At 60.2% G+C, this 57,142-nt stretch carries 53 protein-coding genes, 1 tRNA gene and 2 pseudogenes; 29 read left to right on the top strand and 27 right to left on the bottom strand.

Features of this window, described 5'->3' with window-relative positions; translation table 11 throughout:
• Window positions 1-102: 102 nt before the first annotated feature.
• Window positions 103-1,353, bottom strand: coding sequence for an MFS transporter (locus tag MF6394_RS29200; protein ID WP_078468073.1), 1,251 nt, complete (start codon window positions 1,351-1,353; stop codon window positions 103-105).
• 102 nt (window positions 1,354-1,455) lie between these two features.
• On the opposite strand from MF6394_RS29200, the gene MF6394_RS29195 reads away from it, so the two are divergent.
• From MF6394_RS29195 to MF6394_RS29165, 6 genes and pseudogenes are all read left to right on the top strand, one after another.
• Complete coding sequence (locus MF6394_RS29195; RefSeq protein ID WP_078468072.1) at window positions 1,456-2,409, top strand: AraC family transcriptional regulator; 954 nt, start codon at window positions 1,456-1,458, stop codon at window positions 2,407-2,409.
• A 237-nt stretch (window positions 2,410-2,646) separates the two neighbouring features.
• Window positions 2,647-2,874 (top strand): hypothetical protein, encoded by a 228-nt coding sequence (locus tag MF6394_RS29190; protein WP_044273243.1) that lies wholly within the window; start codon window positions 2,647-2,649, stop codon window positions 2,872-2,874.
• 75 nt (window positions 2,875-2,949) lie between these two features.
• Complete coding sequence (locus MF6394_RS29185; protein WP_153046045.1) at window positions 2,950-3,549, top strand: ketol-acid reductoisomerase; 600 nt, start codon at window positions 2,950-2,952, stop codon at window positions 3,547-3,549.
• Window positions 3,550-3,814: 265 nt separating this feature from the next.
• Window positions 3,815-4,260: pseudogene (locus MF6394_RS29180) on the top strand (contractile injection system protein, VgrG/Pvc8 family); the annotation flags it as partial.
• 137 nt (window positions 4,261-4,397) lie between these two features.
• The gene (locus tag MF6394_RS34835) at window positions 4,398-4,721 is read left to right on the top strand and encodes a hypothetical protein (protein ID WP_078468071.1); all 324 of its coding nucleotides are present in this window, start codon (window positions 4,398-4,400) and stop codon (window positions 4,719-4,721) included.
• A gap of 528 nt (window positions 4,722-5,249) precedes the next feature.
• Window positions 5,250-5,543, top strand: a complete 294-nt coding sequence (locus MF6394_RS29165; RefSeq protein WP_078468070.1) for a hypothetical protein — start codon at window positions 5,250-5,252, stop codon at window positions 5,541-5,543.
• Between the two features lie 183 nt (window positions 5,544-5,726).
• Here the strand turns inward: MF6394_RS29165 and MF6394_RS29160 are convergent, their stop codons facing one another.
• Both MF6394_RS29160 and MF6394_RS34830 read right to left on the bottom strand, forming a co-directional pair.
• Entirely contained in the window at window positions 5,727-6,059 is a 333-nt protein-coding gene (locus MF6394_RS29160; RefSeq protein WP_139129467.1) for a hypothetical protein, read from the bottom strand.
• 366 nt (window positions 6,060-6,425) lie between these two features.
• A pseudogene (locus MF6394_RS34830) lies at window positions 6,426-6,613 on the bottom strand (DUF2165 family protein); the annotation flags it as partial.
• A 381-nt stretch (window positions 6,614-6,994) separates the two neighbouring features.
• On the opposite strand from MF6394_RS34830, the gene MF6394_RS29150 reads away from it, so the two are divergent.
• The 4 genes from MF6394_RS29150 to yecR all read left to right on the top strand — a co-directional run bounded on the left by MF6394_RS29150 (window position 6,995) and on the right by yecR (window position 8,443).
• Window positions 6,995-7,603, top strand: a complete 609-nt coding sequence (locus MF6394_RS29150) for a hypothetical protein (protein WP_069557269.1) — start codon at window positions 6,995-6,997, stop codon at window positions 7,601-7,603.
• 42 nt (window positions 7,604-7,645) lie between these two features.
• Complete coding sequence (locus MF6394_RS29145) at window positions 7,646-8,062, top strand: hypothetical protein (RefSeq protein WP_069557270.1); 417 nt, start codon at window positions 7,646-7,648, stop codon at window positions 8,060-8,062.
• A gap of 78 nt (window positions 8,063-8,140) precedes the next feature.
• The gene (locus MF6394_RS34825) at window positions 8,141-8,290 is read left to right on the top strand and encodes a hypothetical protein (RefSeq protein WP_238597323.1); all 150 of its coding nucleotides are present in this window, start codon (window positions 8,141-8,143) and stop codon (window positions 8,288-8,290) included.
• A 9-nt stretch (window positions 8,291-8,299) separates the two neighbouring features.
• A complete protein-coding gene (gene yecR / locus MF6394_RS34820) occupies window positions 8,300-8,443 on the top strand; it encodes a YecR family lipoprotein (protein WP_238597322.1) in 144 nt (47 codons plus the stop codon).
• A 214-nt stretch (window positions 8,444-8,657) separates the two neighbouring features.
• Here the strand turns inward: yecR and MF6394_RS29135 are convergent.
• The 5 genes from MF6394_RS29135 to MF6394_RS29115 form a co-directional block, all read right to left on the bottom strand.
• Window positions 8,658-8,733: transfer RNA gene (locus MF6394_RS29135), tRNA-Gly, on the bottom strand.
• A gap of 60 nt (window positions 8,734-8,793) precedes the next feature.
• A complete protein-coding gene (pgsA, locus tag MF6394_RS29130) occupies window positions 8,794-9,354 on the bottom strand; it encodes a CDP-diacylglycerol--glycerol-3-phosphate 3-phosphatidyltransferase (protein ID WP_044273195.1) in 561 nt (186 codons plus the stop codon).
• A 32-nt stretch (window positions 9,355-9,386) separates the two neighbouring features.
• Window positions 9,387-11,210, bottom strand: coding sequence for an excinuclease ABC subunit UvrC (uvrC, locus tag MF6394_RS29125; RefSeq protein WP_078468069.1), 1,824 nt, complete (start codon window positions 11,208-11,210; stop codon window positions 9,387-9,389).
• A gap of 1 nt (window position 11,211) precedes the next feature.
• Window positions 11,212-11,853 (bottom strand): response regulator transcription factor GacA, encoded by a 642-nt coding sequence (gene gacA / locus MF6394_RS29120; RefSeq protein ID WP_003190387.1) that lies wholly within the window; start codon window positions 11,851-11,853, stop codon window positions 11,212-11,214.
• Window positions 11,854-12,004: 151 nt separating this feature from the next.
• A complete protein-coding gene (locus tag MF6394_RS29115; protein ID WP_044273193.1) occupies window positions 12,005-12,370 on the bottom strand; it encodes a helix-turn-helix domain-containing protein in 366 nt (121 codons plus the stop codon).
• Between the two features lie 82 nt (window positions 12,371-12,452).
• Here MF6394_RS29115 and MF6394_RS29110 point away from each other — a divergent pair, with 82 nt between their 5' ends.
• Window positions 12,453-12,692 carry a DNA-binding protein gene (locus MF6394_RS29110; protein WP_044273192.1) on the top strand — a complete coding sequence of 80 codons (240 nt, stop codon included), beginning with the start codon at window positions 12,453-12,455 and terminating at the stop codon, window positions 12,690-12,692.
• A 35-nt stretch (window positions 12,693-12,727) separates the two neighbouring features.
• Here the strand turns inward: MF6394_RS29110 and MF6394_RS29105 are convergent, their stop codons facing one another.
• Together MF6394_RS29105 and MF6394_RS29100 are read right to left on the bottom strand one after the other, a co-directional pair.
• Window positions 12,728-13,174: a GNAT family N-acetyltransferase gene (locus MF6394_RS29105; RefSeq protein ID WP_047710536.1), complete on the bottom strand. Its 447-nt coding sequence runs from the start codon at window positions 13,172-13,174 to the stop codon at window positions 12,728-12,730.
• Window positions 13,175-13,921, bottom strand: a complete 747-nt coding sequence (locus MF6394_RS29100) for a carbon-nitrogen hydrolase family protein (protein WP_078468068.1) — start codon at window positions 13,919-13,921, stop codon at window positions 13,175-13,177.
• Window positions 13,922-15,054: 1,133 nt separating this feature from the next.
• On the opposite strand from MF6394_RS29100, the gene MF6394_RS29090 reads away from it, so the two are divergent.
• Window positions 15,055-16,140 carry a 3-deoxy-7-phosphoheptulonate synthase gene (locus MF6394_RS29090; protein WP_078468066.1) on the top strand — a complete coding sequence of 362 codons (1,086 nt, stop codon included), beginning with the start codon at window positions 15,055-15,057 and terminating at the stop codon, window positions 16,138-16,140.
• 50 nt (window positions 16,141-16,190) lie between these two features.
• Here MF6394_RS29090 and MF6394_RS29085 read toward each other — a convergent pair whose 3' ends face one another.
• The 7 genes from MF6394_RS29085 to MF6394_RS29055 all read right to left on the bottom strand — a co-directional run bounded on the left by MF6394_RS29085 (window position 16,191) and on the right by MF6394_RS29055 (window position 26,965).
• Window positions 16,191-16,613: a chemotaxis protein CheY gene (locus MF6394_RS29085; protein WP_078468065.1), complete on the bottom strand. Its 423-nt coding sequence runs from the start codon at window positions 16,611-16,613 to the stop codon at window positions 16,191-16,193.
• Window positions 16,614-16,746: 133 nt separating this feature from the next.
• A complete protein-coding gene (locus MF6394_RS29080; protein ID WP_078468064.1) occupies window positions 16,747-20,361 on the bottom strand; it encodes a transporter substrate-binding domain-containing protein in 3,615 nt (1,204 codons plus the stop codon).
• A gap of 6 nt (window positions 20,362-20,367) precedes the next feature.
• A complete protein-coding gene (locus MF6394_RS29075; RefSeq protein WP_032892431.1) occupies window positions 20,368-20,994 on the bottom strand; it encodes a response regulator transcription factor in 627 nt (208 codons plus the stop codon).
• A gap of 288 nt (window positions 20,995-21,282) precedes the next feature.
• Window positions 21,283-21,999 (bottom strand): MgtC/SapB family protein, encoded by a 717-nt coding sequence (locus MF6394_RS29070; protein ID WP_019821435.1) that lies wholly within the window; start codon window positions 21,997-21,999, stop codon window positions 21,283-21,285.
• 208 nt (window positions 22,000-22,207) lie between these two features.
• On the bottom strand, window positions 22,208-24,913 hold the full coding sequence (gene mgtA / locus MF6394_RS29065; protein WP_078468063.1) for a magnesium-translocating P-type ATPase: 2,706 nt from the start codon (window positions 24,911-24,913) through the stop codon (window positions 22,208-22,210).
• 550 nt (window positions 24,914-25,463) lie between these two features.
• Window positions 25,464-25,808, bottom strand: coding sequence for an antibiotic biosynthesis monooxygenase family protein (locus tag MF6394_RS29060; protein WP_014717987.1), 345 nt, complete (start codon window positions 25,806-25,808; stop codon window positions 25,464-25,466).
• The gene (locus MF6394_RS29055) at window positions 25,805-26,965 is read right to left on the bottom strand and encodes a cytochrome P450 (protein ID WP_078468062.1); all 1,161 of its coding nucleotides are present in this window, start codon (window positions 26,963-26,965) and stop codon (window positions 25,805-25,807) included. Before MF6394_RS29055 ends, MF6394_RS29060 begins: the two co-directional genes overlap by 4 nt.
• Window positions 26,966-27,039: 74 nt before the next feature.
• On the opposite strand from MF6394_RS29055, the gene MF6394_RS29050 reads away from it, so the two are divergent.
• Entirely contained in the window at window positions 27,040-27,777 is a 738-nt protein-coding gene (locus MF6394_RS29050) for an ArsR/SmtB family transcription factor (RefSeq protein WP_047710530.1), read from the top strand.
• Between the two features lie 18 nt (window positions 27,778-27,795).
• Here the strand turns inward: MF6394_RS29050 and MF6394_RS29045 are convergent, their stop codons facing one another.
• The 4 genes from MF6394_RS29045 to MF6394_RS29030 all read right to left on the bottom strand — a co-directional run bounded on the left by MF6394_RS29045 (window position 27,796) and on the right by MF6394_RS29030 (window position 30,651).
• On the bottom strand, window positions 27,796-28,395 hold the full coding sequence (locus MF6394_RS29045; RefSeq protein WP_078468061.1) for a GNAT family N-acetyltransferase: 600 nt from the start codon (window positions 28,393-28,395) through the stop codon (window positions 27,796-27,798).
• Window positions 28,396-28,406: 11 nt separating this feature from the next.
• Entirely contained in the window at window positions 28,407-28,751 is a 345-nt protein-coding gene (locus MF6394_RS29040) for an FKBP-type peptidyl-prolyl cis-trans isomerase (protein WP_003190363.1), read from the bottom strand.
• 232 nt (window positions 28,752-28,983) lie between these two features.
• A complete protein-coding gene (locus tag MF6394_RS29035) occupies window positions 28,984-29,604 on the bottom strand; it encodes a transglycosylase SLT domain-containing protein (RefSeq protein ID WP_003190361.1) in 621 nt (206 codons plus the stop codon).
• 78 nt (window positions 29,605-29,682) lie between these two features.
• A complete protein-coding gene (locus MF6394_RS29030) occupies window positions 29,683-30,651 on the bottom strand; it encodes a hypothetical protein (protein WP_019821429.1) in 969 nt (322 codons plus the stop codon).
• 203 nt (window positions 30,652-30,854) lie between these two features.
• On the opposite strand from MF6394_RS29030, the gene MF6394_RS29025 reads away from it, so the two are divergent.
• Complete coding sequence (locus MF6394_RS29025; protein ID WP_044273150.1) at window positions 30,855-32,351, top strand: PAS domain S-box protein; 1,497 nt, start codon at window positions 30,855-30,857, stop codon at window positions 32,349-32,351.
• Between the two features lie 102 nt (window positions 32,352-32,453).
• Entirely contained in the window at window positions 32,454-32,726 is a 273-nt protein-coding gene (locus MF6394_RS29020; protein WP_069558380.1) for a DUF1652 domain-containing protein, read from the top strand.
• Here MF6394_RS29020 and MF6394_RS29015 read toward each other — a convergent pair.
• The gene (locus MF6394_RS29015) at window positions 32,689-33,882 is read right to left on the bottom strand and encodes an MFS transporter (RefSeq protein WP_078468060.1); all 1,194 of its coding nucleotides are present in this window, start codon (window positions 33,880-33,882) and stop codon (window positions 32,689-32,691) included. The genes MF6394_RS29020 and MF6394_RS29015 overlap by 38 nt on opposite strands.
• Before the next feature lie 88 nt (window positions 33,883-33,970).
• The gene (locus tag MF6394_RS29010) at window positions 33,971-34,279 is read right to left on the bottom strand and encodes an RcnB family protein (RefSeq protein ID WP_044273148.1); all 309 of its coding nucleotides are present in this window, start codon (window positions 34,277-34,279) and stop codon (window positions 33,971-33,973) included.
• 142 nt (window positions 34,280-34,421) lie between these two features.
• Between MF6394_RS29010 and MF6394_RS29005 the strand changes: the two genes are divergently transcribed.
• The 3 genes from MF6394_RS29005 to MF6394_RS28995 all read left to right on the top strand — a co-directional run bounded on the left by MF6394_RS29005 (window position 34,422) and on the right by MF6394_RS28995 (window position 38,376).
• Complete coding sequence (locus MF6394_RS29005) at window positions 34,422-34,979, top strand: helix-turn-helix domain-containing protein (RefSeq protein WP_044273146.1); 558 nt, start codon at window positions 34,422-34,424, stop codon at window positions 34,977-34,979.
• Window positions 34,980-34,990: 11 nt separating this feature from the next.
• Window positions 34,991-36,337, top strand: coding sequence for a glutamine synthetase family protein (locus MF6394_RS29000; RefSeq protein ID WP_044273144.1), 1,347 nt, complete (start codon window positions 34,991-34,993; stop codon window positions 36,335-36,337).
• Between the two features lie 179 nt (window positions 36,338-36,516).
• Complete coding sequence (locus tag MF6394_RS28995; protein WP_078468059.1) at window positions 36,517-38,376, top strand: DUF3857 domain-containing transglutaminase family protein; 1,860 nt, start codon at window positions 36,517-36,519, stop codon at window positions 38,374-38,376.
• A gap of 673 nt (window positions 38,377-39,049) precedes the next feature.
• On the opposite strand, the gene MF6394_RS28980 is transcribed toward MF6394_RS28995, so the two are convergent.
• Complete coding sequence (locus tag MF6394_RS28980; protein ID WP_044273140.1) at window positions 39,050-39,943, bottom strand: LysR family transcriptional regulator; 894 nt, start codon at window positions 39,941-39,943, stop codon at window positions 39,050-39,052.
• Between the two features lie 128 nt (window positions 39,944-40,071).
• Between MF6394_RS28980 and MF6394_RS28975 the strand changes: the two genes are divergently transcribed.
• The 6 genes from MF6394_RS28975 to MF6394_RS28950 all read left to right on the top strand — a co-directional run bounded on the left by MF6394_RS28975 (window position 40,072) and on the right by MF6394_RS28950 (window position 47,974).
• Window positions 40,072-41,739 carry a GMC family oxidoreductase gene (locus MF6394_RS28975; protein ID WP_078468058.1) on the top strand — a complete coding sequence of 556 codons (1,668 nt, stop codon included), beginning with the start codon at window positions 40,072-40,074 and terminating at the stop codon, window positions 41,737-41,739.
• 82 nt (window positions 41,740-41,821) lie between these two features.
• Window positions 41,822-43,444 carry an MFS transporter gene (locus MF6394_RS28970; protein ID WP_032892452.1) on the top strand — a complete coding sequence of 541 codons (1,623 nt, stop codon included), beginning with the start codon at window positions 41,822-41,824 and terminating at the stop codon, window positions 43,442-43,444.
• Between the two features lie 220 nt (window positions 43,445-43,664).
• The gene (locus MF6394_RS28965) at window positions 43,665-45,614 is read left to right on the top strand and encodes a DNA topoisomerase III (RefSeq protein WP_078468078.1); all 1,950 of its coding nucleotides are present in this window, start codon (window positions 43,665-43,667) and stop codon (window positions 45,612-45,614) included.
• Window positions 45,615-45,743: 129 nt separating this feature from the next.
• The gene (locus MF6394_RS28960) at window positions 45,744-46,184 is read left to right on the top strand and encodes a CBS domain-containing protein (protein WP_047710523.1); all 441 of its coding nucleotides are present in this window, start codon (window positions 45,744-45,746) and stop codon (window positions 46,182-46,184) included.
• 9 nt (window positions 46,185-46,193) lie between these two features.
• On the top strand, window positions 46,194-47,039 hold the full coding sequence (locus MF6394_RS28955) for an NAD-dependent protein deacetylase (protein WP_078468057.1): 846 nt from the start codon (window positions 46,194-46,196) through the stop codon (window positions 47,037-47,039).
• A 605-nt stretch (window positions 47,040-47,644) separates the two neighbouring features.
• A complete protein-coding gene (locus tag MF6394_RS28950) occupies window positions 47,645-47,974 on the top strand; it encodes a hypothetical protein (RefSeq protein ID WP_003190335.1) in 330 nt (109 codons plus the stop codon).
• A gap of 58 nt (window positions 47,975-48,032) precedes the next feature.
• Here MF6394_RS28950 and MF6394_RS28945 read toward each other — a convergent pair whose 3' ends face one another.
• On the bottom strand, window positions 48,033-48,935 hold the full coding sequence (locus MF6394_RS28945) for a LysR family transcriptional regulator (RefSeq protein WP_044273135.1): 903 nt from the start codon (window positions 48,933-48,935) through the stop codon (window positions 48,033-48,035).
• Window positions 48,936-49,067: 132 nt separating this feature from the next.
• On the opposite strand from MF6394_RS28945, the gene MF6394_RS28940 reads away from it, so the two are divergent.
• The 3 genes from MF6394_RS28940 to MF6394_RS28930 are packed head-to-tail and all read left to right on the top strand — an operon-like array spanning window position 49,068 to window position 51,650.
• Window positions 49,068-49,766, top strand: coding sequence for a CoA transferase subunit A (locus tag MF6394_RS28940; RefSeq protein ID WP_044273134.1), 699 nt, complete (start codon window positions 49,068-49,070; stop codon window positions 49,764-49,766).
• Between the two features lie 31 nt (window positions 49,767-49,797).
• Window positions 49,798-50,457, top strand: coding sequence for a CoA transferase subunit B (locus MF6394_RS28935; RefSeq protein ID WP_078468056.1), 660 nt, complete (start codon window positions 49,798-49,800; stop codon window positions 50,455-50,457).
• Window positions 50,458-50,468: 11 nt separating this feature from the next.
• On the top strand, window positions 50,469-51,650 hold the full coding sequence (locus MF6394_RS28930) for an acetyl-CoA C-acetyltransferase (protein ID WP_078468055.1): 1,182 nt from the start codon (window positions 50,469-50,471) through the stop codon (window positions 51,648-51,650).
• Window positions 51,651-52,361: 711 nt separating this feature from the next.
• On the opposite strand, the gene MF6394_RS28925 is transcribed toward MF6394_RS28930, so the two are convergent.
• Complete coding sequence (locus tag MF6394_RS28925; protein ID WP_078468054.1) at window positions 52,362-52,784, bottom strand: PaaI family thioesterase; 423 nt, start codon at window positions 52,782-52,784, stop codon at window positions 52,362-52,364.
• 157 nt (window positions 52,785-52,941) lie between these two features.
• On the opposite strand from MF6394_RS28925, the gene MF6394_RS28920 reads away from it, so the two are divergent.
• Complete coding sequence (locus MF6394_RS28920; protein ID WP_078468053.1) at window positions 52,942-53,736, top strand: DUF4349 domain-containing protein; 795 nt, start codon at window positions 52,942-52,944, stop codon at window positions 53,734-53,736.
• On the opposite strand, the gene MF6394_RS28915 is transcribed toward MF6394_RS28920, so the two are convergent.
• Window positions 53,737-54,822 carry a DUF1615 domain-containing protein gene (locus MF6394_RS28915; RefSeq protein ID WP_078468052.1) on the bottom strand — a complete coding sequence of 362 codons (1,086 nt, stop codon included), beginning with the start codon at window positions 54,820-54,822 and terminating at the stop codon, window positions 53,737-53,739.
• A 273-nt stretch (window positions 54,823-55,095) separates the two neighbouring features.
• Here MF6394_RS28915 and MF6394_RS28910 point away from each other — a divergent pair.
• On the top strand, window positions 55,096-57,142 hold a 2,047-nt coding region (locus tag MF6394_RS28910), incomplete at its 3' end, for an RHS repeat domain-containing protein (protein ID WP_161952185.1).

Genomic DNA, 57,142 nt, shown 5'->3' with positions numbered 1-57,142 from the left:
CGATGGGGCAATTTCATTGCTTGGAAACCACGGTGACTCAAGATTACCAGTGCCAAAAGTGACATCCACCCAAAGCGCAAAGAGGCGGTTTGGAAAACCGAATCAAAGGTGCAACGCGGGCCTGGGCTCGCGAACCCCATGGACAGAAGGCACCCGGACACGCAGCGCAATCAGCAACGCAGCCAGCAGCATCAGCACGGCTGCCGCTACAAATACGCCTGCACTGCCACCGAGGCTGAATACTGCACCACCCGCGGCGGCGCCCGTGGCGATGGCGGACTGCACAGAGGCCACCACCATGCCGCCGGCGCTTTCCGCCTGATCAGGCACCGCGCTGGCGACCCAGTTCGACCACGCCACCGGCACACCGCCAAAGGCCAAGCCCCAGATTGCCAGCAGTACTGCCTGCACCGGCAACGAGGGTGGCAACAGCACCAACGCCAGTGCTGCAACCCCGACCAGCGCAGGCATTAACACCAGAGTGGCCAGCGGGTGGTGCTCCAGCAGCCTGCCAGCCAACAGCGTGCCGAAGAAGTTCGCCACACCGAACCCCAGCAACATCAGCGACAGCCCTTGCGGGCCGATGCCGGTAGTGCCTTCCAGGAATGGCCGAACATAAGTGAACATCGCGAAGTGGCCGCTATGCACCAGTACACAACCGAACATCCCCATGGCGATGCCCGGGCGCTGCAACACGTCGAAAACCGTGCGCAGACGTGCCGGCCGGCGCGGCGCAAGGCGTGGCAAAGTCAATGACTGAAACGCCAGGGTCACCATGCCGACCGCCGCCGCTGCAAAGAACGCACTGCGCCAGCCGTACAGCCCGCCCAGATAGCTGCCCAGCGGCACTGCAACGACCGTCCCGACCGCAATGCCGCTGAAAATAATCGAAAGCGCCCGAGGCAACAGCGCACTCGGCACCAAGCGCATCGCCACCGCCGCAGCCATGCTCCAGAACCCGCCAAGGGCAATCCCCAGCAAGATGCGCATCAACAACAGCACCGCGAAGCTGGAGGAAACGGCGACCAACAGATTGGAGGCAACCATCAACGTGGAAAACCCCAACAACACCCAACGTCGGTCGATGCCGCGGGTCAGGCCTGGCACCAACAAACCGGCGAACAACGCTACCACTGCTGTCACCGTTACCGCCTGGCCAGCCAGCGCTTCGGACACGCCAAAATCAGTCGCCATCAGTGTTAACAAACTGGCCGGAAGGTACTCAGCGGTCAGTAATCCGAACACCCCCATTGCCAGCGAGAAGACGGCCATCCACGCGGGGGCCGCAGGCTCTGCATCCGAGAAGGCGTCGGGATGGCGGTTGGATACGGCATTACATACACAGTCAGTCATTGCAGGGATCTCCCAATCATCATTGCGATCCGCAGTCTAGGCGCGCGAATCTGGATGATCTATGATCAAAAATCTCTCATTTTTGACTAAAACACCTGAACAATGTCTGCAGAACAGTTTGCGCTTGCCTCGGATCTCATCAACGAACTGTTGCGCGGCATGCGCCTGCGTGGCGTCGAATACCGGCGTATACAAACCAGTCCGAGTTTCGGTTTGGGCTTCGCTGAAAAACCTGGGCATGCCTGGTTCCATTTCATGGCCGTCGGCAATGCGGTCCTGCGAATGGCGGACGGCACCACCTATGCGCTGTCTGCCGGCAACGCCGTGTTCATCTCCCATGGCGCGGCCCATCAACTGTATTCCCATGCGGACGTGCCCGTTCAGGACATCGACCGCCTAGACGGCGTCCCCCTCGGTGACACCGTGAGCGCGGTGCACACCGGAACCGATGCCAGCCCAACGCCGAGCACCATTTTGTTCAGTGGTTGTATGGAGTTTGAACTGGGCAGCATCCATGGCCTCGGCAAACTGATGCCGGGCCTGATGTTGATTGATGCCGACGGCCAGCGCTACCCTGGACTGGTGCCTATTCTGACCACCATGGAGCGCGAAGTCAGCGCCGCACGTGTGGGCTTCGCCGGTATCCTCGCACGGTTGGCCGACGTGGTGGCCGCCATGATCGTTCGCGGCTGGGTGGAGTGCGCTTGCGGGAATGCCTCTGGCCTGGTCGCCGCCTTGCGCGACCCCCGCTTGGCCGGTGCACTGCTAGCGCTCCATCAACAACCGGGCCGCGACTGGACCGTTGCGCAATTGGCAGCGCAATGCAACACCTCACGCTCGGCCTTCGCGGACCGCTTCCAGGTGACGATTGGCATGACGCCGCTGCGCTATGTCACCGAACTGCGAATGCGGCTTGCAAGCCAATGGCTGACCCTCGAAAGGCTGCCGATCGAAGAGGTAGCACAACGCTTGGGCTATACATCCCAGGCGGCTTTCAGTCGCGCATTCAAACGCATTACGGGGAAGACACCGGGGTTAAGTCGCAAGGTGAGGTAGCCTACTGTCACGTGAAGCTGAGCGCATGTAGTCGACGATCTTTACCCCTGAATAATTTAACGCCCGTTACGTCGAGGAATGGGTCACGGCAGTGCACAACCGGCTAAAGGACTGTCAAGTATGACAGTAGACGCCTGCGACGCCCCCACCTGAGAATGAACGCCACGCGGCGAGAATCCCCAGCCTCTGAGACTGGGCCAGCACGTTTGCCGCCAGCACTCGATGAGGGGCTCAGTCATGGAGATCACTGAATGCCGTGCCGCAGACAACGTCATCTTGACGCTAAAGCAACCTATGAACGCGCGACGCACCCGTCTGCTGTGCGGCTATCTGCGCCAGATCAATCCGCCGGCCAAGTATTTGATCCTGGTCGAGGAATGGACGGCGCAAGCCCATTACGTGCAGTTCAACCAGATTACAGGGTGCGCGCGCATCACAAAAAAACTGCGGCCACGCCCGGCCTGAGCATTCGCTCATGAACGTGCGTTCACGTAGCATCAGCGTAACGCTGGTGATCGGCGTGTTCACCACCATGGGGTGGTGCAGGCAGAACGTGCCCTCATCGAGCCGTCGCAGATACAAGACGCGATAGCGATTGAAACAGCGATCGAGGCTCAAAGTGCCACAGCCGCCCCCACCGACACTGCTTGGTATGCTGTCCTCAAAGGCAGTACGCCCGTGCTCATCACCGCGCCCCACGCCACGAAGCCCTATCGAGAAGGCAGCTATCGTTTTTCCGACGGCGCAGGCACGGCGGCGCTGGCCAAACTGCTCAATACCTTAACCTGCGCAACGGTCATTTATACCCAATACCGCAGCCCATCCGACCCCAACTACTATGACGACAATGCCTTCAAGGCCGAAGTCGCCGAGCTGATCAAACAGCACAAGCCCAAGCTATTGATTGACCTCCAAGGCAGCAGCACCTCGCGCCCCTACGATGTCGACTTTGGCACCATGGAAGGGGCGTCGTTGCTGGGCCGCACGGATATCGTCCCTTCCTTACGCAAAGCCTTGCGCAAGGAAGGGCTTCGCAACGTCTCAGACGACTACTTCCCTGCCGCCAAGCATCATACGCTCACACTATTTGCCTCCTCTCTCGGCGTGCCCAGCGTGCAGCTGGAAATCAACAGCACTTGACTGCTTCCATCGCAGGGGGATATCTATGCCCAACGTTTCTCCCAATTGCTGCAAGGCCTCACTCGGTACATTCGAAATACAAATGACACTGCCAACGGTGCGTGTCGAGCGGGTGGTGTGTGATCGCTGACTTATGGGCGCTCATCGCTGAAAGCTATTGCGACAACACCCCCAACCTTGTTCAGGTCCCTCTTCGTTTTGCGCTCTTCCAACAAGGTCCTGGGCAACACAAACCCTTCAAAACTGCGCTGTGTAATCGGGTTGTTACCCCGGCCGCTACAAACGCGACATCGCTGGCAAGCCCTTCACCAACACGCGCCTAACGGCGCTACGCAACGACGCCAAGTTGGCCCATTTGGAAGGCGACGATGAACGCCTGCAACCGGGGTTGGCCTTCGACCTCAACGATCATCCCCGTGAGGACTTCAACGACCGCTGGCGCACCATCGCCATCAAGCACGAAGGCAAGCAACACACCAGTTTGCAGGAGGAATCCTTTGGTAGCGGCCTCGGTACGTCTTATTCTTTGTCCGCGTCACCCAAGGCTGGGCCGGGGCGACCTGGGGCTCCATCGCGATCCCGCGCGTAGGCCAGGAGTTAGTGATCAGCCACCTGGACGGAGATCCTGACCAGCCGATCGCCACTGGGGCCGCCTACAGACAGACCAACCTGCCGCCCTACGAACTGCCCAAACACAAGACGCGGACGACAACCTGCTGGCGATCACTTTTAAAGCGCACAACGGCGAACAGCAGCAACTGAAATTTCGCTATGACGCCCTCGATCAACTGCTCAGCGAAAGCAGTGATGCCGGTGACCTGCAATACGCGTACGACGCCCTGGGCAACTTGGAAACCCTGACCCGACCCGACCAACGCCAACTCAACCTCAATGGCCGGGTGATCTGCGACTTCGGGGCAATTAATGATGAAGTGCTGCGCACCCAGGGCAGCCTGCTGGCCTGCATCCAAGACGACCGCAGCGGCCGCCTCAGCCAAAAAGGCCCTGCACTACATGGAGATGACCCGTTTTTGACAGGCCAGCGCTTTTCCACCGGCAACCTGATGATTGATGCCAGTTGGCAAGCTCTTCACTCAATCGTGCCTCTATTCAGTCGCCCTCGAAAGATCGTTCCTACACCTTCGCCAAACACTTCCGACGGCCCCATCTGAAATACCAAGCAGTCACGAAAAATGACGAGCCCTTTTCTATAATAAACGTTATCTATTCAGTTGTTCCGGGCAATAAGCCCACGTCTCCATTCATCTCATGAAGAACTTGGATTATGCAAAATACTTCGCTTTTCCCCTCATTGCGTACCGCCCTTGGTACAGCCCTGCGGCCCCGACAGCTCAACCGAGAGGAAGAGCGTCTGGTCCACTACTACCGTTGCTTGTCGGAACAGGATCGTGAAGCGGTGCGCTGCCTGATGTTTGCGGTCAAGGAAACCAGCGGAGCCGAACGCCCTCACCCATAAAAAGTGACACCGTCATGGGTCAGCCAACGATGAAGTACCTGCGGGGTTGGACACGTCGCCAAGAGCCGGCCCCCCATGGAACTGTCCTACCCAGCCAAAGCACGCCTGCCGACCCCACAAGCAACGCCATCACGTGCGTGATTGTGACCGCGACCTCGCCGTCGGAACGTTCGACCTTGCTAGAGTACGAAGCCCCATCGCCGTGGAGGAACTGCGCATCCCCATGTCCGCCCTCCTCAGCCTTCAGCCACGATTTCCCTTCGGTGGCCTGACCATCTCCCGCTGTGTCGACGCCCTGATCCGACAGGATCTGCTCGACCCACTTCCCTACGTACGCCGGCACATCTGCGGCGATTGGGGCGATGTGCGCGCAGAACATCGGCGCTACAACGATGCTGCTCTGAAGCTCGGCGGTTACCTGCTGTCGTCCTATGTCATCAGTGACGGGTTGGACCTCTGTGTCTTCACGCAAGCGGACCGGAACCTTACGGCGGTGTTTCTGCTGGATGAGTACTGACTACCGGCCATAAAGCCGGCATGTGCCTGATGCGGTTTGACAGACACCCGCCGCCAAGCCCTAGTCAAAGACCGCAGTACGTCAACGGCGCATTGGCCGCGTCATACCTTCATCACTTTCGTCATCTCAAGGGACGCCCACCCTGCGGTTGGGGAATCCTGCTATGTGCTCCCGCAGGGCTCGCTACTCGCCTGTCGCCGGGAATTTTTCCCCAGCCCCTGTTTCCAGCCATTGTGCATTAACGCTCAACAGTCCTGCGATCCTATCGAGCTGCGAGTGCGGGATACCACGAGAAAACCAGTTGGTCAGCCGCTGGGGGCTGATCTTCAGAAATAGCGCGAAATCCATTGGCACGATCTTGCACTCCGACAGCACTACCCGCAGACGCACGCCGGAACATTCCGCGCTGGCAGCGCGAAGCATCGTTGATCGTCGCCCTGTGCGCGTTTCTTTCCCCTGCCCATAGCCCATTCCTTGCTCCTTGTGTAGCTCCATGTATTTTTTTGCCTTTTTCACACTGCGGGTTCACTGAGTATAAACGCCGCGTTCACCGGTTCCAGTTCCCATGTCGCTTAGCTCATTCGGGTGAGCATTGGGCGCGTCATGCGGCGTGGCAGAGCCGGATAACCGCTTGGGTTGTTGTAGCCGATTTCCGTCAGCCACAACACGCTCCACGGTAGCTTCCGTCTCGATTTCCTCCAGGTGATTGTGGGGCCCACTACGCACTCCTAGACTCCGCCGCCAAGGGCCGTGTGTTCAACTGCTCGACGGTCATGACTCCAGGCATCCTGCTTGAGCCGCCGAAGTACTCGCGCCTGGCCTGCACGAAGTAACCCTGACAACCGGTGCGGGCATCGCGCGCACCGGCCTATGGGGATGGACGTCGGCGTGCCGGGCGCGCCACAACATCAGCACACCTGCGCCCAGCATGTGGCTGTCAGTGCCTCCCCGGCAATGATCAGCCAGTACGCAACGTACCATAGACACGGGGCGCTGATCGCTCGCCACATGGCGGCGTTGTCGGCAAAGGTGGTGTCCATGCTCAGCACGTGCTGGACGAAGGTGAAGTGGCCATCTTTGCGTAACGCGTAAGCATGCTCATCTTCTGCAAAGGCCTGAAAAGCTCAGCACGCTATACCTGCGTCAGGGCTCAGCATCCGATAGATGTTCGTTTGGGGCGTAAGAGTCCGCGCAATCGACTGCCGAAGGTGAAGTGCGCCCCCAACTCTTAGGCATCCATTCAATTTCCGAGGCTTTTTCAATGCTTGGATAAGCCACCCACTACGCCATTGAAAGACACCTCCTACAGACCAAGCGCATGGGTTCGCAGGATGCGTCCTGATTGCTCCCACGTTATTGAAGCCCACGGATGACACTGCCTAGGATGTGCCCACTCGCTCGTTTGATTGAGCCTTGGCCCTCCCAGCGTCCACGACAGGAGTCGATTGACCATGTACAACAACATCACCCTCGGTTTGCGAAAGCGCCTGCTCGCAGGTTCGACCTTCGCCCTCTTATCGCTAAGCGCAGCCCCCGCAGTGGCCACCGACTGGTGGATGATCTTTGGCACCGGCGACACGCCCAACAGAGACCTGTTCTTCGCCGATGCACAGTCGGTAAAAGCCACACAACAACACCCGCAAAACACACTGCTGACAGTCGTGCAGGTGTTTGAAAGCCCCAACAGTCCCAACTACGTGAGCTACGCGCTGGAGCTGCAATGCCCGGAGCGACAGCTCAGGGTGAACTCGGCCACCGCCTACCTGCGCGCCGGGGCCACCACGGTGCTGCCGGCGCCTGAACGCTGGGTGCCGGTGCCCAAGAGCTGGCTGGAGCGTGGCTATGACTTCGCCTGCGCACCAGGCAAACGTAAGTCCAACGCCATGATGCCGATGGGCGTCGGCTCCATCGACAACGCACAACTGGTAGCGATCACGCAGCAAGGCCTCTTCAATCAGTTGCCGGGTAATCAGCCGATCCGCATTGAATCCAGGAAGAGCAGCACCGAGGACGTGATGCGCGACCTCAACTTCCTCTTGGGCGCCCCTGAGAAAAAATAACCTTCAGCGCCGACTGGCATGCTTGAACTATGAGTGATCGACATGAAATACACAGGCGCATTGGCCCTGGCCCTCGTGCTGCTGCAGACCGGCTGCGTCAGCTTTGACACCGTGCCGGAGATGTATGCCCGCAGCCAGTGGAAGGGGCGTGCGGCGCAGGACGCAATTAATTTTTTTGGGCCGCCGCAAAAAATGGACCGCACCGCGGACGACCAGCATGTGGTGATGCAGTGGTACCGCGATACTTCCTACAACAGCAATGAGGTGGTGGCACAAAGCGCGGAAAGGCAGGGCAACGTGATGGTGCACACCAACTATTGGGCAACCGTCAATAACCCGAATCGCTGCATCCTTTCCATCACCGTGGACCAGGACAGGAAGGTCGTCGGGTTTGAAGCCGATGAAGGCGAATTGCTGCTCTCCAGTGGCTGCCAGTCGGTCAAGTTTGGGCCGCCTTAGGCAACCGACGCTGAGACAGGCTAGTGAAAACACCTCCTACAAACGTCATGTTTTACTCTTGAAGGATCGTCCTCGACAATGAAATCCGTCATCGTCGCCATCGCCCTACCGCTCATTGCAGGCTGCGCAACGCCGAAATATTGGGAGGCCACCGGCGGCAACCCGTCCGACGGGCTTGTGCAACTCTTCTACGTATGTACGCCGTTTGAGTACGCTCAGATCCGGTAGTCTCAAGGGTTGGCGATTGCCACGGGGCGCTGCCAATTTTGGAACTACGCGCGCGCTGAGCGCGCAGGCGCACAAAAATCCGTGTGTCGCACGATGGGGCAATTCCACTGCCTGGAAACCACCGTGACTCAGGATTATCGGTGCCAGAAGTGACGCCCTCGCCAAGCGTCCAGGCGCGTCGGGAAGTTGAGCGAACAGTAGTTCGCCTGGCGACCCAGGCGAACTGAGCGGATCTAGTAACAATACGAACTTGAGCGCCCACCCTACGGGTGTGCGCACAAACAAAAAAAGACGCCTAAGCGTCCATTCCGTAAATCACACAGGCAAAAAAAAAGCCACTCGTTAGAGTGGCTTTTTCTTTTATGCTTGGAGCGGGAAACGAGACTCGAACTCGCGACCCCGACCTTGGCAAGGTCGTGCTCTACCAACTGAGCTATTCCCGCTTGGTGATGCGCATTCTATAGAATCCTCAGCACCCGTCAACCCCTTGATTCAAAAAAGTTTTATTTCTTTTCAACCGTGGTTCGCAGATGAGGCCAGGCGGCGCGCAAGTATTGCAGCATGGACCACAGGGTCAGGCCGGCGGCGATGAGCAGCAAGGCGTAGCCGGTGAGTACCCAAAATGTGAAGTCCGACGGGTTGGCCAGCAGGATGACCAGCGCGAGCATCTGCGCGGCGGTTTTCCATTTGCCCATGTTGGAGACAGCGACGTGGGCGCGGGCGCCGATTTCGGCCATCCACTCGCGCAGGGCCGAGACGACGATCTCGCGGCCGATGATGACGGCGGCCGGCAGGGTCAGCCACAGGTTGCCGTGTTCCTGCACCAGCAGCACCAGGGCAACGGCGACCATGAGTTTGTCGGCCACGGGATCAAGGAACGCGCCGAAGGGCGTGCTCTGTTCCAGGCGGCGTGCCAGGTAGCCGTCGAGCCAGTCGGTGGCGGCTGCGAAGGCGAATACCGAGCTGGAGGCAACGTAGCTCCATTCATACGGCAAATAGAACAACAGAATGAAAATCGGGATAAGCAGGACGCGTAGAACGGTAATCAGATTAGGGATATTCATCGGCACAACTGGCTACGAGGTGAGAAGGCATTCTATTCGCTGTGCAGGTTTGCATAAATCAGCTCAGCGAGCTTTTTACTGATACCGGGTGCTTTGGCTATCTCGTCAATGCTGGCACGGGACAGCTCCTGCAAGCCACCAAAATGTTTAAGCAAGTCGCGACGTCGCGTCGGGCCTACCCCCGCAAGCCCTTCCAGGGTTGAGGTTCGCCGGGTTTTGCCACGCCGGGCGCGGTGGCCGGTAATGGCGAAACGGTGCGCTTCGTCGCGGATTTGTTGAATCAAGTGCAGTGCGGGTGAGTCGCCCTTCAAAGTGAACTCATGGGCGGCATCATTCAAGTACAACGTTTCAAAACCGGCCTTGCGCGTGGTGCCCTTGGCGACGCCGAGCAGGATCAGGTCGGGCACCGCCAGTTCGTTGAGCACGTCACGGGCCATGGACAACTGGCCCTTGCCGCCGTCTACCAGCAGGATATCGGGCAACTTGCCCTCCCCGTCCTTCAACTTGCTGAAGCGCCGCGTGAGTGCCTGGTGCATGGCGGCGTAGTCATCGCCGGCGGTAACGCCTTCGATGTTGTAGCGCCGGTAGTCGGCCTTGATCGGCCCTTCCGGCCCGAATACCACGCACGAGGCCACTGTGGCCTCGCCGCTGGAGTGGCTGATGTCGTAGCACTCCAGGCGCTGGGGCGGCTCGTCCAGGTTGAGCACCTCGGCCAGGGCGTCGAAGCGTGCAGCGACGTGCTGCCGGTTCGCCAGGCGCGCACCCAGGGCCTGTTCGGCATTGGTCACGGCCAGTTGCTGCCAGCGGGCACGGGTACCGCGTACGCGGTGGCTGATGTCCAGTTCGCGGCCGCGCAGCTCGTGGATCGCTTCGATCAAGGTGGGAAAGTCTTCATGCACCACGTTGACGATCAGCTCCGACGGCAGGTCCCGCTCTGGGCTGCTGACGTAATAGTGGCCAAGGAACGCAGCCATGACCTCTGCCACGTCTTCGTCGATACCGGTCTGCGGGAAGAAGTTCTTGCTCCCCAGCACCCGCCCACCACGCACGCTGATCAAGTGCACACAGGCACCGCCCGGGTTGACGAACGCGGCAATCACGTCGACGTCACCGGTGCCGCCTTCCATGCTTTGCTGGTCCTGGACACGGCGCAGCAGGGAGATCTGGTCGCGCAGTTCGGCAGCCTTTTCGAAATCCAGGGTGCTGGCGGCCTGCTCCATGGCTCCAGAGAGCTCATCGGTGAGCGCATTGCTGCGCCCTTCCAGGAACATCACCGAGTGCCGCACATCCTCGGCGTACTCCGCAGGTTCCACCAGGCCCACACAGGGCGCCTTGCAGCGCTTGATCTGGTATTGCAGGCACGGCCGTGTGCGGTTCTTGTAGAAGCTGTCTTCGCACTGGCGCACAAAAAAGGTTTTTTGCAGCAGGCTCAGGCTTTCACGAATCGCCCCGGCGCTGGGGTAAGGCCCGAAGTACTTGCCCTTCTGCTTTTTTGCCCCGCGGTGAATGCTCAGGCGCGGAAAGTTGCCGTCCGATAAAAATACGTAAGGGTAGGATTTATCGTCACGCAGCAGGATGTTGTAAGGCGGCCGCCATTCCTTGATCAGCGTCTGCTCAAGCAGCAGCGCCTCGGTTTCATTGGCGGTGATCGTGGTTTCGACCTGAGCGATACGCGCCACCAGGGCGGCGGTTTTCGGCGCAAGGCCGGTCTTGCGAAAGTAGCTCGCCAGACGGCTCTTCAGGTTCTTGGCTTTGCCCACGTAAAGCAGGCGCGCCTCGCTGTCGAACATGCGGTACACGCCGGGGCGGCCACTGCAGGTGGAGAGAAAGGCACTGGGATCAAACGGTGTGGTCATGTCAGGCGCTGGCGTCCACCATGCCGTGGCGCACCGCGAGCAGGGTCAATTCAACATCACTGCTGATGGCGAGCTTCTCGAAGATACGATAACGGTAGGTATTGACGGTCTTGGGCGACAGGCACAGCTTGTCAGAGATGGTCTGCACCTTCTGGCAACCGACGATCATCAGGGCGATCTGGATTTCCCGCTCCGACAGCGCATCAAACGGCGAATCGCTGGTGGGCTGGAACGATTTGATGGCCAATTGCTGGGCAATTTGCGGGCTGATGTAACGCTGGCCGGCAAAAACCAGGCGAATGGCTTGCACCATCTCGGCCAAGCCTGCGCCCTTGGTGAGGTAGCCGGCGGCACCGGCTTGCAGCAAACGGGTGGGGAACGGGTCTTCCTCACACACCGTTACGACCACGACCTTGATGTCCGGGTGGCTGCGCAATAGCTTGGTCGTGGCACCAAGACCGCCAATCCCAGGCATCTTGACGTCCATCAGCACCACATCGGGCTTCAACTCTCGGGCCTTGATCAGGGATTCCTCCCCCGACTCCGCCTGGCCGACTACTTGCAGGCCGTCGATGTCAGCCAGCATTCGTGTAATACCTGTACGAACGAGATCATGGTCATCGACTACTAGCACCCTAATCAAGCAGACACCTCGCGATATGGTCTTATAGGTTGCTGAACACCTTAGCAAAAAACCAAGGCGCAGACCTAGTTGCAAGTGTCATATATATAGAGATTCAACGCGTTGGGGCTGTTCGCCGGGTGACGAACAGCCCTGTTTCCTGGGTTAAAGGTCAGGATTCCTGGGGGTGCGGCTTGGCTTTTCCGTTCACCACGCCGGAATGCTCGGCCAAGGTGCTGGTCAAGCGACGGATTGCATCCTGGTCTTCCTTGAACATCGCTCGGTAATTGCCCAGCACTTTTTCTTCGATCTCGCTCAGGTTATCCAACTGGATCGGCGTTGGGCTGCCGGTCAACACATACAGGATATCCACACCTTTTTCGGCGACGCGAGACAAATAGTCGGCCTTGGGTGCACGACCACCGCTTTCATATTTGCCTTGGGCGTTCGCTTCAACGCCTCCAATTTCTCCAAAAACTTTCTGCGACAGGCCAAGTCGCTCTCTTTCTTGCCTTAAGCGCGAACCGATTCCACTCATTTGGATGTATGATCCTAAATTGGCACACCCCAAGAGGTGTCACACCATCACTTCGTTAAACAAACTTGAACGGTTTTGAACTATGCCCGGAATCCGTACTGCTGCACAAGCCAAGGCCTGGCTGGAACATCAAGGAAAGTCAGTTCAAGCGTTCGCCCGGGAGCATGGCGTAGACCCGGCAACCACTTATCAAGTGCTCGCCGGGCGAAAAAAAGGACGACGTGGAGAAGCCCATAAAGTGGCGGTACTTCTGGGCATGAAAGAGGGCGTTATCGTGGATGAGCCTGAAGCTCAATCCCACGATGAACAAAGCACTAGCTGACAGCAGTATGCGCTTATTTGTAGGACGTGCCTGTTTTAGTCCGATGTGAGTGCGCGACACTCACGCTCCATCCGCCAGAAGCCATCCTCTTCACCGACAATGCTCAACCCCAGGCGCTGATACAGCCTTCTTGCCGGGTTGGTCTTGAACACCGTCAACCGTAGAAAGCCCAGGCCCTCGACGCGTGCCTTAAGCACCATTTGCTCGAGCACCCAACTGCCCGCACCCTGCTTGCGGCAGCACTCCAGCAGGTGCAGTTCGCGGATATACAGGGCCTTGCCGTCGCGGCTCAGGCTGATAAAGCCCATCACGCCGTCATCGTTGCAGATCAGCCAGTTCTCGCGGCCCGCCCAGGCCACGTCGAAGCCGTCGTTGGACCACAACAAGCCGTTCTGACGGTAATAATGGCTCATGGCTTCATGGGTCAAGGTGCGGGCAAACGGCAAGTCTTGCTCAGTGGCCCGGCGCAAATGAAACCTCATTCAGAGAGCTACCACCTGGCCGGTCCACTGCCCGTTCTCGCGACGGGCGATCACCAGCGCGTCGCCGACACCGGGGACGGCAACAAGCAAGTTGCCATCGGCGGTCCAAATTGCACTGCGGCCCGCACAAGCCCAGCCTCCGGACGGGCCACCATGGTTAGCCATCAGCACCAACAGGCCATGCTCGGCCGCATAGCCTTCAAGCAAAGCACTGTCTGCCGCGTAGCCACCCTCGCTGATCAGTACGCCGGCGGCATACACCGTGGCGCCCGCTGCCGCCGCTTGACGTGGATGGCTGGCCTGGGAAAAGTCCGCGCACACCGCCAATGCTATGCGGTCATCTCCGAATGCCAAGACCTCACCGCCCTGCCCCGCAGCAAATGCCAGCTCCTCACCGGGGTGCAAGTGCTGCTTGGTGTAGACGCCGACTGAGCCCGCCCCCAGCACCAACGCGCCGATCAGCACGCCTGCTTGTGGCGCCAACCGCACCGGCATGCCCACCACGGCCGTCAACCGCAGCTCCCGCGCCAGCTCACGCAACGGCGCCAATACGGCGTCTTGCGGGGCGATGGCCAAGTCGGCCGCCAGGAACGGCTCGTAGCCGGTCAATGACAGTTCTGGAAACACCAGGCATTGCACGCCCTGTTCAGCCGCGACCCGCATCAACGCCAGGTGCCGCTGGATATTGGCAGCGACATCGCCCGGGATGGAAACGGTTTGCGCCGCAGCAAGGGTCAAGGCAGTCATGGTCGCGTCCTGGCAATCATTGTTGGAGAGCCGTCAGCATATCCACACTTGCCCATAACGGCATAGGTATCTACACAACTGAGTGGACTGTAGCAGCGGACGGTAACCACGATGCGAAGCGAGTCGCTCTTGATCTGCTTTTGATCTGCTTTTGATCTTGATCTTAAGCGCCCCGTCAAACCACGCTGGCCGGAATTCGACAGGGATTTGGGGGGTAAACCGGCAGGGATGCCGGTTTAGCCGCCCCGCGCCATGGATGGCGCGTGGCGGCGGCCCCCCAAATCACTGGCGGATTACGGGCACACCGAGCCTAAGCGAGGTGCCGAGTGGTGGGGCAAGAGCGCTTTGGTTACTTTCGCGCTTTTCGAAAGTGACCCGCCGTCAGGCGGAACCCTAAGTAGCCGTTACCGCAGCAATGGATATGCACACAATCCAACTGTGTCGACTGCCAGGCCGCCTTCGCGAGCAAGCCCGCTCCCACAGTGGAATCGTTGGGGTGTCAGGTAGATAGGCGTCGGCTGGCAGGCCGTCACGGGAGCAAGCTCCCTCGCCACAGGTCCAGCATTGCCCATAGCGGTAAGTAGCGCCACACAATAGAAATTACTGATTGAATCCACCTGCACGCCTCTAGTAAGCTCCCCCCATCATTTGGAGAGCCCCATGTTGCCACTCACCCACACTCAGGTTTGCCCTGCTGCCAGCGCCTTGCGCTCGGTGTCGGCTACCCGTGTGAACGGTTCGAGCGCACTGGCCGGCTTTTATTTTGGGTATTGGTTTAGCCACTGGCGCGCCTGATACCTGAAATCGGCGCCCACTACTCAAGGGGTCGCCTACCAGAGAAATCTAAACCCCCGGTCGGCTCCCCGACCGGGGGTTTTGTTTTTTCAGCGCCTGACAACCTGTTTGCTCACGATCACTTAAAGGAATCACGCCATGAACTTCACCACCTATTACCGCTACGACACTTGCACTGCATGGCGATTTAGCCAGCTCCGTTCGGGACAGCCTGCCGCCTCCGACCGGTCACCCCGTGGTGGCAAGCCAACACACGTAGCCGATACGGCCAATTGTCGAACACCCCAGTAGGCCAAGCGTGCGGGAATCGCCCGCCGCTTGCCCAGGAAGCCTTGAATATGAACTCCTCCGTCGCCGCTTTGCCCGTCTCTACCCTCAACAGTGCCAATGAAGCCCTGACCCAGCGTTTGCCCAGCTCCCTTGAGCTCAAGCATCAACTCCCGCTCAGCCCGTTCCTCAATGAACAAGTCCACGCCCATCGCCAAGCCGTGCGCGCCATCCTCAATGGTGAAGATTCACGCTTGCTGGTGATTGTCGGCCCGTGCTCGATCCACGACCCGGAATCGGCCATGGAATACGCGCGCAATCTGAAGAAGCTCGCGCTTGAAGTCAGCGACCAGATGCTGCTGGTGATCCGTGCCTACGTCGAGAAACCGCGCACCACAGTGGGTTGGAAAGGCCTGGCCTACGACCCGCACCTGGACGGCAGCGATGACATGGCCGCCGGCCTGACCCTGTCCCGCGAACTGATGCGTGAAATGCTGCGCCTGGGCCTGCCGGTCGCCACCGAGTTGCTGCAACCCATGGCCGCCGGCTACTTCGATGACGTGCTCACGTGGGTCGCCATTGGCGCACGCACCACCGAATCGCAGATTCACCGCGAAATGGCCAGCGGCCTGGGCATGCCCGTGGGCTTCAAGAACGGTACCGACGGTGGCGTCGCCATTGCCTGTGATGCGATGCGCTCAGCGTCTCACCCGCATCGCCATTTCGGCGTCGACAGCCAGGGCCACCCGGCGATCATCCAGACACCCGGCAACCCCGACACCCACTTGGTGCTGCGCGGCGGCCACCGTGGGCCGAACTACGATGCGCAAAGCGTGGCCGATGTAAAGCATGACCTGGCCAAGTCCAAAGTGGCGGCGCGGATCATGGTCGACTGCAGCCATGCCAACAGCGGCAAGAACCCGCTGCGCCAACCGGCGGTATTCAATGAGGTGCTGGAGCAGCGCTTGCAAGGTGATACCTCGCTGGTCGGCATGATGCTTGAAAGTCACCTGTTCGAAGGCTGCCAGCCGCTGAGCGCGTCGATGAAATACGGCGTTTCGGTGACCGATGGTTGCCTGGGTTGGGACGGGACCGAGCAGTTGTTGCGCAGTGCCGCTGAGCGGTTGCGGGAGCACGGCAAGCCGACTGATCGGTGAAAATCAACATCTGGGAGGGAGCTTGCTCCCTCGCCACAGGCCCAGTGAGGTTATGCCCGGGCCACCGGCATGCGAGACAACTCCCGCAACCACGGCAACACCCGCAGGCCGTGGGCAGTCTCGCAGGGGTCGACGATGTCCATGAAGTGTTCGAGGTTGACGTGGTCCGGCACGCCCGGCAGGCGCACCCGCACGGCTGGTGTTACTCCGCAAGGTGCGCCCAGGTCCAGATGTTCGTAGACCAGTACATGACGCACCTGGGGCTGAGGGTCATAGGCTTGGGCCATCAGCCCGGCATGGATTATCAGCACATCGAAGGGTTCGGCAGGAATGGCGGTAAGAATCCGCACCTCTTCGAACGTTTGCACCGGCACGATCCGGTAATAGCCCAACCGGTTGAGCATTTTCTCGATGTACAGGCGTTGCAGATGCTGTTCATCGGCAATCAGGATGGTCAGTGCTTTGTTCGGCATGGCAAACCCCTGGCAGGCAGTGCTCGGCAGTGAGCGCTGCCCATTTTCCAGACATATGCCGACGACAAAATCAGGCATGTTCCCGGTTCGCGTAAGAGTTTTCCCAAATTTCCCGAATGGCGATCAACCGCAGTCAAGGCTGATTGCAATAAGCGCTCAAGCCATGACGCAAAACATCGATCGCTTCAGCCACGCCCTCAACCGCTGGTCCCAATGCCTGACGGTCGCGCTGTTCACACACTGCCTCCAATGCTTCACACCCACTGATCAATAGGTTTGCCTTGACCATCCGCGCGCCGCCCTTGGCACGGTGAGCCAGGTCGTGCAGCTTGGCAAAATCTGCCTGGCTGGACAGGCGCGGCAGTAAGGCACGGTCTGCCTCCAGGCTTTCGAGTAACGGCGCCAGCAATTCGACAAGCGCAGCGTGATCATCGCCGGTCAGCGCGACCAATGTGCTCAAGTCGAATGTCGCCACGGGCTGCGGGCCCGCGTCGGCCACACGCGAGGCCAGCGCCGACCGCAAGTCGTCAAGCCCGGTTGGCTTGAACAGGCAGCCATCCATGCCCGCCTGCCGGCAGCGCTCGGCTTCCTCCGGTTGTGCGTTGGCGGTGAACCCCAGCAACAGGCAGGGTTCCAGACCCTGTTCACGCTCTTGCGCGCGAATCTCCTGTGCCAGCTGATAGCCGTTCTTGAACGGCATGTTGCAATCGGTAATGACGCCGTCGAACTGCCCCGCTCGCCACTGTTCAAGCCCTTGAACACCGTCTTCGGCCGTGACGATATCGTGGCCCAGAAAGCTCAACTGTCGAGCCAGCAGCAAGCGGTTGGCCGGGTAGTCGTCCACCACCAGAATCTTCAGCGCACGGCCCTCAGGCACCGCCTCGTGTGCAGGCTCAACCGGGGCCGGCAGCGTGGCGGTCATGGCCAGGGTCAGCGTCACGTCCACCCGAGTCCCGTGCCCCAACACGCTACTCAAGTGCAATTGGCCGCCCATCATTTCACACAAGCTGCGACTGATCACCAACCCCAGCCCAGACCCGCTACGTGCCGACTGCTGGTTATTGCTGCCCTGGATAAACACACTGAACAACCGCTGCTGATCGGCGATGCTGATTCCGATGCCGGTGTCTTGCACCCATAACTGGACGGCCAAGCGATCATCCTCGACCTTAGCCCGCGCAACCAGGCTGACCTGCCCATGAGAAGTGAACTTGATCGCATTGCTCAAAAGGTTCGATACCACCTGCTTGAATCGCAGCGGGTCGACCAGCACCGCCCGGTCAATCAACGGGTCCAGCTCAACCTGTAGCGCCAGCCCCTTGGCGCGGGCCAGCCCCTCGAACACGCGCGCGACCGACGCCAACAGCTCATGCAGGTTGGCGGGTTCCAGGGTCAACGACAAGTGCCCCGACTCGATGCGCGCGATATCGAGAATATCGCCGATCAACTCCAGCATGCCCCGTGAAGCCACCGAGGCCACCTCCAGAGCATCGCGGTCGACCCGCCCCTGCTCGGCATTTTTCAACGCCAGCTCGATCATGCCGATCACGGCGTTCATGGGCGTGCGGATCTCGTGGCTCATGGTCGCCAGGAAGGTAGTCTTGGCGCGATTGGCGGCGTCGGCATCGTCCTTGGCTTCCTGTAGCTGGCCGAGCAACCGGTGCCGCTCGCTCACGTCGACCCAACCGGCAATCATGCCCACCACCTTGTCGTCGCCGTCGCGGTACGGCAGCATCCACTGGTAGATGGTCAGCACATCGCCATTGGGCACCTTGAGTATTCGATCATGAATCTGCGGCTCGCCCCCCGCCATCAAGCGCAGGTAATCCTCATGAAACGACTGGGCCTGTGGCGGGTTTTCGACGTCGGTTTCCACCACCGTCCTGCCGATCACGTCTTCAAGCTTGTAGCCAAACACGTCGAGGTAGGCGTTATTGCACGCCATCAACCGCCCTTGGCGGTCACGCACGTAAATCGGGTGCGGCGTGCCGTCGATCAATACGCTCATGAACCGCATCTGATCGCTCAGCGCCCGCTCGGCCTGCAGGCGCTTACGAATCAGGCTGCGCAGGTAAATGGCCCAGCCCAGCGTGACGGCCAACAATAACGCCGCCAACCCGAAGCCCTGAAGAATCACGTTGCGATAACGCAACCAGTAACTGTCCTCGATGATGACCTCGCTGCGCCACTGGCCAATCAATTCGTCCATTTCCTGCGGGGTGATACTCAGCAGCGCCTTGTCGAGGATCGAATACAACTCCAATTGACTGCGGTTGACCCCAAAGGTCACGCGTGCAGGCTCAGTGCCGACCGTACTGGTGACACGCAAGCGGTCGCGGTAATACCGGCTGATCAAATAACGCGCGCTGATCAACGAGTTGACCGCGCCGTCGGCGTCACCGTTGGCCACCAGCGCCATGGCTTGCTGAGGGTTCTCCACATCGACAAACATCACGCCTGGAAAATTCTGCGCTATCTCATCGTGCAGGCCATTGCCGACCACCATGGCCAAGCGTTTGCCTACCATCTCTTCCAACGTGAGCGGGCTGTGTGGACTGTCACGGGTTACCAGCACAAAGGGATTGGTCAAATAGGGCCGGGTAAAGCGTACTTTTTCGGCCCGCTCCACACTGGGGGTGATAACCGCCAGCATGTCAGCCGTCCCCGCACTGACGATGTTGACCTGGCGCGGCAACGAACTGCCTGGCACCACATCGAACTTCAAGCCGGTGCGCAAGCTGATGCGCGATAACACCTCGGCACTCAAGCCTTCGAATTGACCCCGACCACCAATAAAAGATAACGGTAGGAAGTCATTGAGCACCGCAACCCTGACCCGTGGATTTTTCTGCACCCAGCGTTGTTCACTGGCGCTCAAGTGCAGCCGGTCAACGCCGATTATGCCCAGGTTACCTCCGCTCCAGCGGCGCAGGATTTCCATCTGCTCGCTGGCGGGAATCGCCTCCAGCGCGGCATTGAGGATGGGCAGTAAGCGCGCATTTTCGCGGGTGACGGCAAACGCAAACGGATTGACTTCCAGGCCGGAAAAATCCGCCATGCGTACATTATTGAGGTGGTTGCGATTGATCAGGTAATTGCTGCTGATGGCATCCCCCAGGTAGACGTCGGCACGACCAAACGCCACGGCGCCAATGGCTTCGAACGTCGAGGCAAACAATTCCAGTTGAGCCTGGGGGTAAAACGCGCGTACGGCGTCGGGCTGCATGTAGTGATAGAGCATTGCCACGCGCTTGCCGGCCAGGTCGTCATTCAATACCTGGCTGTCACCGCTGCGGGTCACCAAAGTCGGTTGGTCGTTGGCATAAGAGCGAGACAGCAGCAGTTGCGGGTCGGCCGCTTCATAGCCATTGGCGGAGCCGAGGAAATCCACCGCCCCCTGCTTCAGCGCCTCGACCACCTCATCGCGGGTGTCATAACGCCGAACCTCGATGGAGATATGCAGGGCCTGGCCGACCAATGCGGCAAAATCGGCCGTGATACCTTCGAGTTCGTCGTTGTTATTGGTCAAGTCAAAAGGTGCGTAATCGGGCGCCGAAACGCCCATCAGCAATTTGCGCCGCTCACGCAGCCAACGCCAACCGGCCTCGTCCAGCGCCACTTGCGGGGTCTCAATATGAGAGTGCCCCAACAGCCGCAAAGCGTGAGGCTCTTCAAGGGCCACCGCGATCAGAGGTAACAAGCTCATCCAAAGGATCGTGACGAACCTGATAAACGCGGCGGTGATCATTTCAGTTCAGATCAGATGGTTGCGCTGAGCAAACGTGGATAAGTGCACTACCGAGGACATTCGCAACTTCTCCTTGAGTCGAGTCTTATAGGTACTGATGGTCTTGTGGCTCAGCAGCATTTGCTCGGCGATTTCCTTGTTGCCCAACCCTAGGGCGAGCATCTGCAGTACGGTAAGTTCGCGGTCAGACAAACATTCGATCATCTGCCGTTCTGTTTCTTGCAAATCGTCGCGCCGCACCGAACTGGTCGGCAAACTGGGGAAGCAGCTGTAGCCCGACATGATCGCCTTGATAGCCTTTTGCAGCTCATCCAGTTCGCCGGTCTTGGCGACGAACCCCATGGCGCCGGCGCGCATGCAGCGGGTGGAAAAAAACACCGCCAGGTAGGACGTCAGCACCAGAATCTTGCACGGCAAGCCCAACGCCTTGATCCGGCTGATGACCTCCAACCCGCCCAATTTGGGCATCGCCAGGTCGAGGATAATCAGCTCGGGACGTTGCTCCCGCGCCAACTGCATCGCATCTGCGCCATCCCCAGCCTGAAAAATCTCAACAAAACCCTCCAACTGCAGGAGGTGTTTGACCGTCGCCCGGATAAATGGATGGTCATCCACAATTAATGCTTTGTTCATACAACTTCCCTATGTGGACAAAATACCCTTACACATCACACCGGGCCTGGGTACCTGTGAGAAATGACAGTTCCGACGAACGGCTCTGCCTTATCGGTACGGTAACCAGGCCGTGTCTGGCCCCTTCAATTAACTCAGCATAACCACGGACGCCGGACCTCAACGACCCAACAGCCGCAAGTGCCCAACCTTAGCAACGCAATGATGTTTTAACTGAAGGGATAATCCGGACTAGATGTAGGATTTTTCCACAAGCAAGCTTAGCCAATCCTGGCTCGCCCATAGGGGTCAGTCGGTGGTACTTGGGCTCCAGAAAGCCTGTACCACCAGAGTTGATGTAGAGAGGCGCGCTACCAGAGCATCCAGTTCGTCGCCATCCACCGACGTGGCGGCCAGGATGGCCTCGATCTCCACTTCGTCGCTGCCGAACGGCCGCACATCGACATCGCTGGCCGGGTAGTTGCAACGTGCCAGCTCGGCTTCGAGCAACGCCATCACCGCCTGCTGCTGACTGCGGCGCGCAATCACGTAAAGAATGTTGGTGACCTCTGCCGACACCACGTCCAAGGGTTGGCGATTGATGTTATTGACGATCGGCCGCAGCAAGGTGTTGGCCGCCAGCACAAACAGCGTACCCAGCAAGGCCTCGAGGATCAGGTCGGCGCCGGCACAGGCGCCCACCGCCGCCGAAGCCCAGAGAGTGGCGGCCGTGTTGAGCCCGCGCACATTGCCTTCTTCGCGCATGATCACACCCGCCCCCAGGAAGCCGATGCCCGAGACCACGTAAGCGACCACACGCACCGCACCTTCCGCACCGCCCAGGCGGTTGGCCATGTCTACAAATATCGCCGCGCCCACCGCCACCAGCACATTGGTACGTAAGCCGGCGGTGCGCTGGCGGTACTGCCGCTCGAACCCGATCAAGCCGCCGAGGATAAATGCCGCGCTGAGGCTGACCACGGTGTCGACCAGGGAGTTGAGGTTGATGTTGTTGATTGCCTGCATAAAAAAATCTCCATGAATGCAGATGCACATTGAAACAATACCGGTCCCTGTAGGAGCGAGCTTGCTCGCGAAAAACGTCAACGATGACGCGTGCTTGCTGAATGAACGCGGCGCCTGCAAGTTCTTCGCGAGCAAGCTCGCTCCTACAGAGCCTTAACTGACGGGCATTACAGTAAGCCCGGCTCCCACAGGGTTTTGCGATGTTGTATTACTGCCAGCCAAACCTGCGGATGTAGTAGCCCTTCACCGCCTGGGTCAGCGCCATGTACGCCAGCAAAATCACCGGCAGGAACACGAAGTACAGCGACGGCAGCGCCTGCAATTTGAAGTAATGCGCCAATGGCCCCATCGGCAGGAAAATCCCCACGGCCATGATCACGCCGGTCATCAGCATCAACGGCAGCGCCGCACGGCTTTGCAGGAACGGGATTTTCGGGGTGCGGATCATGTGCACGATCAGGGTCTGGGTCAGCAGCCCCACCACAAACCAGCCGGACTGGAACAGCGTCTGGTGGTCTGGCGTGTTGGCATCAAACACATACCACATGAGTGCGAATGTGGTGATGTCGAAGATCGAACTGATCGGCCCGAAAAACAGCATGAAGCGCCCCACTTCCCCCGGCTGCCAACGTTGCGGCGTGGCAAGCATCTCGTCATCGACGTTGTCGAACGGAATCGCGATCTGCGAGATGTCATACAGCAGGTTTTGCACCAGAAGGTGCATCGGCAGCATCGGTAAAAACGGGATAAAGGCACTGGCCACCAACACCGAGAACACGTTGCCGAAGTTGGAACTGGCGGTCATCTTGATGTACTTGAGCATGTTGGCGAAGGTGCGCCGGCCTTCCAGCACACCCTCCTCCAGGATCATCAGGCTCTTCTCCAGCAGGATGATGTCGGCCGCTTCCTTGGCGATGTCCACCGCGCTGTCCACCGAAATACCGATATCCGCCGTGCGCAACGCCGGAGCATCGTTGATGCCATCGCCCATAAAGCCCACCACATGCCCGTTGGCTTTGAGCAGACGCACGATGCGTTCCTTGTGGCTGGGGGTGAGCTTGGCGAACACATTGGTAGTTTCCACGGCCAGGGCCAGTTCGGCGTCGCTCATCGCCTCGATGTCGTTACCCATCAGCAAGCCTTGTTGTTCCAGGCCCACTTCGCGGCAGATCTTCGCCGTGACCAGTTCGTTGTCGCCGGTCAGTACTTTCACCGCCACGCCGTGAGCCTTCAGGGCCTTGAGAGCCGGTGCGGTGCTTTCCTTGGGCGGGTCGAGAAACGCCACGTAGCCAATCAGCGTCAGGTTGTTCTCATCAGCCAGGGTGTAGGTGTCACACCCCGCCGGCATCGGCTGCGCCGCGACCGCCACCACCCGCAGCCCTTCTTCGTTAAAGGCTGCGGTCACCTGGCGAATGCGCGCCAGCAGCTCGTCGGTCAGTGCTTCATCGACGTCGCCATGGCGCACGCGGTTGCACACCGACAAAATCTCCTCCACCGCTCCTTTGCAGATCAACAGGTGCGGTTGGTGCTGCTCGGCCACCACCACCGACATGCGGCGGCGGTTGAAGTCGAAGGGGATCTCGTCGACCTTGTGAAACGCGGTACCCACTTTCAGCTCGCGATGGATGTCCACGTGCTCGAGCACGGCCACATCCAACAGGTTCTTCAAGCCGGTCTGGTAGTAGCTGTTGAGGTAGGCCATTTCCAGCACGTCGTCCGACTCCTGGCCCCACACATCCACATGCCGGGCCAGGAAAATCTTGTCCTGGGTGAGCGTGCCGGTCTTGTCGGTGCACAGCACGTCCATGGCGCCGAAGTTCTGGATCGCGTCCAGGCGCTTGACGATCACCTTCTTGCGCGACAGAAACACCGCGCCCTTGGCCAGGGTCGAGGTGACGATCATGGGCAGCATTTCCGGGGTCAGGCCCACGGCAATCGACAGCGCGAACAGCAACGCCTCGGTCCAGTCGCCCTTGGTAAAGCCGTTGATGAACAGCACCAGCGGCGCCATCACGAACATAAAGCGAATCAGCAACCAACTGACCTTGTTGACCCCCTGCTGGAACGAGGTGGTCGCACGGTCCGTCGCCGTGACGCGTTGCGCCAAGGCACCAAAATACGTGCTGTTGCCGGTGGCCAGGATGACCGCCGTGGCGGCGCCGGACACCACGTTGGTGCCCATGAACAGAATATTCTCCAGCTCCAGCGGGTTGCGCGTGTGGGCGTCCTGCTGGTGGGCGAACTTCTCCACCGGCATGGATTCACCGGTCATCGCCGCCTGGCTGACGAACAAGTCCTTGGCGCTGAGCACGCGGCAGTCCGCAGGGATCATGTCGCCGGCCGACAACACAATCAGATCGCCTGGCACCAATTGCTTGATCGGCAGTTCAATGCGCTTGGCGGCATCGCGGCGCAGCACCGTCGCGGTATTGCTCACCATGGCTTTCAAGGCGTCGGCGGCCTTGTTCGACTTGGCCTCCTGCCAGAAGCGCAACAGGGTCGAGAGCACCACCATGGAGAAAATCACCGTGGCGGCCTTCATGTCTTCAGTCAGCCAGGAGATCACCGCCAACAGGGTCAGCAGCAGGTTGAAGGGGTTCTTGTAGCAATGCCACAGGTGCACCCACCACGGCAGCGGCTGCTCGTGCTCGACTTCATTGAGGCCGTATTGCACGCGCAGGGCATCGGCCTCCTGAGTGTTCAGGCCCTCGGTGTGGCTGCCCAGTACACCCAGCAATTGCACGGTGCTGCGGTTGGCAGCAGCCACCAGCGTCTGCGCCAGGCTAGGCGGTACTTCGCGGCTGACGCTGGCGTCGGTCACGGTCTCCAGCATCGCCAGGCGGCGAAAATGCCGGGCGATATGCCGGGTCCGCAGGAAACCGGCGAAGAACTCTTTGAGCAAAGTGAGGTTCATGGTGTAACTCCTGCGCGAGGAAAAACCGTCGTGCAGGTACTGCCCGTCCACACCGCGCCCGTCACACAGGCACAGCCGAACCTGGCCCGCCCGCCGTAACAGGCAGGCGCGTCCGTAGCATCCAGGCGTTACCCAGGTGCTGGTCAGCGTCGATGAGAGGGAATCAGGCAGGTGCCAGGACTGGCCACCGCCGGGATGCCGCTTCTCGCTTTATGAGGCGAGACAACGGCATCAGGAAAATGCGCGTTACCTTGCCAAGTAGAGGCCGGTTACCGAAACCGGCCGACGACTGTCACTCGAACAAGTACCCACTGAGGGTCTCCGCTATTGATGAAAACGCGCGAAGCTTACGCCCCGATGTTGGCAGAGTAAACCGTAGGAAAGTGCCAGGCTGGTGAATAAGAAGATTCTTCAGGATGGGTTCAGGTAACAACGGTAGGAGCGAGCTTGCTCGCGAAAACGTCAACGATAACGCGTGCTTGCTGTGTGAACGCGGCGCCTGCGAGTTTTTCGCGAGCAAGCTCGCTTCTACAGAGGCGGAGTGCTGCTTTCACTCATGAGCCTGCCTGCTATCGGTCGGCGCTTGAACACGATCCTCGAGACTGTAATCGCGCACTACCTGGGCAATGCGCAGGTGGTAGTCAGCGAAAACCTGCCGACGGCCTGTTGACTGAGCGGCTCGATGTAGCTCAAGGCTGCGCCACTGCTGGATGGCTTCCTCGTCACGCCAGAATGATAAGGAGAGTAACTTTCCAGGTTCACTCAGGCTCTGGAAACGCTCAACTGAAATGAAGCCATCGATTTGAGCGAGCAAGGGCTTGAGTTCGGCAGCGAGGTCGAGATAACGCTGGTAGTGCTCCTCATGTGGCCAGGCTTCAAAAATAACAGCGATCATTGTTGAGTCTCCTCATCACGGTAGAACCGCGGAATGCGGCCATTAAGGGAAGGCAAATAATCCCAGCGATAAGCACGGGCGGATAAGCCTGGCCGTCGCTGCAAGAATGCCGAAATCACCTCTGAGGCAATAGCCAATGCCAAGGGCTGGCCTGGGCATTGATGCCTGCCTGCGCCGAAGCTGAAGGTTCGTCGTTGAGTTCGTTTGGGCAGGAAACTGTCCGGGGCTGGGTTGGCGCCGGGATCTCGGTTGGCAGCAGCAAGCAAGAGTAAAACGGTATCGCCCGCCTCCAGAACGCTGCCGCCAATCGTGCAGCGCCGTGCAACGAAGCGCCGCGTGTTTTGTACCGGTGAGTCGTGGCGCGCCACCTCTGCCACCCACTCAGCGACGCGCATGGGTGTGGCGGGCATGCCTTCAAACAGGCCGGGGTTTCGTTGGAGCGCTATGAGGGCGTTGCCGATCAGGCCTGCAGTGGCTTCGCAGGTCTGTGACAACAGGCCAATCAGATTCGCTATCAACGCATCATCGTCTTTCCAGGCTGAGGCTTGGTATTCGCCATAAAGACGGTCCAACAAGCCGCTACACTTATCGTCGTTATTCAGCAGCGCTTGGAACATCTGCCTCAACCCAGCCGCCCCGCAATGGGCTTCACTGAGTTGAGCTTCGTCGCTCAGTGGCGATAGACAGGCGACAAAATCCCGTGTCAGTTGCGCGACTTCCTCCCACTGGCTGGGTGCGAAACCTATCAAAGTCGCAATGACCGAAACCGGTAACCTGAACATCCACTCGTTCGGGTTACCGACCGGGTCATCCAGTGTCTCGACAACCCGCGCCACAATGCCTGCGATATTTTCGGTTCCCAACGAGCCCAAGGCAGGTTCGATAACCCTCCGGGAACACCGGTGTTGCACGCCCTCGTTCATACGCATCAAACGACCAAAGATATCGCCTGCCGCGCCTTGTGCAATGGCTGCTGGAATCGGCTCGTGCGGTGGACGTACAAGGCAGTCGGGATGCTCCAGAATGGCCTCGACAACACTGGCGCCACTGGCAATCCATAAACCAAGATCTGCATCAAAGACCAGTTCACTGTGTCGTCTGAGGCGTGCGTAATAATCGTAGGGGTCGGCATGGGTGGCGGCTTCAAACGGCGTCATTTTGGCAATCCTTTTCGCAAAGAACGGCTACTATCGAACAACCGTCACATCGACAATTCGCTCAGGAACGAAATATGGATTCCCGAAGCAATGACACCGCCATTTCGCGTGTCGCCGGCGCCATTGCCGAACCCGCAAGGACGAAAATGCTATGTTCGCTGATGGACGGCCACGCCCGCACCAGTACCGAACTGGCCGTCATCGCCGACATCAGTGCTTCTACGGCGAGCGCACACTTGGCAAGGCTTAAAGAGGACGGCTTGGTAAAACTGCACACCCAGGGCAGGCACCGCTACTTCAGCCTGGCAGATGCTCACGTGGCCAAAGCCATCGAAGCCCTCATGGTGATCAGCCGAAATGAACAGGCCGGGTTTGTTTCAACGACCCCCAGTCGGTTGCAGCTAGCGCGAACCTGCTATGACCACATGGCGGGGTCCTTGGCGGTACAACTTCACGACTGTTTCATCGACTTCGGCTGGTTGACCTTGCCGATCGTAGGTGACGGTACGTATCAGCTCAGCGTGGAGGGCGAAAAAGCGATGACAGGGCTCGGTGTCGACGTAGCAACCGCAAGGGCACAGCGGCGTCTGTTCGCTTGCTCATGCCTGGACTGGAGCATGCGTCGCCCTCACCTCGCCGGCGCACTGGGGGCCGCTGTTCTACAGGCCGTCATAAGCCGCAAATGGGTTAGCCAGGACCTTGATAGTCGGGCGCTGACAGTGACGCCCAAGGGGCGAAAGGAGCTGTCGGGCAGGTTTGGGATCAGGATTGATGCCCCAGAACTGAAGCGCTCAGGCGGCGCCTGCGCATGAGGCCAGAACCCATTCATACTACGGTGCGCCGGGTCGATCCCGCACAACCAACGCCAGGTAGCCGTCGATAGTTCCCTGATCGACGGGCTTGACCTGTATCGACACCCTATTCACCTGCCGGCCCATCGTGATGCCCTCGCGGGTGCGCATCTGTACATAGCCAAGTCTGGGCCAAAAACGCTCGGCCCTGGTATTGCCCACCACTACCGTCAGCCGCAGCCACTGGGCGCCCTTCGCCACCGCCCAGGCCTCAAGGTCGGTGTGCAAGCGCTGCGCCAGCCCGCTGCCGTGCCAGCGCGTATGCACCAGTAGCAACCCAATGTGCCACACCCCGGCGGCGAGCAAATCCGCGGCGATATTCACCACAGCGACCAAGTGGCCCTGCGCATCGCGGTAACCCAGCCAGTACAGGCGGCTGCAATGCCAGCCAGCGGGCAATTGGCCGCTTAACTCTTCCCGTGCTTCGGTCGGGGTAGCCGGTTCGCCATTCACCGCGATGAAGTATTCGGGTGCCTGTTCAAAAAACTGCTGCAGCTCAGCCTCATCACAGCCAAGCAGCTCAACCACCCGAATGCCTTCGAGGGAACAGCCAGGCAACACCTGTGGATCAACGTCCATGTTCAACCTCTTCAATCATCCCGCGTCAGCACTTCCAGCAATTCAATCTCGAAGCGCAGGTTACTGTTGGGTTTGATATGCGCGCCCATCGAGCGCTCGCCATAAGCCAGGTGCGCGGGTACATACAACGTGCGCACGCCGCCAACCTGCATGCCCATCAAGCCCTGGTCCCAGCCCTTGATCACGCGGCCAGTGCCGATCACGCACTGAAACGGTTTGCCCCGTTCCCAGGAGGAATCGAACACCGTGCCATCTTCCAGGGTGCCGGTGTATTGGGTGGTGATCAGCGCGCCCTTGACCACGGCTTTGCCGTCGCCCAGGCGGATGTCGGTGACCTGCAGTTCGTCGTTGCTCATGGGGTTCTCATTGAAGGGGTGAAGGGCTGGGGTTTTCCCAGAATTGGGTGGGTTTGGCAAGTGCAGGGGAATGGCCCACATGGTGGACCGCTCGCTGCAATGCATACAGATCCAATGTGGGAGCGGGCTTGCCCGCGAAGGCGGTGTGTCTGTCACTACATCTGTGTCTGCACTACCGCTTTCGCAGGCAAGCCAGCGCCCACAATTGGATCTGCGCGTATTCAAAAGCCTTTTACAACCAATGCCAGAACCGGCTCCAGAACCCGCGCCCCAACTCATCCTTGCACCCGGCATATTGGCGTGCATACATCTGCGAACGCGCCTGCACCTTGCTCGCCACCGGCGGCAGCCAGGCTTTGCTGGCGTAGGTGCGCTGGCGGTAGCCGCCCCAGCCTTCGTGGTAGTTCAGGTACTGGCCGTAGGCGTCGTACTTGTAGACGCCGTTGATGGTGTAGGTCTTGTCCATGTACCAGCCGATAAAGTCGATGGCGTCGTCGAAGTCTTCACGATCAGCGCCGCTGCGGCCAGTGGCTTTGCGGTAGTCGTTCCATACTTCATCCTTGGCCTGGGCGTAGCCGGAAGCGGTGGAGACACGGCCCCAGGGGATGATCCACAGCAGGTATTTTCGCGGGGTCTTGGCGTCGTGGCGAAAGCCCGACTCCTGGTACATGATGGCGAACGGCACCTGGATCGGTACGCCCCAGCGCTTTTGCGTGACCTTGGCGGCGTCGTACCAGTCGTCTTTTTCGCGCAAGATACCGCAGAGGTCGTTGGGCGTGCGTGGCGGCGAGGTGCCGCACGCCGCCAACAGGGAAGTGAGTAATAACAGTCCGACGGCTTTGCCTGCGCTCAAGGGGCACCTTTGTGGGATAAGGGTAAAATGCCAGCATTTTACCCCTTCACACAGGCGGCGTCCTTGCCGCAGACAGTTTTAAGCCAAGGGCACGCGACGGGTAGTCAGCGCGATACGACCGATAAAGAAGCTCAAGGCCGCGCCCAACAGCAGCATGGCCAAGGTGCTCCAGGCTGCGCGGGACAGTTGCTTGGCAGCGACTTCACCGGCTTCACGGGCTTTTTGTTCAGCCTGTTTTTTCAGCTCATCGACCTTTTGCATGGCTTGCTGATAAGCCTGGGCATAGTTGTCGACGATCTGGGTGGCTTCTTCTTTGCTCTTGCCAGTGCGGGCCGCGACGATGTTGACCAGCGCCTCTTTATCCGCTGCATTCAGGGCTGGCTCGCCGGACGCTTTCACACGTTCGAACCACTGCTTGAGCTCATCACCGGCCTGGGCAGGGTTGGTCGCTGCATCGGTGGCCGACTGCTTGCCATCGGCTGCTGCCTGATCGGCTTTTTGCTCAACATTGGCTGGGTCCAGCTCAGCCTTGCCGCTCTGCTTGAGCAAGGTATCCAGTTGGCCTTGCAGGCTGTTCCAGTCCAGCTCGATGCCCTGCTCGTTCAACTGCTGCTTGATGCTATTGCCAATCCCCGGCGCGGCGGCAGCAATGCCACTACCCGCAGCGGACAGGCCTTTGCCCACCACGTTGCCGGCAGTGCCGACCACGCTGGACGCCAGGCCCGCCAGCAGCCAAGTGGTGAGCAAGGTGGTCAGGGTCCAGGTCAGCACCCCGTGCAGGCCGCCACGATCCGGCGCGGTGCGACCGGCCACGAAGGCGCCCAACGCGATGGCGACCAGTGTCGATACAAACAGCCAGATACCCGCACCCGTGCCAAAACCGCTCAACGGGTTGCCCGCTTCCATCGGGTCAACGGCACTGGCGCCAATGGCGGTGCCCAACACACTCAAGACCAGGTAGGTGACCAGTGCGATTGCACTACCGGCCAGTACCGAGCTCCACGACACTCGAAACAGCGATCGATTGGTTTCATAGACAGTGGTCATACAAAGGTCCTTTTCAAATTGAGGAGCAAGGCAATGCGCCTTGATGGGTGTGAGTGTGGCGAAACGACATACGTTCAGTCCTGGCCCATATGCACCAGGCGCTCTGGTGCATTCGCACTGCCCCGTGGGCAATAACTCTGCACTATCCTGAAGCCGGGATGTCGTAACCCAATGTGCCTTGCCCTGCCCTAATCGGAGACGTTATGACCCAGGATGTTCTCGCCAAAGAAACCAACCGCCGCCAACTGCAGACCATCATCTCGGGACTGTCCGACGGTGTGATTCTGGCCGAGGTCGACCAGACCATTCTGTGGGCCAATGAAGCGGCGTTGACCATGCATGGGGTCAGCGAGGTCAAGGAACTGGGCGCCAATACCGAGGCGTACGCCAAACGCTTTGCCCTGCGCTATCGCAACAACCATCCATTGCCACTGGACAGCTACCCCCTCAGCCGCGTGGCTGCCGGCGAAGAGTTCAGCGATGTGGTGGTGGAAGTCACACCCGCCGATGACGAACACCGCTGCTGGGTGCACCGCCTGCGCAGCCTGGTGCTGACCGATGCCCAGGGTGAGCCGGAGTTGCTGGTGCTGATCCTCAGCGACGCCACCGAATGGGCCAGCGCCGAGCAACGCTTTGAGAAAACCTTCAACGCCAACCCGGCGCCCGCGGTGATCTGCCGCCTCAGCGACTTGCGCTATATCAAGGTCAACCAAGGTTTCTTAGAGATGACCGGCTACAACCGCGACCAGGTCATCGGCAAATCCGTGTATGAACTGGATGTGCTGGAACAGGCCGAGCGCAAGGACCTGGCGATCCAGCGCCTGGGCGAAGGCGCGACCATCCCGCAGATGCAGGCCGAACTGAGACTGCCCGAAGGTGGCAGCAAACTGGTGATCGTCGCCGGCCAACCGTTGGACATGAACGAGGAAGACTGCATGCTGTTTTCCTTCACCGACCTGGAGCCACGGCGCAAAGCCGAAATCGCCCTGCGCCAGAGCGAAGAGCGCTTCGCCAAATCCTTCCGTCTGACGCCCGTGCCGACCCTGGTGTGCAGTGCCGACAACCGCCAGGTGGTGGACATCAACGAAGCCTTCATGAGCATCACCGGCTACATCAGCGAGGAACTGATCGGCAAATCCATCGAAGACATCAACTTCATCGACAGCCCCCAGGCCGGCGCGCAGTTGTTCGCTACCCTGGAAAAAGCCGGCAACCTTGAAGGCCAGGACCTCAAGGTGCGCAAGAAAGGCAACGAGGTGATCGACTGCGTGGTGTCCGCCGACACCGTGGTTATCCAGGACGTGCCCTGCTACCTGATGGTGCTGATGAACATCACCGAGCGCAAACGCTCGGAGCTGGAGCTGGTGGCGGCCATCGAGGAAGTCATGCAGGACGCGTCCTGGTTCAGCCAGACCCTGATCGAGAAGCTGGCCAACGCCAAGAGCGTCAACAGCCCCAACCTGCCGAATGTCTCATTCACCGACCTCACCGCCCGCGAGCGCGATGTGTTGGGCCTGATCTGCGAGGGCCTGGCGGACAAAGAGATCGCCTCGCGCTTGAAACTGGCGCCCAACACCGTGCGTAACCATGTGGCCACGGTGTATTCCAAGCTGGGGGTGCACAGCCGTAGTGCAGCGATCGTCTGGGCCCGTGAACGCGGGCTGTTTGCCGGTGATTTGCGCCTGAAAAACAAACCCTGACCCTGCAAATGCACTAGTGCGTCTAGTGCGAATTCGCCTTATTGCGCGGCGGTGCAAGCAATAACCTTCAAGGGATCGTATTTATGCCTAGAAGGAACCCGCATGTTTACCCTCTCTCAACTGCGCAACTGCATCGAAGAAGGCCTGTCACCGCTGACGTGCGAATTCACCCTGTGCCGGGACGCGTCCTTGACCCTCAAGGTCTACGACGCCGAGACCGGCCGTGTCGACCTGGTGGTGACCGGCATCAGCACCAACCGCCTGCAAACCCCGCAGGAAGTGGCGAAGATGGTGGATGAGTTGCGCTACGAGCTGCAAAGCAACAACGTCGGCAAGCTCACGCTGGATGATCTGCCTTTATCGCCGCCCCCATGAAATAAAACACCCCGCCGGCGACGATAAACGCCCCCAGCATGTAGAACATGTAATGGGCCGGCAGGCTGGCCAACACCAGCCCACACAGCACCGGCCCCAGCGCGGCGCCGAGGTTGGACAGGTTTTGCGCCCCGTAATACATGCCCCGCAGGTGGTCCGGGGCAATTCGGTCGATAAACATGTACTCGGCCGGGAACACGATGATCTCCCCGACGGTGAACACCGCCATCGCCAGCACCCAGCCCACCACGCTGGTGGACAGCCCGAAGCCAATCAACCCCAGCATGAACATGCTCAAGCCAGCGATCAGCCATTGGCTCAGGTAACGGTGCGAGATGCGCCGACCAATCAGGTACTGCAAGGCGATCACCAGCACCGCGTTGGTGGTCAGCACCGCGCTGATTACCGTGTAGGTGTATTCGGCGGTCGTGGTGGTCACCAAGTACTGCGACAGGTAGGCCGTGAACTGGCCGAACACCACCGCGCTGAGTAAACCACCGAGGGTGAAGCACACCAGGCGACGGTCCTGCAGCAAAACGCGGGCGACGGCGAGGAACGGCACCGGCTTTTGCGTGGCGTCCACCGTGGCCAAGTTACGGTCACCCCAGCGCCCGTACAGCACAAAAAACCCCAGCCCCAACAGCGCCGACAGAATAAACGGCAGGCTGATATCCAGCTTGGCCACCATCGCGCCAAAGAACGGCCCCACGGCATAGCCGATATTGGTAAGGGTGTACTTGATGGAAAACACCTCGCTGCGCGCGTCTTCGGGCAGCAGGCTGGCGAAGCCGGCTTTCACTGCAATATCGATGACGGCGTAGGCCAGGTTGATCAGGATCAGGCAGCCATAGAACGCCCAGATATTCTGCGCCAGCACCGTGCCGATAAACCCCAGCACAAACACCAGGCTCAAACCGAGCAACAGGCGATAGCTATTGATGCGGTCGACCAGGAAACCGCCGTAGACACTGAGTAGTGAACCGACGATCAGCGAACTGCCGATTACCAGGCCGACCTGGGTAATGTCCAAGGCGAAGTGGCTGGTGAGGTAGATCACGAGATAAGGAAAGGTGATGGCCTTGGCCAGCGTCAGCAGCAACGTGGCGCACAGCAACAGGTTCACAGTGCGGGGGTAGTTTCTGATGGTGGCAAGCATCCTGCTCTCGTTCTTCAAAGGTAACGCGACCATTGCGGTCGGTTACCTTAACGCAAGAAACATGAAGCGAGCAGGTGCCCCGGCGGAATTATTTCTTGACTGGCGTAATCTCGAGGATGGTGCCGTTGGTGGTCTTGAGCAGGACGTACTTGTCACCTACACGCGTCCATTGGCTTTCTTCTTCGGGCTGTTTGAGCCCGCGTTTTTTCCAGTCTTTAATCGCTGACTCCTCGCGCATCAAGATGTCCGGGGCGCGATCACCCTCTTTCAAGTCACGGGAGTTGATGTTTGAAGGTTGCACGGTTTCCTGAGGGGTATCGCCGGCCTGCACGACAGCGCTGACGGAGGAAAAGCTGGCAGCGACCAGCAGGCAAGCGGCTAAGGTTTTCGACTTCATGGGTGCTCCTTCAATTAATGGTGCGTACCCAAGTTCCGACCGCGGCGGCGCGCAATCATTCAGCCGGGTTTCCCTGTAGCCAGAGATTGCCTTCGTGAAATTTATCGTGTAATTTTTCATGAAATTATTTGATATAAATTTCATGACCCCACAAGAAGAACTCGCCACCCTCGCGGCGCTGATCCACGACCTGCGCAAGCACAAGAAACTCACCCTGGCGCAACTTGCGCAAAAAATCGAGCGGTCGGTGGGGTTTCTGTCCCAGGTCGAACGTGGCCTGTCGCGCCCGACCGTGGCCGACCTGACCGCCATCAGCCACGCCCTCGACGTGCCCACCACCTACTTCTACAGCCTTCCCAAGCCCAAGGCGGTGGACTGGGTCACCCGCCCCAACGAGCGGCGCACGGTGTATTACGCCAATGGCATCACCGACATCCTGGTGTCGCCGAGCATGAACGGCGCGTTTTCGATGCTCGACAGCTTGTTGGCCCCCGGCGCCAACAGCGGCGAGCAAAGCATGAGCGACCGTGCCGAACAGGCCGGTTTTGTGCTCGAAGGCGAGCTGACCCTGTGGGTGGATAGCGAAGCCGAGCCGGTCACCCTCGGCCCCGGCGACAGTTTCCACCTCGCCAGTTTCGCCCACTGCCGTTATGCCAACCTCACCGACCTGCCCGCCCGCGTCTTGTGGGTTTACAACTAGGAGCTGCACCCGTGAAAAGCCAATCCTCCACGTTGCTGGCCGAAGTACGCAGCTTTCGCCAGAACCACCCCGACGTGCGTTATGTCGACCTGATCGCCCTGGACATTCCCGGGCATTTCTACGGCAAGCGCTACCCGGTGGAGATGCTTGAAAAGGTCGCAGCCGGCAGCCCGCTGAAGCTGCCGCAGAATGCGGTATTGCTGGGGGCTCAGGGTGGGCTGTTCAAGATTGGCGACTACTGCTTCAACGATGGCGACCCGGACGCCAACCGCCGATTGGTGCCGGGCACGCTCAAACCGGTGAACTGGGAATCGCAGCCATTAGGGCAAATGCTCATCACCTCGGACGGCACCGAAGCGCCCATCGAATTCGAACCCCGCGAAGTCCTGGCCAAAGTGCTGGAACGCTTGCAGCACCAGGGCATTCACCCCGTGGTGGCGTTTGAGCTGGAGTTCTACCTGTTCGATAAACAGCTGGAAAACGGCCTGCCGCAATTTGCCCGCGACCCGCTCAGCGGAGATGCCGACGACCAGCCCAACCTGCATATCGAACGGCTGTCGCGCTTTAGCGACGTGCTCGAGGACATGGCGCAAACCGCCAAGGACCAAGGCATCGACATCACGGTGATCACCGCCGAAATCGGCCCCGGCCAGTTCGAGATCAACTTCGGCCACTGCGACGACGGCCTGCGCGCCGCCGACTGGGCCGCCCTGTTCTGCCGCAGCACCCGTGGCGTGGCGCTCAAGCAGGGTTACCGCGCCAGCTTCATGGCCAAGCCCTACCTGCAATTTCCCGGCAGCGGCATGCATGTGCATGTCAGCCTTTACGATGCGGCGGGCAATAACCTGCTCGCGGCCCATCAGCAGCAGCCGCTGCGCCACGCCGTGGCCGGTTGCCTGGAATTGCTTCCCCACTGCATGCCGATTTTCTCGCCCAACCACAACGCCTTCCGCCGCCTGGGCGGCACGGTCAACGCTGCGACGCGGGCGAGCTGGGGCTTTGAGGACCGCGATGCTTGTGTGCGCATCCCCGAGTCCGACCCGCGCAACCTGCGGATCGAGCACCGCCTGGCCAGCGCCGATGCCAACCCTTATCTGGTGCTGGCGGCAATCCTGGTGGGCCTGGAGCACGGGCTTGAGGCCAAGCGCGACCCCATCGCGCCACTGAACGAAGACCGCAACAGCGGCACCGATTTCCCGGTGGAAATGCTCGACGCCGTGCGTGCCATGCAGCAGCAACCGGTACTGCGCGACAAGCTGGGCGCGGAATTTGTCGACGTGTATTGCGAGAACAAACGCCAGGATCACTTGGCTTTCCAGCAAGAAATTCATGCGCGCGAATATCGCTGGTTTCTCTAAGTACGCGCCGCGCTGGCGGCATACAAACCTTGACCCAAATCAACGAAAGGCTCTAGCACGGGCCTTTCAGGCTTAAAAATTGTCGAACAATCCTGGTCTTTGCCGTTGAGATCCATTATCATCCGGCGCCTTCTCGCTACCCGCCGGGTAGCTGTTTCAATGTGTCACCCGAGGCGCCCATGTACCGTTTTTCGTTTCACCGCCCTTTGATTGCTATCAGTCTGGGGCTGGTTTCCCATTCCGTCAGCGCTGCACTGCAACCCCTGGCCGAAGCCCCACTGGCCAACGACACCGAATTGCACTGCCACTTCAACCGCGACGCCAGCACCGACTGCACCACCACCTACCGCTACACGATCCTCAAACCCAACGGCCGCGAAATGCTCTCGCGCATCGATTTCGATTACTCCGAAGGCGATACCTTTGAAGTGATCAGCGCCCAGTCCACCCAGCCTGGCGCCAAGCCGGTCGCCCTCGCCGACACGCAAATCGATACCCGCAGCGCGCCCAACCCAGACCAGGGTTTCAGCCGCGATAAGCAAACCTCCCTGGCCTTCCCCAACCTGCGCGTGGGCACCAAAATCCGCTACACCGTACGCCACCACTATCCGGCAAAACCGCTGATGAGCCAGTTCCATTACGTGCTCAAGTTCGGCCCCGGCGCGGCCCGCCGTGATCGTTTCAAGGCGCGCTTTACCGCCGAACGCCCGATCCAGTGGCGTAGTGAAATGTTCGACGCCTTCAACGTGACCCCTTCGAGCAACGGCAAAACCCTGGACGTGGCACTTAAAGCGCCGATCTACCTCAACTACATCAATGAATCCTCCGCCGCCGCGCTGCTGCGCGTTCCACGCCTGGAAGTGGGCAGCGCCGTGGACCGCCAGGCGTACTTCGGTGATTTTGCCCAGCGTTACAACCAGATCCTCGGCGCCAACCTGCCGGCGCAAGCCGCCGCCGCCGTGGCCGCCGCACGCAGCCTGACGCCGGCTGAGCAAGTAGCCGCAATGATGCAGCACATCAATGATCACTACCGCTACCTGGGTGACTGGCGCGCAACCGAACGCGGCTACGTGCCGTTCAGCCTCGCGGAAATCGAGCAGCACGGCTACGGCGACTGCAAGGACCTGGCGATGCTGCTGACGGCCATGCTCAAGGCCAGCGGCATCAAGGCGGAGACCGCGTGGGTCAGCCGTGGCGACGTGGTCGATGCCCTGCTGATTCCGGGCACCCAGGCGCCCAACCACGCCATCGTGCGTGCCGAAGTGAATGGCCAGGTGTGGTGGCTTGACCCGACCAACCCGGTCTTCGCCCCAGGCCAGACCATGCCCGATATTCAGGACCGCTGGGTGTTGGTCAACGACGCCCAGAGCCAGGTGCGCGAAGAACACATCCCACTGGAGCGCCCCGAAGTCTCGATACGCCTGGACAAACAGGTGCAATACGGCAAAGAGGGAGATGGCGAGGTCAAGGCGACGATTACCTTCAGCCGCCTGCCGCTGATGCAACTGAGCGTCGCCGACCGCCAGCAAGGCACCACCGCCACCGACCAGAACATCTGCGCCAACTTCGGCAACGACATCAGCGACTGCCAGATCACCCGCGAACCCACCCGCTTTGTGGTGCATGACGGCTACAGCGTCAGCGCCCGCATGAACGATCAGCGCGCCCTGGAAAAACTGGCCAATGACTATGTCTACACTGACCCGTCCTTGAAAGACCGCTGGGAGGGTTACGTCAACTATCGTCGCCAGGGGCAACAGGCCGACCTCTACCTGGGCAACCCCGAGACCTATGACTACACCTACAGCCTGGCAGGCGGGAAGATGGAAAAAGCCATCCCCGGCTGCAAGGTGCGCTCGCCCTGGTACGACCTCGACCTGGACGGAAAACTGGAAGATGGCTCACTGCGCTATCACTATCGCCTGAGCCAGAAAAAACGTTGGCTGACCCATGCCGAAGTCACCAGCGATGCGTTCGGCAAGATGATTGAAGAAGCTCGGGCCTGTGCCGAGCAGGTGCATCAGGTGGTGAAGCTCTAAGCTACCCCTGACCCACCCCGATCCAAATGTGGGGCTTGCCTGCGAAGACGGCGGGTCAGCCTGCACATGAGTGGCTGATACATCGCCATCGCAGCATAGGTATCTACACAACTTTGCGGGCTGTAGCAGCACAAGGTAACCACGATGCGAAGCGAGCCGTTCTTGATCTTGCTCTTGATCTGCTTTTGATCTTAGGCGCCCCGTTAAACCACGCTGGCCGGAATTCGACAGGGATTTGGGGGGTAAACCGGCAGGGATGCCGGTTTAGCCGCCCCGCGCCATGGATGGCGCGTGGCGGCGGCCCCCCAAATCACTGGCGAATTACGGGCACACCGAGCCTAAGCGAGGTGCCGAGTGGTGGGGCAAGAGCGTTTTGCTTACTTTTGCGCTTTTCAAAAGTAAGACGCCGTCAGGGCGGAACCCTAAGTGGCCGTTACCTAAATAACGGATATGTACCCGGTCCAACTGTGTTGACTGTTAGGCCGCCTTCGCGAGCAAGCCCGCTCCCACAGTTGGAATGTGGGGTGTCAGATAGAGAAGTGTCGGCTGGTAGGCCGCCATCGCAGGCAAGCCAGCTCCCACAGAGAGATCGCGGGGTGTCAGGTAGATATGCATCGGCTGTCGGGCCGTCATCGCAAGCAAGCCAGCCCCCACATTTCAATCCGTGTGTGTGTCAGCGGGATTCGCCGAGCAACAAGCCCTGCTCCCGCGCGCACAACTCCACCACATAATCCCACAACACCCGCAACCGCACCGACTTGTGCAGCTCCCGACGCGAGCTGATCCAATAGCTGCGCTGAATGCCCTCTGCCGGCAACAACGGCACCAACTCCCCATCCCCAGCCGCCATAAAACACGGTAACACTGCAATGCCCAACCCCGAACGCGCCGCCTGGTGCTGGGCGATCACGCTGGTGCTGTGGAACACCACCTTAGGGTTACGGCAGAAGCTGTTGAGTAACTTCAGTTCCTGGCTGAACAGCAGGTCATCGACGTAATCGATCCAGGCATGGGCAGCAAGGTCTTCACGCTTCTCGATAGGCGGGTTGCGCGCCAGATAGGCACGGCTGGCGTAAAGCGCCAGGCGATAATCAGTGAGTTTGCGCGTCACCAATTGATCGGCGCTGGGGCGCTCCAGGTGAATGCTGATCTCCGCCTCGCGGTTGAGGATACTGACAAAACGCGGCACCGCGACCAGCTCCACCTCCAATCCTGGATAGCGTTCAAACAACCCGCCCATGCGCGCGGCCAAAAACATCACGCCCAGCCCTTCGGCCACGCCGAGGCGAATCTTGCCCAGGGGCGCAGCAGAATGGGTGAGCTCGTCTTCGGCCAACAGTGCCACGTTCTCCATGGCCTCCGCATGTTTGAGCAGCGCTTCGCCGGCAGGCGTCAATTCATAGCCCTGGGCATGTTGCACGAACAACGCCGTGCCGAGGCTTTTCTCGATGGCGTCGATATGCCGGGCCACGGTGGCATGCGTGGTTTTCAGGCGTTGGGCGGCGGTGAGCAGGCGGCCACTGCGCTGCAACTCGAGAAAAAACCGCAGGTCATTCCAGTCGAACATATCGCCTCCAGTGCCCGGGCCAGCCGCCGTTGTTTAAAAACGCACAGCGGGTGGGTAAAAACTAACATTTTTAAGACGAAAACTAACAACTAGGATGGGGCCAATAAGAAAAACAAGCGAGACCCCAGATGCCCAATGCAACTGCTGAATACGATTACATCGTCGTCGGCGCCGGCCCCGCCGGATGCCTGCTGGCCAATCGTCTGTCCGCCAACCCGGCTCACCGTGTGCTGCTGCTGGAAGCCGGTGGCCGCGACAACTACCCCTGGATCCATATCCCCGTCGGCTACCTGTTCTGCATCGGCAACCCACGCACCGACTGGTGCTTCAAGACCCAATCCCAAGCTGGCCTGCAAGGGCGCGCCTTGAGCTACCCACGGGGCAAAGTGCTGGGCGGCTGCTCGTCCATCAACGGCATGATCTATATGCGCGGCCAGGCCCAGGACTACGACGGCTGGGCGGCGGCAGGCAACGCGGGCTGGGCCTGGAAAGACGTACTGCCGCTGTTCAAACAGAGCGAAAACCATTTTGCCGGCGGCTCTGAATTCCACAACGAGGGCGGCGAGTGGCGCGTCGAGCAACAGCGCCTGTCGTGGCCGATCCTCGATGCGTTTCGTGAGGCGGCTGCCCAAAGCGGCATCGCCAATATCAATGATTTCAACCAGGGCGATAACGAGGGTTGCGGTTACTTCCAGGTCAACCAGAAAGCCGGTGTGCGCTGGAATGCGGCCAAGGCGTTTCTCAAGCCGATCCGCCACCGCCCCAACCTCACCGTGCTGACTGAGGTGGAAGTTGAGCGTGTGCTGCTGGAAAACGGTCGTGCCTCGCAGGTACTGGGGCGTCAACACGGCCAGTCGATGGGCTGGAAGGCGCGCAAGGAGATCGTACTGTGCGCCGGCTCGGTGGGTTCGCCGGGGATTCTGCAACGTTCAGGGATCGGCCCTTCCCAGGTGCTCAAGCCGCTGGGTATCGACGTGGTGCACGAGCTGCCAGGTGTTGGTGGCAACCTGCAAGATCACCTGCAACTGCGCCTGATCTACAAACTGGAAAATGCCCGCACCCTGAACCAGATCGCCGGCACATTGTGGGGCAAGATGGGCATGGGCCTGCGCTACCTGTACGACCGCAGCGGCCCGCTGTCGATGGCGCCCAGCCAGCTCGGCGCGTTTGCCCGCTCCGGGCCGGAGCAGACCTCGGCCAACCTGCAATACCACGTGCAGCCACTGTCCCTGGAGCGCTTTGGCGAACCGTTGCACGGCTTCCCGGCATTTACCGCGTCGGTTTGCGACCTGCGCCCGCAAAGTCGCGGCCGGGTGGATATTCGTTCGGCCAACCCGGCGGATGCGCCGCTGATACAACCCAATTACCTCAGCCACCCCGAAGACTTGCGCATCGCCGCCGACGCCATTCGCCTGACCCGGCGCATCGTCGCCGCTCCGGCCCTGAGCCAGTTCAAACCGGTGGAATACCTGCCTGGCCAGGCCCTGCAAACTGAAGAACAACTGCACGAGGCCGCCGCTCGGATCGGCACCACGATTTTCCATCCGGTGGGCACTTGCCGCATGGGCGATGACAAGGACGCTGTGGTCGACAGCCAACTGCGCGTACACGGCATCCCCGGCCTGCGCATTGCCGATGCGTCGATCATGCCGCGCATCACCTCCGGCAATACCTGCTCACCCACGCTGATGATCGCGGAGAAAGCCGCGCAGCTCATCCTGTCACCCAACACTGTAGGCGCGAGCTTACTCGCGAAAAACCCACCAGCACCGCGCACTACAGGGCACCCCGCGTAATCGTTGACGTTGAAAAAATAGCGGCGCTGAGGTTGGCGCCGACAGTGGAACAACAATAAATAATCACTGTGAGGGACACCCGATGTCAGAACATGCTCAACCCCTGGGCTCGGCGGCCAGTGCAAGTACCGCCAACGAATCAAGAAAGGTCATCTTCGCCTCCTCCCTGGGGACGGTGTTCGAGTGGTATGACTTTTTCCTCTACGGCGCCCTGGCGGCGGTGATCAGCAAGCAGTTCTTTGCCGGGGTCAATGACACCACGGCGTTTATCTTTGCCTTGATGGCCTTTGCCGCAGGCTTTGTGGTGCGGCCATTCGGTGCGCTGGTGTTCGGCCGCCTGGGCGATATGATCGGGCGCAAGTACACCTTCCTCGTGACCATCATCCTGATGGGCGTGGCAACCTTCTGCGTCGGGTTGCTGCCGACCTACGCCAGCATCGGCATTGCCGCGCCGATCATCCTCATTGTGCTGCGCATGCTGCAGGGCCTGGCACTGGGCGGCGAATACGGTGGTGCCGCTACCTACGTGGCCGAGCATGCGCCACCGGGCAAGCGCGGGCTGCATACCAGCTGGATTCAATCCACCGCCACCCTCGGCCTGCTGCTGTCGCTGCTGGTGGTGCTGGCCTGCCGTTACTTCACCGGCGATCAGTTCGAAGTGTGGGGCTGGCGCATTCCGTTCCTGTTTTCCATCGTGCTGCTGGGCATCTCGACCTGGATCCGCATGAGCCTGCACGAGTCGCCCGCCTTCTTGAAAATGAAAGAAGAAGGCAAGGCGTGCAAGGCGCCGATTCGCGAGTCGTTCGGCAAGTGGGAAAACCTCAAGGTGGTGCTGATCGCCCTGTTCAGCATCAACGGCGGGCAGGCCGTGACCTTCTACGCGGCGCAGTTTTATGTGCTGTTCTTCCTCACCCAGTTCCTGCGCATGGACCCGGCCCTGGCCAATATGCTGTTGATCATCAGCGTGGTGATTGGCGCGCCGTTCTTTATCCTGTTTGGCTGGCTGTCGGACAAGGTCGGGCGCAAGCCGGTGCTGATGCTCGGCCTGCTGTTGGCGACCGCGCTGTACTTCCCGATCTTCAAGGGCCTGGCGCACTACACCAACCCGGCGATGGACCAGGCTAGCCAACAAGCGCCGATCACCGTACTGGCCGACCCGGCCACCTGCACCTTCCAGTTCGACCCAGTGGGCAAGGCCCGTTTTGACAGCCCGTGCGACAAGGTCAAGACCTTCCTGGTCAAACAGGGCCTGCCCTACAGCAGCGCCGCCGCCCCTGCGGGCAGCCCGGTGCAAGTGAGCGTGGGCGATGTGCGTATCGACGGTTTTGACGAAGCGGCCCTGCGTGGCGCCGTGGCCCTGGCCGGCTACCCGTCATCGGCGGATGTGGCCCAGGTCAACAAGCTGATGGTGGTGGTGCTGATCGTGGTGCTGATCTTCATCGCCGCCATGTGCTACGGGCCGTTGGCAGCGCTGATGGTGGAGCTGTTTCCGACGCGCATCCGCTACACCTCGATGTCCCTGCCCTACCACATCGGTAACGGCTGGTTTGGCGGGTTCCTGCCGACGGTATCGTTCGCCCTGGTGGTGTACACCGGCGATATTTTCTATGGGTTGTGGTACCCGGTGGTGGTGACGGGCGTGAGCCTGATCGTCGGGCTGTTCTGCCTTAAAGAAACCCGGCATGTGGATATCGAAAACAACTGATACCTCCCCCCTGTAGGAGCGAGCTTGCTCGCGAAGAACCTGAGCGCGCCGCGGGGCACCAGGCGCCCCGCGTCATCATAACGACCTTCGCGAGCAAGCTCGCTCCTACAGCGGTGTGCGGCGCCCACACAAATTGCTGTACATCCATACAGATAATGGTTGCTCAAATCCCTTCAAATAAGCATCCTGCAAGGCATCAACCTGATCTGATGTGATGACCATGCGGCTGTACCTCTGTGAAAAACCCTCCCAGGCCAAGGATATCGCGGCCGTGCTCGGCGCCAGCCGCCGCGGCGATGGGTGCTGGCTGGGTCATGGAGTCACGGTCACCTGGTGCATCGGCCACTTGTTGGAAACCGCTCCGCCCGACGCTTACGACGCCAAGTACAAACGCTGGGTGCTGGCCGACCTGCCGATCGTTCCGGAAAAATGGAAGATGCTGGTCAAGCCCAAGACCGCCAGCCAATACAAGGCCGTCAAACGCTTGCTGGGGGAAGCCCAGGAACTGGTGATCGCCACCGACGCCGACCGTGAAGGCGAGATGATCGCCCGTGAACTGGTGGAGCATTGCCGCTACCGCGGGCCGATCCAGCGGCTGTGGCTGTCGGCACTCGACGACGCCTCCATTCGCAAGGCCCTGGCGGCGCTCAAACCCGGTGCAGAAACCTTCAGCCTGTATCACTCGGCCCTGGGGCGCTCGCGTGCCGACTGGCTGATCGGCATGAACATGAGCCGCCTGTTTACCCTGCTGGGGCGCCAATCCGGTTACCAAGGCGTGCTGCCGGTTGGCCGGGTGCAAACCCCGACCTTGCGCCTGGTGGTGGACCGTGATCGCAGCATCGCCGATTTCGTGCCGGTGGCCTATTGGGCCATCGATGTCGACCTGCACCACGAGCACATGACCTTCACCGCCCAATGGCGCGCCCCTGAGGATGCCTGTGACGACCAGGGCCGTTGCCTCAACCCGCAACTGGCGCGGGACGCCGCCGACGCCATGCTCAACGCCGCCACGGCGCGGCTGGTGAAACTGCGTACCGAACGCATGCGCGAGGTGGCGCCCCTGCCCTTCGACCTTGGCACCTTGCAGGAGATCTGTTCGAAGAAGCTTGGCCTGGGCGCCCAGGAAACCCTGGATATCGCCCAATCCCTGTACGAAACCCACAAGGCCATCACCTACCCGCGCAGCGATTGCGGTTACCTGCCGCTGAGCCAGCACAGTGAAGCGCCGAAGATCCTGGCGGCGCTGGGCCGTGCGGACACCGCGGTCAACGCGCTGATGCCGCACATCGACCCACAGCGCCGTTCGCGGGCTTGGAACGACGCGAAAGTCAGCGCCCACCACGGCATCATCCCCACAGGGGCCGGCAAGGACATCAGCCAACTGACCGGCAAGCACCGTGCGGTCTACACGCTGATTCGTGCGCGCTACCTGGCGCAGTTCCTGCCCAACCATGAATACGACCGCACCCAGGCCGATTTCGACTGTGCCGGCCAGGCGTTGCGCGCGGTGGGCAAAGTCATTATCGAACCGGGCTGGAAACGCGCCTTGCCCGAAGCGCTGGCCCCCGCCAAAGGTCGCGAAGCCCCCGCGCCCCAAGCATTGCCGACGCTGGTGCAGGGCCATGACTACGCCGTGGCCAAGGTCAACCTCAAGGACCTATGGACCCAGCCACCCAAGCCCTTTACCGAAGGCGACCTGATCAAGGCAATGAAAAACGTCGCCAAGCTGGTGGAGGACCCCTTGCTCAAGCAAAAACTCAAGGACACCACGGGCATCGGCACCGAGGCCACCCGCGCCGGGATTATCCAGGGCCTGCTGGACCGCGGCTACCTGGTGAAAAACGGCAAGGCCCTGTCGGCAACCCCGGCCGCGTTCAGCCTGATCGACGCGGTGCCCCGCGCCATCGCCGACCCCGGCACCACCGCCATCTGGGAACAGGCACTGGACATGGTGCAAAGCGGCGAAATGAGCCTGGAAGAATTCGTCGCCAAGCAAGCGGCGTGGATGAGCAAGCAAGTGGCGCGCTGCAACGGCATGCGCATGACCATCACTGGCCCCGCCAGCCCCGCAGGCCGAGGTGCAGCGCCGGGGAAAAAGAAACGCAAGGCCGCCCCGCGTAAGGCTGCTGCCAGCCCCAAGCGCGGGAAAAAACCGGCAAATGCCGGATAAATACCGAAAAAAACCGGCCCATGACGTTTTTCGACAGGTTTAACGCCGCATTGGCCCTTGCTCCGGCGGGTTCGGTCTAGGATTCTGTAGGGGATCTGGACTACCAACAACAACACCGGAGTGGCCGCCATGAAGACCGTTGCACAACTGCTCAAAGCCAAGGACCAGAAGAACCAGGACGTCCACACGATCAAATGGGACCACACCGTGTTTGAAGCGCTGGTGCGAATGTCCGAGAAAAACGTCGGTGCCTTGCCCGTGGTCAAGGATGGCGTAGTGGTCGGCATCATCAGTGAACGGGATTACGCGCGCAAAATCATGCTCAAGGGCCTCTCGTCGGTCACTACCAAGGTCCATGAGGTGATGAGCTCGCCGGTGATCACGGTGGATACTCACAAGAGTGTCGAGGAATGCATGAACATCATGACCGACAGTCACCTGCGCCACCTGCCCGTGGTCGAAGACGGCAAACTGCTGGGCCTGCTGTCCATCGGTGACTTGGTCAAGGAAGCCATTGCCGAACAAGCGGCCTTGATCCAGCAGCTGGAACAGTACATCCGCGGCGAATAGGGGGAACCCATGCTCGACACGCAGGACCATCAGGAAGACCACCTCGACACCCTGCACCGGGCCATGACCGGCCGGCATTTTCTGGTACTGACCGGCGCAGGGATCAGTACATCTTCGGGTATCCCGGATTACCGGGACGGTGAAGGTGTACGCCGGGGCAAGCCACCGATGATGTACCAGGAATTCCTCGCCACTCCAGAGGCGCGGCGCCGCTACTGGGCGCGGGCGATGCTGGGGTGGCCGCGGGTGCGCATTGCCCAGCCGAACAAGGCCCACCTTGCGCTCGCGACGCTGCAACACCGTGGCCATATCAGCGGGCTGATTACGCAGAACGTCGACACCCTGCATGACCAGGCCGGCAGCCAGGATGTGATCGAGCTGCATGGCAGTTTGCATCGGGTGCTGTGCCTGGATTGCCAACTGCGTAGCGAGCGCGATGTGATCCAGCGGCAGATGGAAGTCGATAACCCGCACATGGCACAGGTTCATGCGGTGCAAGCGCCGGATGGCGACACCTTGCTTGATCCCGCGTTTGAACAGCGCTTCCAGGTGCCCCGCTGCCCGCACTGCAATGGCGAACGGCTGAAACCGGATGTGGTGTTCTTTGGAGAAAACGTCGCACCGGCGACGGCGCTCAAGGCAATGACGGCGGTAGAGCATGCCGAAGGACTGTTGGTGGTGGGTTCGTCGCTGATGGCCTATTCGGCGTTTCGCCTATGCAAAGCGATGGTTGAACAGGGTAAGCCGGTGATTGCTATCAACCTGGGCAAGACGCGGGGGGATGAGCTGTTGCAGGTGAAAATTCAGGCCTCATGCGAACAGTTGTTGCCGTTGCTGGCTGCTCAACTCGGATAGAACAGCGATACAGATCAACTGTGGGAGCGGGCTTGCTCGCGAATGCGCAGTGTCAGCCAATACATAGTTGTCAGCCCCACCGCTTTCGCGAGCAAGCCCGCTCCCACATGGATCCTGCGGCGAATTGACCACCGTAGCTGTGCGACCCACCGCACAGAAAATGACGCCCAAGTCACATTTTCTCGCATTCCCCCGTCCCCACGGCAATTTATGTAGTGAGCAAAAATAATCACTACATAACCGTTGACGTAACCTTTTTGTCCTTGCATGATCTAGACGTCTCTCGGATCGAGAGCGTTGGTAACAAGCGTTTTGAACAGGCTCGTCTGACCGCCGAGCTGTTTTTCTGGATGTGCACTGCCCACAAGGCAGATTGATGAAGCTGACCGGCCCCGAAAGGGACGGGTACAAGACGCTCAAACGCGGCTTGTCTTCGCAGTCAGAGCATTGCGTAGCAGTCCATCAGCAAGACTACATGCATCAGCTACAAGACCCTGCCCGTATTCGGCAGCCCGTCGCTGACGCCCGGTTTTAGTAACCGGAGACAACTTAACTGGTATTAACGAATCAACTGATAGATCGCCAACTGGTCAAGGGGCTTACACATGAATCTGAACAACCAACCAACTATCGATGAATTGGCTGAGATGTTCGCAGCGCAGAAAGACACACTCGACGACCATATCCTGTGGATTGGCAAATCGGGCGAAGTGCAAATTGACTGCCTGGCGCCCCATACCGAAGAAGCCGAGTTTGACCGCAATAACCGTGAGCTCGCGGCGCGCCTGAAGATGTACCGCCGTGGCCAGGGTTATGTCGGCAAGAAAGCCGCGGCTGACCGCAACTTTATCGAACAGGTGTTTGACACACTTAACAATGCCTGGGCGTCTTTCAAAGACAGCTCGCAAGTTAAAGTGATCGACCGTTACTACTAAGTAGTACTTAATTAATGTGGGAGCTGGCTTGCCAGCTCCCGCATTTGTATTTACTAGTTTAGAACGTTGGAAACCTGCCCTTCGCCGCTTCATCTCGAAAGATATCAAACAACACCTGCGCCGCTGCCGACAGTTCATGCCCCGGCTTGGTCAGCACCCCAATCGGCCGCTCGATCACCGGACCGGTCAAGGTAATGCAACGGGCTCCCGCCTCCTCCATCTGCCTGGCGCATAACGCAGGCACCGCGCTAACTCCCAAACCGCTGGCAACCATCTTGCCCACCGTCGCCAATTGATGGCTTTCCAAGGCCACGGGCAATTTCATCTGCAAGGCCCCCAGGTGCTCTTCCAACATTACTCGCACGGTGGAAGGCCGTTGCAGGGTGATGAACGGCTGTTCCAATAGAGCTTTCCAGTCGATTTCAGCGCGCTGTGCCAAGGCTGAATCTCCCGGCACCACAGCCACAAAGCGGTCCAGGTACAGCGGCGTGAACGCCAATGACGAGCCATCTGATGGCTCGAACGCCACCCCCAACTCCACCTGACGGTCGCGCACCATCTCCAGCACTTGCTCATTGATCAGGTCATGCACCGTCACGTTCACCTGAGGGTAACGGGCGCGGAATATCTTCAGGATCGGCGGCAACAGGTTCCCCGCGAACGACGGCATGGCCGCCACCGTGACGCGGCCGCGTTGCAGGGTAAAACGCTGGCGCAGTTCGTCTTCGGCGTTGTCCCAATCGGCAATCAACCGGCGGGCCAGGGGCAACAGGGATTCACCTTCAGGGGTCAGCGCGACGTTACGGGTATTGCGGCTGAACAGGCGCCCGCCTAAACCTTCTTCCAGGCCCTTGATGGTCAAGCTCAACGCCGATTGGGAGAGGTGCAAACGCTCGCAGGCAGCGGCAAAACTCAGGCTTTGCGCAACAGCGAGAAAGGCACGCATCTGTTTGACGGTCATGAGTTGCTCCGGACGATGACTGGACTATGCTGTTTTCTAAATCAATCAACCTTAAAAAACAACTTAACAAATCAATCCACTGGCGCAACACTCAACTCACTGGCTGGACCACAAACAATAAAAGAGGTGCATATGGCAGGTTTCGATAAACGCGTGGCGTCCTATGAAGAAGCACTGGCAGGCCTGGAAGACGGCATGACCGTACTCTCCGGTGGTTTTGGCCTGTGTGGTATTCCGGAAAACCTCATTGGCGAAATCAAGCGCAAAGGCACCCGCGACCTGACGGTGGTCTCCAACAACTGTGGCGTCGATGGCTTTGGCCTGGGCGTGCTGCTGGAACAGAAGCAGATCAGCAAAGTGATCGCTTCCTACGTGGGTGAAAACGCCCTGTTCGAGAAGCAGCTGCTCAGCGGCGAGATTGAGGTGGTGCTCACGCCCCAAGGCACCCTGGCAGAGAAAATGCGCGCAGGCGGCGCCGGCATTCCGGCCTTCTTCACCGCCACCGGCGTCGGCACCCCCGTGGCCGAAGGCAAGGAAACCCGCGAGTTCAACGGTCGCCCGTATCTGATGGAAGAGTCCATCACCGGCGACTTTGCCATCGTCAAAGGCTGGAAAGCCGACCACTTCGGCAACGTCATCTACCGTCACACCGCCCAGAACTTCAACCCGCTGGCCGCCACCGCCGGCAAGATCACCGTGGTCGAAGTCGAGGAAATCGTCGAACCGGGCGAGCTGGACCCGGCGCAGATCCACACCCCTGGCATCTACGTCGACCGGATCATCTGCGGCACCTTCGAAAAGCGCATTGAACAGCGCACCGTCCGCAAATAATCCCCGTCCAGAACAATAAGAGGAAACAATCATGGCGCTTACCCGCGAACAAATGGCTCAACGCGTTGCCCGCGAGATGCAGGACGGTTACTACGTGAACCTCGGTATCGGCATTCCGACCCTGGTGGCCAACGACATCCCCGACGGCATGGAAGTGATGCTGCAATCGGAAAACGGCCTGCTGGGCATGGGCCCGTTTCCGACCGAAGACACCATCGATGCCGACATGATCAACGCCGGCAAGCAGACCGTCACCGCACGCATCGGCGCCTCGATCTTCTCTTCCGCCGAGTCCTTCGCGATGATTCGCGGTGGGCATGTCGATCTCACCGTACTCGGCGCATTCGAAGTAGACGTACAGGGCAACATCGCTTCGTGGATGATCCCCGGCAAGCTGGTCAAGGGCATGGGCGGTGCCATGGACCTGGTGGCTGGCGCAGAAAACATCATCGTGATCATGACTCACGCCTCCAAAGACGGTGAGTCCAAGTTGCTCAGCCAGTGCAGCCTGCCGCTGACCGGTGCCAACTGCATCAAGCGTGTGCTCACGGACCTGGCGTACCTGGAAATCGAAAATGGCGCTTTTGTCCTCAAGGAACGCGCACCTGGCGTCAGCGTTGAAGAGATTGTGAGCAAGACCGCCGGTAAACTGATCGTCCCGGACCACGTTCCAGAAATGCACTTCCAGTGAGGACAGATTCCATGCAAGACGTCGTGATTGTTGCTGCCACCCGCACCGCCGTGGGCAGCTTCCAAGGTTCGCTGGCGAACATTCCGGCCCCGGAACTGGGCGCCGCCGTGATCCGTCGCCTGCTGGAGCAGACCGGCCTGGACCCGGCGCAAGTGGATGAAGTGATCCTCGGCCAGGTGCTTACCGCAGGCAGCGGCCAGAACCCGGCGCGCCAGGCTTCGATCCTCGCCGGCCTGCCCCACGCCGTGCCGAGCCTGACCCTGAACAAGGTCTGCGGTTCGGGCCTCAAGGCTCTGCACCTCGGCGCCCAGGCCATTCGTTGCGGCGACGCCGAGGTGATCATTGCCGGTGGCATGGAGAACATGAGCCTGGCCCCGTATGTATTGCCTGCCGCGCGCACCGGTTTGCGCATGGGCCATGCGAAGATGATCGACAGCATGATCACCGACGGCCTGTGGGATGCGTTCAACGACTACCACATGGGCATCACCGCCGAGAACCTGGTGGACAAATACGGCATCAGCCGCGAAGCCCAGGACGCCTTTGCCGCCGCCTCCCAGCAAAAAGCCGCTGCTGCTATCGAAGCCGGGCGCTTTGCCGATGAGATCACACCGATCCTGATTCCCCAGCGCAAAGGCGACCCGGTGGCCTTCGCGGTGGACGAACAACCCCGCGCCGGCACCACCGCCGAATCCCTGGCCAAGCTCAAGCCTGCGTTCAAGAAAGACGGCAGCGTCACCGCCGGCAACGCCTCCAGCCTCAACGACGGCGCCGCCGCGGTGCTGCTGATGAGCGCCGCCAAAGCCAAGGCCCTCGGCCTGCCCGTACTGGCGCGTATCGCCAGCTACGCCAACGCGGGCGTCGACCCGGCGATCATGGGCATCGGCCCGGTCTCGGCCACCCGCCGCTGCCTGGACAAGGCCGGCTGGCAGTTGGCTGACCTGGACCTGATCGAAGCCAACGAAGCCTTCGCCGCACAAGCCCGCGCGGTGGGCAAAGAGCTGGAATGGGACGCGCAGAAGGTCAACGTCAACGGTGGCGCCATCGCCATCGGTCACCCCATCGGGGCTTCAGGCTGCCGCGTGCTGGTGACCCTGCTGCATGAAATGATCAAGCGCGACGCCAAGAAAGGCTTGGCAACGCTGTGCATCGGCGGCGGCCAAGGCGTAGCCCTGGCGCTCGAGCGCAACTGACCTGTAGGAGCGAGCTTGCTCACGAAAAACGTCAAGGATAACGCAGCGTTCCTGATAGAACCTGTTGCCTATGAGTGCTTCGCGAGCAAGCTCGCTCCTACAGGTGAGACATAACGAGCAACACAGAAAAGGCCCGGCTCCACGAAAAGCCAGGCCTTTTCTTTTTCTCGTGTCCCCTGAAACAACTCGGTCAAAAGGTGGGAGCTGGCGTGCCTGCGATGGCCATAGGTATCTACACAACGTTGTGGGCTGCCGCTCAACGGTAACCACGATGCGAAGCGAGCCGCTCTTGATCTTGATCTGCTTTTGATCTCAGGCGCCCCGTTAAACCACGCTGGCCGGAATTCGACAGGGATTTGGGGGGTAAACCGGCAGGGATGCCGGTTTAGCCGCCCCGCGCCATGGATGGCGCGTGGCGGCGGCCCCCCAAATCACTGGCGGATTACGGGCACACCGAGCCCCGGCGAGGTGCCGAGTGGTGGGGCAAGAGCGTTTTGCTTACTTTGCCGCTTTTGCAAAGTGAGCCGCCGTCAGGGCGGAACCCTAGGTGGCCGTTACCTAAATAACGGATATGTACCCGGTCCAACTGTGTTGACTGTTAGGCCGCCTTCGCGAGCAAGCCCGCTCCCACAGTTGGATTGTGGGGTGTCAGGTAGAAAAGTGTCGGCTGGCAGGCCGCCATCGCAGGCAAGCCAGCTCCCACATTTGCTCTCATTGCCTGTCAGCATGCGGCACCGCGAACACCGCACTCGCCCGCAGCACCACCCTCTCCTCCACCTGCAAACTCAACGTGGCAAACGCCATCTGCCGTCCGCGCTTGTGGCTTTCCAAACGCACCACCATCCACTCCCCTACCTGCACGGCGCCCAGGTAATCCACGGTCATGCTAGCGGTAATCAACGGCAACGGCGGCTCACTGGAAAACGCCATGGCGTAACCCATGCCGATATCGGCCAGCGTCGCCAGCACCCCGCCGTGCACCGTACCGCGCCCGTTGGCGTGACGATGATCGGCGCGCAGGCCGACTTCCAATTGCAAACCTTCGCCACGGCAGTACGCCGGGCCGAGCAGTTCCAGCAACGGGCTGCTGCCCGGCAATGGGACAAAACCTTGGGGGACGGTCTGAGCGTTCATGGCGGTTGCTTCCCTGGTATGAGGCTTGAGATGTACGCCAGCCTCGACCCGGCAGCCACCACCATCAGCCGGGCAAATCCCGGGCAATGCTTTGCGTTAATGGGCCAGACCCGCTTTAATCTCGGCCAATTTCTCCCGCACATATCAAGGAAACGCCATGCGCCACCTGGACGGCAACTCCCACCCGCTTCGCGCGCCGCTGTTGCTCTTGCTGGCCGGCCTGGCCTTGGCCGGTTGTTCCCCCAAGGACCACTCTCGCACCACCGTCATCAATGGCGAACAGGGCAAGGCCGGGGCGCAACTGGCCTATGAGCATGAATTGACCCTGGCCCTGCCCGGTGCCCTGCTTTCGCCGCGCATGCAGGCCACTCGCGAGGCGTGTGACACGGCGCGCTTTGGCGCCTGCAATATCCTGGGTATTACTGAAGACAGCCAGGGTGGCCAGATCATCCTGCGGATCGCGCCCACGGGTGTGGAGCCGATGGTCGCCCTGGCGGCCGAAGGCGGTAAGCTCGGCCAGCGCATCACCACTGCCGAAGACCTGGCCGATGCCGTGGCGGATGTGCGCCGCCGCCAGGACCGCCTGCAAGCCCAGCAGCAACGCCTCGATGAGCTGGCCAAGCGCAAGGACATCACCGTCAGCGACCTGATCGTCCTGAGCAAAGAGCAAGCCGGTATTGAAAACGAGCTGCAGGAACTGGCTCAGGTTGCCGCCGGCCAGCAACGCCGCCTCGACACCAACCGCGTGACCTTGAACTTCCGTTCCGCGGACGGCGCCAACCAGGTGTCAAGGTTCACCCGGATGTTCAGCAACCTGGGAGACAACCTGGTGAACGGCACCGCAGACGCCCTGGAACGCGCCAGCTATGTGCTGCCCTTCGTGATCCTGGCGTTCCCGGTGGTGTGGTTGTGGGTGGGCTTGTGGCGCCGGTTCGTCAAGCGCCGCGGTTGATCAGCGCTTCAAGCAGCGCTGGTAGCGCTCATCCACGCGCTTGGCAAACCAGGCCGTGGTCAGGTTGCGGGTGATCTTCGGGCTCTTGAGCACAATACCCGGCAGGATCGCCCGTGGCAGCGGCTTTCCAGCCGCCTGGTCGGCCAGGCTGAAGACGCGCTTGTACAAGGTAGTGTCCTCGAAATCCAACTGCTCGCCCTGCTCCAGTTGGCTGCGAATGCTCGGGTTGCGCATGTCCAGCTTGGCCCCCAGTGAACGCACCGCCAGCTCGGTGGTGCCGGGCAGCAAGGAGCCATAGCGGATCAAATCCCCATCCAGTGCAAGCTCTTTGCCTGAAACACGGCTGACCGCTGCCTGGAACGCGGCATTGCGGCTGGCGTACCAACCGGCGTTGAAATCGGCAAAGCGGTACAGCGGCTGGTCGTAGCTCACCGGGTAGCCGAGCAAGTGGGCGATGCCGAAGTACATACCGCCGCGACGGGTGAACACTTCACGGCGAATCGTACCGTCCACTGTGTAGGGATAACCCCGCGCCTGTTTCTGCGCAAAGTCGATACTGACCTGCATGGGGCCTGCGGTGTGTACCGGGTTGAACCCGCCAAACAGCGTATTGCCCAGGGGCACCATGCTGATGAAGTCATCGAAAATGCCGCTCAAATCCCTCTCCGTACGGGCGGCATTCAAACGGTCGGCGTAGGTTTTGCCGGTGGGCGAGCGCAGTTGCAAAGCGCTGCGCACCACGAATGCCGGCACATGCACCTTGCTGGCGCGGCGCAGGATTTCATCCTGGGCGATCTTGCCCATACCGGGCACCGGCGGGTCGACCTGATAGGTGGACTCTTGCTCGGTCACCGCCAGTACCGCACAGATGTTTTCGGTGCTGGGGTAGATTTTCTGGGTGTCGAAGGCGGTGTAGATGTCCTGGGCCCAACCGTTACGGTCCGCGACCTTGGCCGGCAGCAGGCGCACGATCTGCGCCTTCACCTCGGCTTCACTGCGCTCGGGCTGCTGAGGGCCACGGGAGGTGGAGCAACCGGCCAGTACCAGTAAAGGAATGAGGCAGAGCAGCAGACGCGTTGAATACATGGGGCTTCCTTGGTTAACGACAGGCCGGGCAGTGCTGATATCGACAGGTAAGTCTAACCGGGGTTCGTCGGCATGCCGAACCCCGTGCCTGGCAGTAACTGAAACATCCCACACAACTGCCGGATAAGCTCTACTCCTCGCCTGCGCAAACCTCTGCAAAGTCCCTCGCCTGATCAAACAGTGCGAGGGAGTGCAGATGGTTTTTTTCGTGACGCGTGCGGTTGACGGGGCCGGCACTTGAACCCGGCCATTGGCAGGCTGGCGCTGACGCCAATGAACGTGGAAGCGGTCGACGTTGAAGGCGTCTTCCGTGACTTTCGCGATTGCTTGAACACCTTTGACGAGTGGGCCAAAAGCTTTTGGAGCTTCTCGGCACTGGACGTCGAACAGGTGTTCAAGGTCGGCGATGACGTCGCGCTGGTTGCACCGATCAATCGTTCCCTGTTCCCCAGCAGTACCGTCGCCACGTGCCAGGCCACAGGTACCTTGACCCTGGTGCATATGTTCCAGAGCACCAGGTTCGTGCCCATCGGCAACACGCCGGTGGTGGTGCAACGCGTTGATCCAAACGGCGGCCCGCTGGGCGAGCCCCTCCATAAGACCATCGGCCCCAGTGGCATCCTCGAAATCACCGAATGTGATCGCAACCAGCAATACCGGGTGAGTTTTTACCCCAACGTTTCCCAGGATAACGTCCAGGCGCTGTATGCGTCCTACCAGTCGGTGATCGCTGCACTGGAAACCCGGCTGCGCAAAGAGTGGACCGACACCTTCCAGGCCCAGTGGAAAAACTACACAGACGCCCGCCCGCTTGAGCGGCGGCGCCTGCTGGAGGCAGCCTTTGCCAGTGGGTTGGGCAAGGCACTTTATAGCCTGTGGGACAACATTGGCGAGCTGTCTGCGCTGCTGGCGGACCTCAAGCCCAATAGCGAAAAGTTGCTGCACTACCTTTCGCAAACTGAGCTCGATGAACTGCTGGCCCTAGGCAGTGACTCGATCGCCCAGGGCTTGTTGGTGCTCAGTGATGAGCCGCTGCTGTTTGTCTACCTATCGGCGCTGGTCAGCTGGATGCGCATGCTCCCACCTACGGAGATGGCTGAACTGTGGGGTGAAATCACCGGTGAGGTGCTGATCAATCTGCTGCTGATTCGCGTGTTGGGTGCGATGGGCGTGGTGGTGCGATTGGGGGCTCGTGTGCTCAGTCACGTCAAATCCGGGCGGGCGCGGGCGTTGTTGGAATTGCTGGCCAAGCAGGTGGAGGGGCCTCGGCTGGAACCCCATGTGGAGGTCGCCAAGCCGGTGTTGCTGAGCAGTGCGGCGACGCCGGTCAAGACAGTGCCGGTGGTGCCGTTGAAGGCGGGTGACACGCTGGTTTCGAATCCGGTGCCGATGGTGCGCGGCAAGACCCAGCGCACGACGTTGGTCCGTCAGGAGCCTGTCGATGATGTGCCGGCTGTGGCTTCAAATCCCAAAGGAGATGCGGCGGCTTCTGCGGATAAAACGGTCACTCACGGTTGCCCGGTGTCGATGGTCACCGGCGAGGAGTTGCTGACCCTTACCGACGGCGCGCTGGATGGGACCTTGCCGTTTGAATGGACGCGGCTGTACCGCACCAGTGCGGTGGAAGTCGATTGTGGGTTGGGGTTTGGCTGGAGCCATGCGCTGGCTCATCGGCTGGTAGTGTCGGGCGATTTGGTGGTGTGGACTGACCATGAAAACCGCTCGACTGCCCTGCCCTTGCCCACCGACTCGCGGCCCGCGATCACCAATAGCCTGGCTGAAGCGGCGATCTATTTGGGTTCGGCGCCTGACGAGTTGGTGCTGGCCCAGGCGTCGCGTTTCTATCACTTTCGCGATGGCGTACTGGTCTCGATCAGCGATGCGTATGACAACCGGCTGCGCCTTTGCCGGGATCGTTATGGGCGGATTGAGCGGCTGGATAACGGTACTGGCCGTTCGCTGCTGTTGCGTTATGAGCTGGATCGCATCGTGGCGGTGGACTATCAGGTTCATCGCGCCAAAGGGCGTGAGCCCTACGTGTGGGAGACCGAACAGAACGTTGTTTCCTACGCCTATGACGAACACGGACGACTGGTTTGCGCGACCAATGCTGTCGGTGAAAGCGAGCGCTATCGGTACGACGATCAGCACGTCATTCTGGAACGCCAACTGGCCGGTGGTGCGAGTTTCTTCTGGGAATGGGAACGTGCTGGCAAGGCAGCACGCTGTGTTCGGCATTGGGCGAACTTTTCGCAGATGGACACGCGTTATGCCTGGGGCGATGACGGGCGCGTCACCGTGCATAACGCCGACGGTAGCC

The organism is Pseudomonas sp. MF6394 (genome assembly GCF_002018845.1).
Classification (GTDB): domain Bacteria; phylum Pseudomonadota; class Gammaproteobacteria; order Pseudomonadales; family Pseudomonadaceae; genus Aquipseudomonas; species Aquipseudomonas lactis.
The sequence above is the reverse complement of the archived record's forward strand: the minus strand, read 5'-3'. Positions and strand labels throughout refer to the sequence as shown.

Bases quoted from the DNA above. Each gene is read 5' to 3' on its own strand.
- MF6394_RS29200 (WP_078468073.1), bottom strand. From the start codon at position 1,353: ATGACTGACTGTGTATGTAATGCCGTATCCAACCGCCATCCCGACGCC.
- MF6394_RS29195 (WP_078468072.1), top strand. From the start codon at position 1,456: ATGTCTGCAGAACAGTTTGCGCTTGCCTCGGATCTCATCAACGAACTG.
- MF6394_RS29190 (WP_044273243.1), top strand. From the start codon at position 2,647: ATGGAGATCACTGAATGCCGTGCCGCAGACAACGTCATCTTGACGCTA.
- MF6394_RS29165 (WP_078468070.1), top strand. From the start codon at position 5,250: ATGTCCGCCCTCCTCAGCCTTCAGCCACGATTTCCCTTCGGTGGCCTG.
- MF6394_RS29150 (WP_069557269.1), top strand. From the start codon at position 6,995: ATGTACAACAACATCACCCTCGGTTTGCGAAAGCGCCTGCTCGCAGGT.
- MF6394_RS29145 (WP_069557270.1), top strand. From the start codon at position 7,646: ATGAAATACACAGGCGCATTGGCCCTGGCCCTCGTGCTGCTGCAGACC.
- MF6394_RS34825 (WP_238597323.1), top strand. From the start codon at position 8,141: ATGAAATCCGTCATCGTCGCCATCGCCCTACCGCTCATTGCAGGCTGC.
- pgsA (WP_044273195.1), bottom strand. From the start codon at position 9,354: ATGAATATCCCTAATCTGATTACCGTTCTACGCGTCCTGCTTATCCCG.
- uvrC (WP_078468069.1), bottom strand. From the start codon at position 11,210: ATGACCACACCGTTTGATCCCAGTGCCTTTCTCTCCACCTGCAGTGGC.
- MF6394_RS29115 (WP_044273193.1), bottom strand. From the start codon at position 12,370: ATGAGTGGAATCGGTTCGCGCTTAAGGCAAGAAAGAGAGCGACTTGGC.
- MF6394_RS29110 (WP_044273192.1), top strand. From the start codon at position 12,453: ATGCCCGGAATCCGTACTGCTGCACAAGCCAAGGCCTGGCTGGAACAT.
- MF6394_RS29105 (WP_047710536.1), bottom strand. From the start codon at position 13,174: ATGAGGTTTCATTTGCGCCGGGCCACTGAGCAAGACTTGCCGTTTGCC.
- MF6394_RS29100 (WP_078468068.1), bottom strand. From the start codon at position 13,921: ATGACTGCCTTGACCCTTGCTGCGGCGCAAACCGTTTCCATCCCGGGC.
- MF6394_RS29090 (WP_078468066.1), top strand. From the start codon at position 15,055: ATGAACTCCTCCGTCGCCGCTTTGCCCGTCTCTACCCTCAACAGTGCC.
- MF6394_RS29085 (WP_078468065.1), bottom strand. From the start codon at position 16,613: ATGCCGAACAAAGCACTGACCATCCTGATTGCCGATGAACAGCATCTG.
- MF6394_RS29080 (WP_078468064.1), bottom strand. From the start codon at position 20,361: ATGATCACCGCCGCGTTTATCAGGTTCGTCACGATCCTTTGGATGAGC.
- MF6394_RS29075 (WP_032892431.1), bottom strand. From the start codon at position 20,994: ATGAACAAAGCATTAATTGTGGATGACCATCCATTTATCCGGGCGACG.
- MF6394_RS29070 (WP_019821435.1), bottom strand. From the start codon at position 21,999: ATGCAGGCAATCAACAACATCAACCTCAACTCCCTGGTCGACACCGTG.
- mgtA (WP_078468063.1), bottom strand. From the start codon at position 24,913: ATGAACCTCACTTTGCTCAAAGAGTTCTTCGCCGGTTTCCTGCGGACC.
- MF6394_RS29060 (WP_014717987.1), bottom strand. From the start codon at position 25,808: ATGATCGCTGTTATTTTTGAAGCCTGGCCACATGAGGAGCACTACCAG.
- MF6394_RS29055 (WP_078468062.1), bottom strand. From the start codon at position 26,965: ATGACGCCGTTTGAAGCCGCCACCCATGCCGACCCCTACGATTATTAC.
- MF6394_RS29050 (WP_047710530.1), top strand. From the start codon at position 27,040: ATGGATTCCCGAAGCAATGACACCGCCATTTCGCGTGTCGCCGGCGCC.
- MF6394_RS29045 (WP_078468061.1), bottom strand. From the start codon at position 28,395: ATGGACGTTGATCCACAGGTGTTGCCTGGCTGTTCCCTCGAAGGCATT.
- MF6394_RS29040 (WP_003190363.1), bottom strand. From the start codon at position 28,751: ATGAGCAACGACGAACTGCAGGTCACCGACATCCGCCTGGGCGACGGC.
- MF6394_RS29030 (WP_019821429.1), bottom strand. From the start codon at position 30,651: ATGACCACTGTCTATGAAACCAATCGATCGCTGTTTCGAGTGTCGTGG.
- MF6394_RS29025 (WP_044273150.1), top strand. From the start codon at position 30,855: ATGACCCAGGATGTTCTCGCCAAAGAAACCAACCGCCGCCAACTGCAG.
- MF6394_RS29020 (WP_069558380.1), top strand. From the start codon at position 32,454: ATGTTTACCCTCTCTCAACTGCGCAACTGCATCGAAGAAGGCCTGTCA.
- MF6394_RS29015 (WP_078468060.1), bottom strand. From the start codon at position 33,882: ATGCTTGCCACCATCAGAAACTACCCCCGCACTGTGAACCTGTTGCTG.
- MF6394_RS29010 (WP_044273148.1), bottom strand. From the start codon at position 34,279: ATGAAGTCGAAAACCTTAGCCGCTTGCCTGCTGGTCGCTGCCAGCTTT.
- MF6394_RS29005 (WP_044273146.1), top strand. From the start codon at position 34,422: ATGACCCCACAAGAAGAACTCGCCACCCTCGCGGCGCTGATCCACGAC.
- MF6394_RS28995 (WP_078468059.1), top strand. From the start codon at position 36,517: ATGTACCGTTTTTCGTTTCACCGCCCTTTGATTGCTATCAGTCTGGGG.
- MF6394_RS28980 (WP_044273140.1), bottom strand. From the start codon at position 39,943: ATGTTCGACTGGAATGACCTGCGGTTTTTTCTCGAGTTGCAGCGCAGT.
- MF6394_RS28975 (WP_078468058.1), top strand. From the start codon at position 40,072: ATGCCCAATGCAACTGCTGAATACGATTACATCGTCGTCGGCGCCGGC.
- MF6394_RS28970 (WP_032892452.1), top strand. From the start codon at position 41,822: ATGTCAGAACATGCTCAACCCCTGGGCTCGGCGGCCAGTGCAAGTACC.
- MF6394_RS28965 (WP_078468078.1), top strand. From the start codon at position 43,665: ATGCGGCTGTACCTCTGTGAAAAACCCTCCCAGGCCAAGGATATCGCG.
- MF6394_RS28960 (WP_047710523.1), top strand. From the start codon at position 45,744: ATGAAGACCGTTGCACAACTGCTCAAAGCCAAGGACCAGAAGAACCAG.
- MF6394_RS28955 (WP_078468057.1), top strand. From the start codon at position 46,194: ATGCTCGACACGCAGGACCATCAGGAAGACCACCTCGACACCCTGCAC.
- MF6394_RS28950 (WP_003190335.1), top strand. From the start codon at position 47,645: ATGAATCTGAACAACCAACCAACTATCGATGAATTGGCTGAGATGTTC.
- MF6394_RS28945 (WP_044273135.1), bottom strand. From the start codon at position 48,935: ATGACCGTCAAACAGATGCGTGCCTTTCTCGCTGTTGCGCAAAGCCTG.
- MF6394_RS28940 (WP_044273134.1), top strand. From the start codon at position 49,068: ATGGCAGGTTTCGATAAACGCGTGGCGTCCTATGAAGAAGCACTGGCA.
- MF6394_RS28935 (WP_078468056.1), top strand. From the start codon at position 49,798: ATGGCGCTTACCCGCGAACAAATGGCTCAACGCGTTGCCCGCGAGATG.
- MF6394_RS28930 (WP_078468055.1), top strand. From the start codon at position 50,469: ATGCAAGACGTCGTGATTGTTGCTGCCACCCGCACCGCCGTGGGCAGC.
- MF6394_RS28925 (WP_078468054.1), bottom strand. From the start codon at position 52,784: ATGAACGCTCAGACCGTCCCCCAAGGTTTTGTCCCATTGCCGGGCAGC.
- MF6394_RS28920 (WP_078468053.1), top strand. From the start codon at position 52,942: ATGCGCCACCTGGACGGCAACTCCCACCCGCTTCGCGCGCCGCTGTTG.
- MF6394_RS28915 (WP_078468052.1), bottom strand. From the start codon at position 54,822: ATGTATTCAACGCGTCTGCTGCTCTGCCTCATTCCTTTACTGGTACTG.